This window comes from Alkalimonas delamerensis (assembly GCF_030717955.1).
GTDB lineage: Bacteria > Pseudomonadota > Gammaproteobacteria > Enterobacterales > Alteromonadaceae > Alkalimonas > Alkalimonas delamerensis.
In genome coordinates this window covers 1-57,671 of the sequence record NZ_JAUZVY010000001.1, presented here as the reverse complement: position 1 = coordinate 57,671, position 57,671 = coordinate 1, and the positions used below count along the sequence as shown (strand labels likewise).

Genomic DNA, 57,671 nt, shown 5'->3' with positions numbered 1-57,671 from the left:
GGGCAGACCCCACTGCAATTTGCCAATCAAGTTGGCTTGAGCTTCGATAAAATGATGCAGTTGTCAGACGCTTTAAGCCTGTCTGCCCAATCGCAGTAGTAAGCTGCCAGCAGGAGGATCCCGCTTGAATCGCTATCTAAACAGGAACTATTTTCACCGTTATCTGGCTGGTGGCCCGGTGCTGCGCCGGGGCCGTCAGGTGAGCCGACGCGATTTTATTATTGCCAGCTCTGGCATTGAGACAACGACCGCGATAGCCGATGAGGTGGCAGCAGCCACCCAGCGCTTCAGCACAGCCGTTAGCATACTCACCAATAGCCAACAACTGGATCTGGAGCAGCTAAGCCATATCAATGCAGCCTTACGCGGTCCACTGGCAAGCCCGCTACTTCGCGACAAGCCTTTGACATTCAAAGCTCTGCGGGCGATGAACAATTACCAATGTCCTGAGCCTGAATTAGCACTGGCACAAAGCCAGCAGTTGCTGAGTCTACACTGGGCGGAACAGGCAACCGCCAAAGAGGCACTGACTTTGTTGGCAGGGCTGACATTGGCTCATCCCTTTACCGAGGGCAACGGCCGCACCACCCGCGCATTGTTTGAAGCCCTGTGTGCTCGCCATCAACACGACATGCTGTCCCCCTATCTGTTTGTACTGTCTTGCAATCGCATGGATGATTTTATTGGCTTTCTTCATTCACACAGAGACACTGCCTATACAGATATTGGTCAGCGCTTTTTCCATGGCTTTTTAGCCTGGCAGGAGCATTTTTCCATGCAGTGCAGCACCATCGAAAGCGATACGGTCAATAAAATCAATAATAAACTGCTTTTTATACAACCCGATCGTTGGCATACCCCTTTGTTGCAGCTTTTCTGGCAATGCCCCATTATCAGCGTTAAAACACTGTCAGCCAAAGTAGCCGACTATTTCGCGGCCAAACCCGCATTGGATACGCTACTTGAACGAGGTATCGTTAGCATGATCACTTTTCACAACGAGCTTTGCTTTGTCGCCGATGATATTCTCGCTGCTCATGAAGCCATTGAAAACTCTTTCTCTGCCGGTCCTTAACCTGTAATTGGCCCCCCAATTAAGGCGGCCAAACGTTTTTGTCTTACAAATTTCATACTGGCCGACTAAAATCAAAGTATCTGTCTTTTTTTACTGGGGTAAGCCCCAGTACTTTATTTGGCCATTACTTTGAAAAACTACTTATTATCACTGGCACTGCTGCTTTTTATCAGCGCCTGTAGCAGCGTTCCGACCAGCAACACCACCGCACCGCTTCCACCAACTATCATTTTGATCTCCATCGATGGTGCCCACCCCAGTTATCTGGAGCGTTACCCCAGCCCGCACCTGAATGCGCTGGCCCAGGCTGGTCTGGTGGCGGATGCGCTTCAGCCGGTGTTTCCCAGCAAGACGTTTCCGAATCACTACTCGCTGGTGACCGGCCTGCACCCGGAAAATCATGGCGTCATTGACAACGGCATGTACGACCCTAAGTTTGATGCCCGCTTTACCATGAGCAACAGCGCGGAAGTGGGCAATGCCCGCTGGTGGGGCGGTGAGCCAATTTGGGTCACGGCAGAAAAACAAGGCCAGGTAGCCGCGACCTACTTCTTTCCGGGCTCAGAGGCTCCTATTAAAGGGGTACGCCCCAGCTACTGGTTTCCCTACGATGGCGATACGCCAAATCGCCAGCGGGTAGAAACTGTGCTTGGTTGGCTGCAATTGCCTGAAGCAGAGCGCCCGCGCATCATTACGCTGTATTTCAGTGATGTCGACTCGATGGGGCATGCGCATGGCCCCAACTCGGCCCAGGTGCGCCAGGCCATGCAGGATATTGATGCGGAAATCGGCCATCTGGTGGCAGGGCTGACTACATTAGGCTTGCTGGATCAGGTCGATTTAATCATTACCTCGGATCATGGCATGGCGGAAGTCAATCAGGCGCAGCACATTGTGATCGATCAGGCCTTTGACCCGGACTTGGCGGTCTATGTGCGCTACTCCCGCGAACTGGTAAGCATCTTCCCCAAAGAGGGGAAAAAAGAAGTGATTTACCAGCAACTCAAAGAAAACCTGCCACCGCAGGCCCGCTTGCTGCGTAAATCCGAGATGCCTGAGCGCTTTCACTTCCAAAATCACCGCCGCATTGCACCCTTGCATGTGCTGGCTGAAATTGACTGGATTTTAGTGCGGCGCAGCTGGCTGCCCGGCATGATCAATGCACCAACCTACCGTGAACCTCGCGGTAGCCATGGTTACGACAACGAAGAGCCGGCGATGCAAGGCATGCTGATCGCTCATGGTCCAAGCTTTAAAGCGCAAACTCGGGTAGAGCGGGTGCGAATGGTCGATTTGTATCAGGTGATGACAGAGATTTTAGGGCTGGAGCCGGCGCCGCACGATGGCGACCCGGCAGTGATCCCCTTGCTCCTGCGCAGCGAATAGGCTCGCTAAAGCCCCAGATACCAGGTCGCGATGGAAAAATAAATCATCACACCAGCAACATCGGCAATCGAGGTAATTAGTGGACCGCTGGCGGTGGCCGGGTCCATGTTGAAGCGGCTGAGTAAAAACGGCAGCGACATGCCAATCAAGCTGCCAGCGATCACCACCAGCGTCATGGTCGCTGCCACCACCAGCGCAATGTCGTAGCCGCCACGCCACCAGCCGATGGACGCCACCGCCAGCGCCATGGTGACGCCCAATAAGGTGGAAATCACCACTTCACGCCCCAGCATCCGGCCCCAGTCTTTCAGGGCAACATCACCGGTCGCCAGCGCCCGCACCATCAGGGTACCGGCCTGGGCACCGGCATTACCACTGCTGGCGATCAGCAAAGGCAAGAAAAACAACAACACCAGGTAACTGGCGATGGTGTCTTCGTAGTACGCAATGCCAGCCCCGGAAAACAAATTGCCGAAGACCAGCAACACCAACCAACCCACCCGCTTGCGGTACAGCAGGTTGATGGCCGCATCTTTAACGCTGCTGTCCAGCTTGCCGATGGTGGCGGTTTTGTGAAAGTCCTCGGTCGCTTCTTCAGCGGCTACGTCCATCGCATCATCGTAGGTGACAATACCGACCAATTGCATGTCCTGATTGACAATGGGCAAGGCCAGCAAGTCGTACTTTGAAATCAGCACCGAAACTTCTTCTTGCGGCATATCGACCTGACCAAAAATCGGCTCGTAGGTCATCAGCTCGTGGATCTGCATGCCGACGGGGGCCAGGATCAGCTCTTTTAATGAAATCACGCCGATCAAACGGCGCTCTTTATCCACCACATAGGACTGATAGATGGTTTCTTTATCCGGCGCCTCCTTGCGCAAGACTTCAAGCGCTTCTCGCACCGTCAGATCGGGTGCTAAGGACGCATAATCCGAGGTCATCACAGCACCGGCCGTGCCTTCTTCATAGGACGACAGCAAGCGTAAGTCCTCACGCTCGGCCTGCGCCAACGCCGGTAGCAGGGTTTCCTGCTGCTCTTCGGTTAAACGGTTGAACAAGTCGGCCCGCTCATCCGATGACATCTGCCGGATAATGGGCGAGAGTTTGCGCCGGCTGATGGAAATCGCCAGGGTCACCTGAGTTTCCGGTGGCAAGTAGCCAAAAACCTCGGCCTGCTCGGCCCGGGGTAAGGTCGAGAGCAGCTCCCAGACCGACTGCGGCTCAAATTCGCTAAAAGCCGCCGCCAAATCGGCCGGGTGAATGTCTTCAAACTGCTCGCGCAGCTCATACAGGCTGTCTGACTCGAGCGCCAGACGAATGGTGTTGATCAGAACCGGCAGTTCCATAATGCCCCCTTACAGCGTCATTGGTATGATCTGGTAAGGGGTTGCCAGTGGGCAGGATCAGCTTACCAGAAAGGTGCGATGAAAATTTGGATATGTCATCAGGCTACGCCTGCAACTGGGTACGTCCATAGCTGGAATGTGCTCCGCACAAGGTTTATTCACACCCGTGTATTTTAGTGCCTATCCGGCACCAGCACAACCATCTGAGCGCTGAAGTTGTTGAGCACCCTATTCTTTTTCTGGCAGCGGCTTGCTAAGATAAGGCCATTCATTAAGGAGAAGCTGGCATGGCCCCAACTGAGCTGCACGCATCCGATCCCCAACCTCTGGCCAACTGGTGGCAACCACGCCGCTTGAGTGAGCAAGGCTGCTGGCACCTTGGCATCGGCCCCTTGTCCATTTATCTGGAGCGCACCCAAGGGGAATGGCTGGTCGGCCAGCAACGCCATCCGGACAGCGAATTGTTGCATCAGGTGGTGCAACAACCACTCGAAGCGCGGCCGGACGACATCACCTTTCAACGTTATGTCTTTCGCAAAGCCCCATTGGACTTTTGTTTGCAGCCGAGACTGATGGACCGGGCCGTGGTGGTGAAAACCCGCCAACCGGTGTTTATTCCACCGGGTGAGAGCATCAATTTTTACATCAGCACCCCGCTTTGTGTCCGTTTGCTGCTCGGCAGCCAGGTTCAGCTGCAGGAGTGGCCCGTGTTGCGTTTGTCCGACACCTGGTTTGGCCCGTCCACCCGCATTGGCGAGCTGTGCTATGCCGCCAAAACCCATGCCCGCCACAGTCTGGATGAAGTGCCTCTTCGGCCCCACCGGGCAGTCACGCCACTGACCATCAGCAATCAGGATAAAAGCATTCTGAGCATCGACAAAGTCAGCCTGCCGGTGCCGCTGCTCTCTTTATTTGAACGCAGCGATCACACCCTGTGGACCGAAGCCGTGACCCTGGTGCATCAAGCCGAACAACCGCTGGCCAAGTTTAAAATTGAGCGCAAACTGCCGCTGGGCATTCAGGCATCGCAACGGATTTCAGAGCCCAGAGAACAGGTTGAAAAAAATGCGCTGGTGCGGGCCTTTGCCGGCATCTTCAGCGATTAACAGGAGCAATCGATGGATACCCTAATGCAATGGCTGGAGCATCATCACGTAGTCACGGGTCTTCGAGCCGCGCTGCTGCTGTTCACCGGCTTGTTGGTGGCACACCTGCTGGCCAAGCTTACGGTGCAATTTACCAAAGGGCTTAGCCCACACCATCAGGTGCTGTTAAAGCGTCTGGTCTATTGGTTGGTGCTGTCGTTGTTTCTGGCGTCGGTGCTCAAAGAGCTCGGCTTCAGTTTGGGGGTGCTCTTAGGCGCTGCTGGTGTCTTGACGGTTGCCATAGGCTTTGCATCCCAAACCTCGGCATCCAACCTGATCAGTGGTTTGTTTTTAATTGGCGAGAAGCCCTTTCAATTGGGCGATGTGATTAAAGTGGGCGAAACCACCGGCGAGGTGTTGTCCATTGATTTGCTGTCAGTAAAGTTACGCACCTTCGACAACCTCTTTGTCCGGATCCCAAATGAAAGCCTGATTAAATCCCAGATGACCAATTTGACGCGCTTTCCTATTCGTCGCTTTGATTTGCAGATTGGTGTCGCCTACAAAGAAAGTATCAAACAAGTTCGGGAGTTGCTGCTGGCGGTTGCCGATGCCAACCCCCTCTGCCTGGATGAACCATCGCCGCTGTTCGTGTTCAATGGCTTTGGCGACTCCAGTTTGAATATTCAGTTCTCGGTCTGGACCAAGCGGGAAAACTTTCGGGACCTGCGCAATAGCCTGCAAGAAGAAGTCAAAAATGCCTTTGATACTGCGGGGATTGAAATTCCATTTCCACACCGCTCCTTGTATGCCGGAAGCGAAACGGCTCCCTTTCCAATCACCATTGTGCCGGCAAAAGCCGACCAAAATGGGGGGGGATCCTGAGCCCCCTACTTAGGCCCCCCCAGAAGCGGGCACCTGCCCGCCTGACCTCACCAGGTCAATTGTAACAGGAGAGACCTGATTCCTTATATTCTGTTACACAGTTGTGCTCTTCTTTTTTCTTTGGCTCTGGCATAGTTTGCTTACCTGGATTCAGTTGAACACAACAAAGGTCAGCCATGCTTAGTATTCGTAACCTTTCTAAAACCTACAGCAACGGTGTCAAAGCACTGCACGATGTCACTCTGGAGATCCCTGCCGGGATGTTTGGCTTGCTTGGTCCAAACGGAGCCGGTAAATCGTCGCTAATGCGTACCATCGCCACTTTGCAACCAGCAGATAGCGGACAAATCCATTTCAATGGCTTGGACGTGGCGAAGGAGCCAGAAAAAATCCGCCAGACGCTGGGCTACCTGCCGCAGGACTTCCATGTCTACCCGCGGATCAGCGCTTACGATTTGCTGGACCACCTCGCCATTTTAAAAGGCATCACCCACAACAAGGAACGCAAACTCCTGGTAGAGACCTTGCTGGAGCAGACCAATCTGCATCGGGTACAAAAAAAAGCGGTGGCGTCTTTTTCCGGCGGCATGCGCCAGCGCTTTGGGATTGCCCAGGCACTGATCGGCGATCCGCAACTGATTATTGTCGATGAGCCCACCGCAGGCCTGGATCCGGAAGAGCGCAACCGCTTCCACAACCTGCTGGCAGATATCGGTCAAAGCAAAGTGGTCATTTTATCCACCCATATCGTGGAAGATGTGTCTGATCTCTGCCCTCGAATGGCGGTGCTGGCCGAAGGAAAAATACAACTTGAAGGGGAGCCCGCTAACCTGATGAGTGAGCTGAAGGGGCAGGTCTGGCGCACTGTGGTGGACAAACAGCAGGCTCCGACTCTGATGGAGCAGTACAACGTAATCTCCAGCCACCTTCAGGCCGGCCGTACCGTGCTGCACGTACTGGCGAACGAAGCGCCGGCAGCAGCTTTTGAGCCGGTAACGCCGGATTTGGAAGATGTCTATTTTGCCACCCTGCACCGGGTCCGTCACGGTCAGAAGCAGCAAGCGGCCTAAGGGGGAGCAGATCATGTGGCTTAAACTTGCCCGAACGGAAGCACGCTACCTGCGACAACTTCCGTCGTTTTACATCACCAGCGCACTATTTTTTCTGCTGGCTTTCATGGCTGTGGCGGTGCCCAATGTGCAGATAGCCGCAGGTGGCCCCAACGTTCTGCAAAATGGCCCCTGGTTTCTGGCCATGTCGCTGATGATTTTCAGCATTTTCGGCATGTTCCTGGTAGCCAACTTTGCCGGCAATACCGCAACCCGGGACTTCACCAACAAAATGGACGGCATTATTCTGGCCACACCAGTCTCTAAAGGTGCCTGGTTATGGGGCCGTCTCGGTGGCTCTTTTCTGATTGTTTTCCTGGTGTTCTGTACCGTACCACTGGGACTGCTGATTGGCAGCTGGATGCCCTGGGTGGATGCCGAGCGCTTTGGCCCAACCATGCTAAGCTTTTACCTGTGGCCGCTGTTTTTGATGGTCATCCCAAGTCTGCTATTCTGCGCCGCTTTGTTTTACAGTCTGGCAGTCCTGACTCGCTCCATGATGGGCATGTACCTGGGTGTAGTCGGTTTCTTTATTCTTTATGCCAGCAGCGGCGCCCTGCTCAGCGAGCCAGAGTACCGCACCATAGCAGCCATGCTGGACCCCTTCGGCATCGCTGCATTTACCGAAGTCACCCGTTACTGGACGGCGCTGGAGCGCAATACACAGCTGCCAGCGCTGAGCGGCTTGTTGCTCGCTAACCGCCTGATGTGGCTTGGTCTGGCGCTGCTGATTATGCTGCTGAGCCACTACTGCATCGATCCACGCCGAGCCGCTGTCTTCCGGTTTGGCAGGAAAAAAGCCGCGTCCAATGATGCCGAGCCTGCCAGCACGGCCGCACTGTCCCTGACTGCATTGCCCAGAGTTTCTGCTGCCGGTCCCAAAGCTGCATTCTGGAGCCAACTGCTGCTGCGCAGTCGTTTTGAGGTACGTCAGATTGTGCTCAGTGCCCCCTTTATCATTCTGCTGCTATTGACCGTCTATTTTATTGCGAACGGTCTTATCTTTCATACCGTTAGCTCCTATGGCACCCCGAACTGGCCCTTCACCCGCTTTATGGTGGATCAGGTGATAAATGCCACAGGCCTGCTGGTGATGGTGGTGCTGATTTACTACAGCGCTGAAACCGTCTGGCGTGATCGTCAGTCCGGCATGGGTGACATTGTCGATGCAACCCCAACCCACAGCGCCGTCTTTTTCTTGTCCAAACTGTTCGGCCTGACGGCCGTCATTGTTGGCCTGACGCTGGCTACCATGCTGGTGACCATCGGCTTTCAGCTGGTGAAAGGCCACAGCTGGTTGGAGCTGGGCCAGTACATAACCCGGCTGGGTCTTTGGTATGTCCTGCCGATGCTCCTTTCTGCGGTGATGGTGGTGCTGATTCAGACCTTAAGCCCCAACAAATTTGCCGGTATCGGCATAATGGTGGTCTACATTGTACTCAGCATGACGTTGGCCAATGTCGGGCTTGAACACAAGATGTTTCATTTTGGCGTTAGCCCGACGACGCCATACAGCGATATCAACCGCTACGGTCATTTTGTGCAGCCACACTTGTGGTACATGCTGTACTGGGGCGGTCTGACCCTGGCGATGGCAGCCATCAGCTTTGCCTTGTGGCGCCGTGGCAGTGAAGCACGTTTGCGCGATCGTCTGCCACGACTGTCAGCCCAGCTTGGAGCCCCCGGCAAAATCATGGTGGCGGTGGGCCTGGTTGCTTTTGTCACATCAGGCAGCTGGATCCATTACAACACCCGGGTGCTCAATCAGTTCACAACGTCCAAGCAATCGCTGGATTTGCGTGCTGACTTTGAAAAAGAGTACCGTCAATACCTGGCCATGCCTTTGCCCTCGGTGACAGCGGTTCAGCTTCATGTCGATATTTACCCTGAACAGCGGCGCCTGATCAATCGGGGTGAAATGACGCTGACCAATTTCACCGAAGCCCCCATAGAGCGGGCGCTGATCGCTGAGCCGCATCACAGCTCCAGAGCCAGCTTTACCCGCATTGAAGGCGACCAGGTTCAGTACACCAACCGAGACGCTCGCTTTGGGCTTGGCTGGCTGGAGTTTCATCAACCGCTGCAGCCGGGTGAATCCCGAACCGTCCGCTTTGAAGTCCATCGTGAAAACCAGGGCTTTGTCGATCAGAGCTCGGATCTGAGTCTGATTTACAATGGCACCTTCGTCAACAACACAGATCTAATGCCAAGTCTCGGATACTCAACCAACATCGAGATCCCGGACAGACACGAGCGGCGTAAGCGCGATTTGCCACCTCGCCATCCGATGCCGGAGCTGGATGACACCAGCCAACATGGCATCAACCTGTTCAGCGGCCAGGATCACTTCATGGATTTTGAAGTGGTGGTGTCGACCAGTGCCGGGCAGCGGGCTATTGCTCCAGGCTATCTGGAGCGGGAGTGGCAGGAAGGTGATCGCCATTACTTCCACTACAAAATGGACGCCCCTATCCAGAACTTTTTCAACATCATGTCCTCCGATCTGATGTTGACACAGGAGCAGCATGAGGGGGTAGCGATTAAGGTGTACCATCACCCGCGACATGATATGAATGTCGGTCGGATGATTCAGGGGGTCAAAGACTCACTGGATTACTTTAGTGAGCATTTTGGCCCCTACCAGCATCGTCAATTGCGGATTATCGAATTCCCTTACCGTAACTTTGCTCAGGCTTTCCCGAATACGGTGCCTTTCTCTGAAAACATGGGGTTTGCATTGGATCTGCGCGATGAAGAGGATATCGACTTTGCTTATTATGTGACGGCCCACGAAGTCGCGCACCAGTGGTTTGGTCACCAAATCACCCCAGCCAATGTGCAGGGTGCTCAGGTGCTCAGCGAAACCCTGTCCCAGTATGGTGCGCTGATGGTGATGGAACACAGCTACGGCAAAGCGGCAATGCGTCAGTTCCTAAAACGTGAATTGGACCGCTACCTGTCGAGCCGCTCTCATGACGTTGTCGGTGAAGTTCCACTCAAGTACGTGGAAATGCAAAGCTACATCTATTACCAGAAAGGCTCGGTGGTGATGTATGCATTGCGCGACCGCATGGGTGAAGCCCGGTTGAATCAGGCCATTCGAAACCTGCTGGAAGCCTTCCGCTATCGCCACGATCCCTACCCAACAAACCGGGATTTGCTGGCCGCAATCCGCGCTGAGGCCACGGATGAGGAGCAGGAGTTCATCACCGATCTGTTTGAACGCATTGTGCTGTTTGATTTCACAACGCAAAGTGCGGAGGTGCAGCAGCTGGATAATGGCCAGTGGCAACTGGACCTGGTGATAGCGGCTCGCAAGCTCGAGTCCGATGCGATGGGCGAAGAAACCGAGCTGCCACTGGACGACTGGTTTGATATCGCAGCCCTGTCGATGCATCCCGATCGGGTTCGCACCGACGAGGCAATCCTGTATCTGGAAAAGCACCGGATCCAATCCGGTGAAAACCAGCTGACACTGCTGTTGAATGAGCGGCCATCTTTTGCAGGCATCGATCCCTTTGTAAAAATGATCAATCGCGACAGCAACACCAACATCCGGCCGGTGCGCTAGCAGCCGTCGGGCGACAACGGGTGGCCTGCCATAGGCCCCCCGTTGTGCTATGGACTCGCGCCCAGCACAAGAATGCGTTACTCTTTTGTTGAGAGACATCAAGTGCAGATGCCCTGTCGGCCGAATGAGCGAGCATCCAGCCGATACCAGAATTCCGATGTTATTCAAAGTCTAAGGTCTACAATGATACGAACAGCTCTGCTGCTTTTCATGGTCTTTGCTGGCGGTCAGGCTCAGGCAACGGATTGCGAGTACCAACCCGCCTTGAGCGCCTTAGCAGAGCAGAGCACTCTTCGAATTCGTGCCATTCACTTTGAAGCGGCCAATGTGTTTGACCTGGATGAGCCAGGCACCTTTTGGCTGCATCGTTTTGCCAACCACACCCATGTCATTACCAAAGAGGATACGCTGCGGCAGGATTTACTCTTCACCGAGGGCGATGTGCTAAGCCTGGCAGAGCTGGAAGAAACAGAACGTCTGCTGCGTAGCCGGCGCTATCTGCGGGAAGCCAAAGTCAGCATCAGCCACTACTGCAGCGAATCCCATCAAGTAGATGTGCTGGTCCAAAGCTGGGACAACTGGTCTTTACTACCAAAAATTGATTTTAAACATGAAGGTGGAGTCTCTCAGTACTCCATCGGTATCGCCGAGGATAACCTGCTTGGCACCGGCAATCAGTTGCATCTTGATTACGCCAAAGACAGCGAGCGCACTGGCTACCTGGTCAGCTTTGCCTCGCCCAACATGTTCGGCAGCCACTGGAGCAGCGCCTTGCAGTACGCCGATAACTCCGATGGTGAAAGCTACCTGTTCGCCGTCGAGCGCCCTTTTTACCGCATTAGCTCACCCTGGGCCATGGGCTTCGAGATGGCCAAAAACAAGGAAGAGCTGCGTGAGTATCAAGCTGGTGAAGAAAGCAACCGCTACGCCAGCAAACGGCACTGGCTGCAAAGCTATCTCGGTTTTAGCTTGTCTGCCAGCACTTACAGCGCACAACGATTGTTGCTGGGCTTTCGCTTGCATGACCAGCAATTTACCAACAATGCGGATACTCAAAATGGCTTGCCGCCTGACAGGGATTTATCCGCCATCTGGCTGGAATACCAGTGGCTGCAATCGGATTACCAGAAGCTGTATCAAATCAATCAGTTCAATCGCACCGAGGACATCAACTTTGGCTGGCAATGGACGCTGCAGCTGGCACGTCTCACCGATTGGTTAGGCGCTGACGCCAATGGTTGGCAACTCAGCAGCCGGCTTGAGAAAAGCTGGACCATTAGGCCAGGCAGCTGGCTGCTGACCGAGCACCACCTTAAACAGCAATGGCAAAGTAATGAGCCCTCCCGCAGCGAACTAAGCAGCCACTGGTTGTTGGTGCACCACCTGAGCGATCAAAGCAGCCTGGCGGCGCGCTTTCATCTGGAGCTTGGCCGGGAGATGTATCGGGATGAGCTGCGGCAATTAGGCGGTGATAATGGCATGCGCGCCTACCCGCTGTACTTTCAACGTGGCCAAAAACTGTGGGTTGCCAGCGGTGAGTACCGTTACTACACGCCTTGGTCCATACTGCGGTTGTTTGATGTTGGTTTTGCCGGCTTTGTCGATGCCGGCCGGGCCTGGGACGATCCCTGGCAAAGCGGTGAGGCCAGCGATAACCTGCTGTTTGGCGTAGGCGGCGGCGTGCGGCTGCTGTCCAAATACTCCAGCCGCGGCACCATGGTGCATCTGGATGTGGCCAAGCCACTGCGCAGCGAGCCCGGGCTCGATAGCTGGCAGTTTCGCGCCATGGCCAAACGGCGTTTTTAAGTTAGCTTTGGCAACCAGGACAAAATACGGTACTGCGTTGCCCCAACCGAGTTTCCTCTAACTGCGCATCACAACGCAAACACAGCAGGCCGCCCCGGCCATACACCAACAGCTCTTGCTTAAAGTAGCCTGGCTTGCCATCGGACTGGCTAAAATCACGCAGCGTAGTGCCCCCTTGAGCAATGGCCTGTGCCAGGGTTTGCTTGACCTCTTGCACCAGACGCTCGCATTCAGGTACAGACAAGGATTTAGCCGGGCGAGTTGGCAAAATACCCGCTTTGAACAAAGCTTCATTGGCGTAGATATTACCGACCCCAACCACCACCTTGTTGTCCATCAACACCAGCTTGATGGCACTGCTGCGTTTTTGTGCCTGCTGCCACAACCGTTCAGCCTCAAACGCATCCGTTAAGGGTTCCGGGCCAAGTGCCTGCAGCATCGGGTGCGCTTCATCCTTGGCTTGCCACAGCACAGCACCAAAACGGCGGGTATCATTGAGCCGCAGCAGCTGGCCACTGCTAAGCACAAAGTCGACATGGTCATGCTTACCGGCCACGGTGCTTTGCGGCAGGACCTTCAAGTGGCCGGACATGCCAAGATGCAGCAGGATAGCGCCTTGCGCAAGCTCAATCAGCAGGTACTTGGCTCGACGCGATACGCCCAGGATGGGTTCATCCTTCAGCGCCATGACTTCATCCGGTACCGGCCAGCGCAGCTGGCGCTGACGCACCACCACCTGCTGCAAACGTTGGCCGATCAGGTGCGGACGTATCCCCAGGCAAGAGACTTCAACTTCTGGTAATTCTGGCATTAACGAAACTCCGCAGGGAACAACAGTTCGGCTTCTGCTGCACGGATGGGGTAGTACAAACGCCGATGCGACGGGCTCAGGTAAAACTGCTGCTCCGCCAGCGACAGCACCCAGATCACAGGCTCCCCCTGACCGGCCAGCACCAGTTGGGCCTGCGTCAAAGGCTCCGGCAAGGGCTGCACACTGCGCTCACCATCGTTGAGCTGTTGCTGTTGCCAAATCGCCATTGTGCGCTCGACCAGCGGTTGCAATTCAGGCTGAGCCGGTGACAACTGCCAGCCCTGCGGCGAGCGACTGATGCGGGCACCGGCGAACTCAATACTTAGCAGCTGTTGTTCGCCCAGTAAGTGGGTGCTGCGATGCTGCCTGTCGGCTAGTCGCTGCGGGGTACCGTACAGCAAAAACATCAGAATCAGCACTGCAAAAATCAGCACATTGTTCCAGTTGCGGCGGGAGAGTTTGGGGAGCATGGTTCTGCCCTGGCATTCTTTCGTTGATGAAAGTGTACCATAGCAGCGGGCTACAGAGCAGTATCAGTGAGTGCTGTGAGAAGGGTGCCCTTTGTTCAGGCAGAAAAAAACCCGGCAGAGCCGGGTTTTTTCGAAAAGCTTGATTACTTGATTTTCGCTTCTTTGAAAATCACGTGCTTGCGCACTTTCGGGTCAAACTTTTTGATTTCCATCTTTTCAGGCATGGTGCGCTTGTTCTTGGTAGTAGTGTAGAAGAAGCCAGTGCCTGCAGATGATACTAAACGAATTTTATCGCGCATCGTCGTAATCCTTAAACTTTCAGACCTTTGGCACGCAGATCAGCCAAAACTGAATCGATGCCATTCTTATCAATAATACGCATGCCTTTGGTAGACAGGCGCAGTTTGACGAAACGATTTTCACTTTCAACCCAGAAACGGTGCGTTTGCAGGTTCGGCAGGAAACGGCGCTTGGTTGCGTTGTTGGCGTGAGACCGGTTATTACCAGTAATAGGTCTCTTGCCGGTAACTTGGCATACTCTTGACATGTCGTATCTCTCCAAAAAATAACTGCTTGCTCGAGCGTTTTATCTACCTTCTGGCCAAGGAAGGCGGCTCTGAAAACGTAAGAGGGCGCAATTTATACACGAAAGATGCTCCGAATTCAAGCGAATTCATCCGCGATCCGACTGTTTGCGGCAATTTAATACGATCACGGATCCAAAGCAGGATCCCGCTAGATCCAACCGCGCTCGGCAAAGGACACCACCTCGCCATCACCAACCACCAGATGATCCAGCACTCGGATATCCACCAGCTGCAGTGCCTGCTGGATCCGCTCAGTAATGCTGCGATCCGCCCGGCTCGGTTCGGCCACGCCGGATGGGTGGTTGTGCGCCAGGATCAGCGCGGCGGCATTGTACTTCAGGGCCTGCTGCACCACCACCCGTGGATAGACCGGCGAGGCATCAATAGTGCCGTAAAATAGCGGCTCGGTTTTAAGCAAGCGGTGCTGGTTGTCCAGATACAGCACCTGAAAGACTTCCCTGCTCTCGTGATGCAGTTGCTGGCTTAGATAGCGTTTCACCAACGAAGGCTCGGTAAAGACAGCTTCGTGCTGCAAGCTTTGCTGCAGACAGCGTTGGCTTAGCTCCATCACCGCCTGCAACTGCACGTACTTGGCCGTGCCCAGACCTTTGCCTTCACAAAAGCGCGGCAGCGATGCCTGCATTAGGGCTTTCAGCGAGCCAAAATCGGCCAGTAAGCTGCGCGCCAGCTCCACTGCTGACATCCCCGGCAAGCCGGTGCGCAAAAAGATCGCCAGTAATTCGGCATCCGATAAGGCGGTAGCGCCGCGTTGCAACAACTTTTCTCTGGGCCGCTCTTCAGCTGGCCAGTCCCTGATTGCCATGCTTCCTCCGTGTATGAAATGCATCTTTAGCAGCTGAAGTAAGTAACCATTTCATGCTATCTTTAGCCCAGTTTCAGCCAACGGACTTCACAGCATGCAAACTACTCTCAGCGGCCAGCGGATCTTACTGGGCATCAGTGGCGGCATCGCCGCCTATAAAAGTGCCGATCTGATCCGGCGTTTAAAAGAGCGCGGTGCCGAAGTACGGGTGATCCTGACCGAAGGCGGCAGCCACTTTATTACCCCGCTTACTTTGCAGGCTCTGTCTGGCAACCCGGTCAGCTCCAGCCTGCTGGATCCAGCGGCAGAAGCAGCCATGGGCCATATTGAGCTGGCAAAATGGGCCAGTTGCATTCTGATAGCGCCGGCCAGCGCCGATCTGATTGCCCGGCTGGCCCATGGCCTGGCCAACGACTTACTGACCACCTGCGTGCTGGCAAGCAGTGCTCCGGTGATGGTTGCGCCAGCCATGAACCAGCAGATGTATAAAAATAGCGCAACACAGCACAACATAGCAACACTGAAAGAACGAAATTTTCACATTGCAGGGCCGGCGGCTGGCGAACAGGCCTGTGGCGATGTCGGCCCGGGCCGGATGTTGGAGCCACTGGAGCTGGTTACGGCCTTAGAGCAGCTGCACACGCCAGCACTACCCGCCTTGCAGGGTAAAACGCTGTTGATCACGGCTGGCCCCACCCGCGAGGCCATCGATCCGGTGCGCTTTTTAAGCAACCACAGCTCCGGCAAGATGGGTTTTGCGCTGGCCGAAGCGGCCGCCAAAGCCGGCGCCAAAGTGCAACTGGTGACAGGGCCGGTCAATCTGCCAACCCCTGTCGGGGTCGAGCGCATTGACGTACAATCGGCGCAGCAGATGCACTCGGCAGTAATGCAGCGCGCCAGTGCGGCCGACATTTTTATTGGCTGCGCCGCTGTTGCCGATTACCGGGTGGCCGAGGTCGCCGAGCAGAAAATGAAAAAGACCAGCAGCAACGACGAGCTGACGCTGACGCTGGTTAAAAACCCGGATATCATTGCCGATGTGGCGGCCCTGAGCTATCAGCGCCCTTTCACCGTTGGCTTTGCTGCAGAAACCGAAAATCTGGCCAGTTATGCAAAAGACAAACTGCAGCGCAAAAAGCTGGATCTGATTTGCGCCAACGATGTGTCTTCAAAAGAGCAAGGGTTTCACAGCGAACACAATGCCATCACCGCCTATTGGCAAGGGGGCGAGCTCGCACTGGAGCGCCAGCCCAAAACTGCACTGGCCACCGCCATTTTGCAGCTGATTGCTCAACGTATTCAGCAACAGCAGCCTTTACCTTAACGGAACTACCGATGAAAAAAGCCATTGATTTGAAAATTCTCGACCCGCGCATTGGCAGCGAGTTTCCACTACCCGCTTACGCCACCCCGGGCTCTGCCGGCCTGGATCTGCGCGCCTTGCTCGATAGCGCCATCACCCTGGAGCCAGGCCAGACCGAGCTTATCCCAACCGGCCTTGCCATCCATATTGGCGACCCTAACCTCTGTGCCACCATTTTGCCACGCTCTGGCCTTGGCCATAAGCACGGCATTGTGCTCGGCAATCTGGTGGGCTTGATTGACTCGGATTATCAGGGCCAGTTGATGGTATCGGTATGGAACCGCGGCCACAGCAGCTTTACCATTGAGCCCGGTGAGCGCATGGCGCAGCTGGTCTTTGTACCGGTAGTGCAGGCAGAGTTTAATCTGGTGGAGAGTTTTGACGAAAGCGCACGCGGCGAAGGTGGTTTTGGCCACTCAGGACGGAGCTAATCAGGGCGTAGCGACTAAATAGAAAGAACACGAAGGCCGGCTTTGGGTCTTCGTGTCAGCCCCAAAAGCGGCTGTAAAGCGCACTACCCCATACCAAAGCAACCAACACCAGGCTTAAAAACACCGCCGCCGAGCCCATATCCTTGGCCCGGCCCGATAGCTCGTGCCGCTCCAGGCTGACCCGATCGGTCAGGGTTTCAATCGCCGAGTTTAGTAGTTCGACAATCAGCACCAGACACCAGACGCCAATCAAGAGCACAAACTGCAGAAAACTCTGCGCCAGCCAGGCTGCCAGAGGCACCGACAGCATCGCCAACACGGCTTCCTGGCGAAACGCCGCTTCATGCCGCCAGGTGGCAGCAAAGCCCTGCATCGAGCATTTGGCCGCTTTAAGCACCCGGCCAAGCCCCTGACCATTTGGTTTTTCCATGGTTTTCCCTTGAAAAGTCTGCTCTGACGCAGTGCTGTAAGCCTTAATCGGACTCAGCTTACAGCGCCCAGATGAACACCGAATGACAGTACAAACAACCGCTTACACCACACCGTATTCAGCGCGATAGGCCTGCACCGCTGCCAGATGCTCTGCCATTTGTGGCTGATCGGCTAGGTAACTGATCAAGTCGGTCAGGTTAATGATGGAAATCACTTGGGTGCTAAAGTCGCGCTCCACTTCCTGAATCGCCGACAGCTCGGCCTTGCCACGCTCTTGCCGGTCGAGTGCTATCAGTACGCCTGTTAAGGACGCGCCAGCCGAGGCGATGATCTGCATCGACTCGCGAATGGCGGTACCGGCGGTGATGACATCGTCTACCAGCATGACCCGGCCTTGCAAGGGTGCGCCAACCAGACTGCCGCCTTCGCCATGGGTTTTGGCTTCTTTGCGGTTAAAGCAGTACGGCAGATCGCGCTGATAATGATCGGCCAGCGCCACAGCCGTGGTGGTGGCAATCGGAATGCCTTTGTAGGCCGGGCCAAACAGCAGGTCAAACTCAATGCCACTGTCCTGCAGTGCCGCAGCATAAAAACGGCCCAGCTTGGCCAGATCGCCGCCGGTATTAAACAAACCGGCATTGAAGAAGTACGGGCTGATGCGGCCGGACTTTAAGGTAAACTGGCCAAACTTCAGCACCTGACGCGACAGGGCAAATTCAATAAACTCACGCTGAAAGTCTTTCATCCCAAACTCCTTACGCCAACACCCGCTTTTGCTCATCGACGATATCGCGAATGGCATGGCGCGCCAGCTCCATCATCTCCTGCATTTCGTCAAAGCTAAAAGGCTCGGCTTCGGCGGTGCCCTGAACTTCAATCAGCTTGCCGGTTTCGGTCATCACCACATTCATATCGGTTTCGGCATTGGAGTCTTCGTCGTAATCCAGATCGGCCACCGCGGTGCCTTTAAAGACGCCAACTGAGACTGCGGCGACCATGTATTTCAGTGGGTTGGTTTTGATGATGCCTTTGCCGCGCATAAAGTTCAGCGCATCCACCAGTGCCACGCAAGCACCGGAAATTGAAGCGGTGCGGGTGCCACCATCGGCCTGGATCACATCGCAGTCGATGGTGATGGTGTTCTCACCCAGCAGCTTTAAATCCACCGCCGTGCGCAGAGCCCGGCCAATCAGTCGCTGAATTTCCATGGTACGGCCGCTTTGCTTACCACGGGCCGCTTCCCGATCGTTGCGGGTATGGGTGGCGCGTGGCAGCATGCCATACTCGGCGGTAACCCAGCCTTTGCCCTGGCCTTTCATAAAGCGCGGCACCCCTTCCACCACACTGGCGGTGCAAATTACTTTGGTGTTGCCAAACTCCACCAGCACCGAGCCTTCGGCATGGGCGGTAAACTGACGGGTAAAGGTTAAAGGGCGGATCTGACTGGCGGTTCGGCCGCTGGGACGCATGGCATCTCTCCTGCTGGATGTAATCGTCGATAAGTTGTGATGCCATTATACCGAATGCCGGTCAAGTTGCACCTAAGGCCGCAGCTTTGGCGGCAAATGCCCAGCAATTGTTCAGCTGTGCAGCATTCGGGTATACTGGGTTTTTCACCGTATTTGGGAAGCCGCCCGATGATCCACAGCATGACCGCTTTTGCTCGTCACGACATTCAGGCCGACTGGGGCAATGCCCAGTGGGAGATCCGCTCCGTTAATCAGCGCTATCTGGAAACCTTTTTCCGTTTGCCAGAGCAGTTCCGCAGCCTGGAAACCAAGTTGCGCGAAACCCTGCGTCAGCAGCTGCAGCGCGGCAAAATCGAAGTCAGCCTGCGCTACAGCATCAACGAAGCCGTCACCGAGCTGCAGATCAACCAGCAACTGGCCAGCCAGTTGATTAACCATGCCAATGCGCTGCAAAGCCAGGCCAACGATGCCCAGCTCAATATTATGGACGTACTGCGCTGGCCGGGCGTGATGGATACCCCCCAGGCCGATCTGGATGCAGTGCAAAGCGACTTGCTCGAAGGCTTCCAACTGGCATTGAATGACTTTATCGCCAGCCGGGCGCGCGAAGGCAAAGCCATGGCCGAGCTGATTGAAAGCCGCTTAAGCCAAATCAGCGAACACGTCACTACTGTGCGCGCCCACCTGCCCGTTGCCATGCAATGGCAGCGCGATCGCATCACCAACCGGTTAAAAGACATTCAAAGCGAGCTGGACCAAAGCCGGCTGGAGCAGGAAATGGCCTTTTTGGCACAAAAATCCGATGTAGCCGAAGAGCTGGACAGGCTGGAAGCCCACATCAAAGAAAGCCGCCACACGCTAAAAAAAGGCGGCGCCTGCGGCCGGCGTTTGGATTTTATGATGCAGGAGTTCAACCGCGAGGCCAACACCCTGTCTTCCAAATCCATCAGCACCGAGATCACCAATGCTGCGGTAGAGCTTAAGGTGTTGATTGAGCAGATGCGGGAGCAGATCCAGAATATTGAGTGATTGCGCCTGCTTTGCCAAGCGCCGTGTCTAACTGAGGTAGTACACGGCTAGCAGCAATCAAGATCGGTGTTAATCCGTGAGTATCCCGCAAAGTCAGAGGATTAATACCGTTCCACTGCAAAGTGGCGGACTTGTTTAAAAAAGTTGCCCCATAGGATCCGATATGTCTGAGACTTATGAAGAAGAGTTTTTAGAATACACAATTTACGTTGAGGTATCAGCTGATCGCTATAATCCAGCGTTTAGTTGGTCAATTTGCAAAGATGATATCGAGTATGATTCTGGTCTGGCCTTTTCCAAGCATGATGCAATCGCAGAAGCTGAAGCCGCGATTACTGGGTTGAAGAATAAATCAGCTTAGCCAGCTTCAGCTTAAATGGCAATAATTCAACCTGCCCCTTGCACAAGCATTACCACCTTGGTGGTCCAGCGATCACGTGTTGTTGGTTTAATCCTCGTTATCTTCCCCAAAATTTTTTGTTTAAAATAGGTGAGTTTTAACAAGCATAACTATAGTAACTTAGAAAGACACCTTCCCAGCTTTAATCCAAGGAGTGGGGGAACCGCGTTCCCAACTTGAGTGTATTGAGGAACTTCAAAGCTTCTCATTTTACCCCCAGTCGTGACTTTTGACCGAAAAATAAAGTTATCTGGGAATGACTGTATTCTTGCCATCTCCCTAACAGTAAGTACGCGTAGTTCATTAGGGTCATAATGACAGGCGTCATCCGGTATTGAAAGTGCAGCAGGTGCTGGCAAAGAACTGACCAAGGCCTTTTGCGTTTGTTTCTTCGTTGGATGATCTTTTAAGTAGCTCACAAATTGCTCTTTAGTTTTGAACTCGTTGAGCTGGTTGTCACGTTGCAAATATTTATACTTAGAGCATGAGCTCCAAGCGTACTCTGATAACTCACTAATTTCGCCTTTGAGAATAGTGAATACTTCCTTTGTGATTTTTCTGTCATCAATATCCTGTAAGATTTGATATAGCCTAAAACGCCTTTTTACTACATCACTATTTCTTCTGAAATCATGGTTATGTATCTCTGAGCTATTTTTCAGAAAGTCAAAAGTAGCATTTAGTGCTCGTACATATTTAGATTTCTTGCCCGGTTTTTCTTCCTTTAGATCGTCAATAGCATCTTTTACCGTAGCTGTTTCCGTGGAGGTTATTTCAGCTAAAAATGACACCTCAAATAGTTCCCTGTCTTTATCATTAGCAATATCGAAGTACTTTAGGTGTCCAAAAGGCAATTTGCTCCCATGTTTTTGAACGAGCTCAAAAAAACTGAGGGATGACTTAAACAACTCTGCATTCGCGCTTCCTTCTTCAAAGTTTGCTGAAATAAGCTCAAAGTGGTCTCGCCTAACAGCAATCAAGATGAACCGGGGCCTGTTTTGCGCAATTCCTGCAAATCTAGCGTTAATATGTAAGCATAAAGGAATATAATCAATTGTAGCGAAGACTTTGGCTACTTCGTACCAAGCGTGAAAGCTGTTTCCACTTTCATCTTTGAATGCTCGAAGGATACCTGTGACGTTTTCGAGCATAGCCAGTTTGGGTTGTGTTTTCTCAACGAATTTTGCAAATTCCCATGGCAGTGTATTCTTGTCACAGTCTTTTTGCCTGAGGCCAGCCATACTAAAACTTTGACATGGTGGACCACCAGACACGAGGTCTAACCCACCATCTCGCCCAAAGGCGTCCCTTAGATGCTGAGTCAGATTTTCGTTGGACTCTAGCAAACGATTAAGTTCAACAATGCTTCCTATAATCAATTTACCATCTAGAGCAGAAATATCTTTAGGAATATCTCCATATCCAACGCTTCCAAGAGGAGGAAACTCAAAAGGATTTTCTCTGAGTCGTGATTTTAAATCTAATTTATTGCTACTCAGCCAAATAGAGTGTTTGGGCTTTTTGTTCTCGTATGCTAGTTGAGAGAGGTCTTCGTGAAAGAAGTTAAATGCAAAGGTCTCGGCGGCCATAGGTGATAACTCATTCGCAAGTACCAGATCATAACCGGCTTTTTCTAAGCCCAATGACAATCCACCGCAACCAGCAAATAACTCAATATGATTCATACCACTACCTCTTAAATGAATTAGTTGCAATGATATCCGCAAATATTTCCAAAGTCCAGGCGTGATGTCCATAAATTTTTACTTGCCTAGTTAAGTTTAGTCGTCTATCGTTATGTTTGGCTCAAATAGAGAAGCCATTCATTAGAAAAGGTCCCCTCAGATCATCTCTGTAGATAAACCAAGCAATGAGCTCGGTGGATTTGCAGTGATAATCATCTAAATCCGCAATTTTCATAGTTTGTTTATCTACCCAGCATGTTCTGGGCGGATTTCTGTTCTGTGTTTTGCCCCTTTCATGCCTAACTCGGCCCAATGGGAAGCCAGTCCTCGGACAAAGTGCCCCTGCATCCCCTAAGTCAATCTAGCTTACACAGAGCAAAGAGTCCTAGAGCTATTATTTATGAAGTCATTCAAGAGCGGCCTTCCTTCTATTGCACGTGTTAAACAACGAGCTAAACAGTTAAAGAAAAAAGAAAACATCAGTCAAGCTGGGGCTTATAAGAGGCTTAGCGAAGAATACGGATTCTGCTCATGGGCTGAATTCCGAGATGCCCTTTTAAAGGCCGAAAACACTAAACCCAATTTACCACTCCCTTCTATTAATTTCACGTCTGATGAAGATGTTGAGATGACAGACGAGGACTATGAAGCGTTGGAGATTGAGCGCTCATCTGATTTACCCAAAGACGAAAAAGCACTTGTTATCGAGAATAGGCGAGAACTGGCAAAACTAGGTGTTGAGTTTTCAGTTTTTGAGCCGACTGTGACAGGATTGAGAAAGTCCATTCTTGACGCTACTCAGCCAGTGAGAACACATTTCGAGTTAGAAGACTTTCACATCTACGATACACAGGGGCAGGGACAAGATCACAAGGTCAAAAAACAGGCATTTCTTTTGTCGGAAAAGAATACGATTAAATCTTCCGTTAGCCTTTATAGACCAGTTACCAAATCAGGTGATCCGAGAATGTGGTTTTCAAAGCTACCGCAATACTGCGAAGCGGGAGACCAAATAGCAATTGTTGTATTCCAAGATGCTCTTTATCTCATTAATTTGAGTAAAGTTAGATTATCAGCTTCACTCTCTTCATCAGCATCAAAAATTACTCAGTTTCTTCACGCGCTACATAAAGCAGAGTTTCCCGTTACGGAAGAGCTACTGGATAAGCTTCGAACCTTGGCTATGAAACCATTAAAAGCTTTACGAAGTGGTAGCACTGGCGTTGGATATACAATAGAAACAATGTTGGGGATTGCTGCGAACTCGAGCAAAGACCCAGACTATAAAGGTATTGAAATAAAGTCTGGTAGAGGTAATAAAACGCGAAGCACTCTTTTTGCGCAGGTTCCAAACTGGGAGCTGAGTCCCTGTAAGAAAAGTGCGGAGATTCTTAATAAATATGGCTATGAGCGAGAAGGTGACTTCAAACTCTACTGCACAGTAAGCACTCAAAAGGAAAATTCTCAGGGCCTATCTTTTATCTATGATGAATCTAAGGATGAGTTGCAAGAATGGTACATGAAGACAGATCTCGTGGCAGTTTGGCCCGGAAAGCTTCTTCGTCAAAGATTGAAGGCTAAGCATTCAGAGACGTTTTGGGTTCATGCAGAAAGTGAGCTTATAGACGGCGTAGAGTACTTTCACCTGAAAAGTGTTACCCACACTAAAGCTCCGATATTAAGCCAGCTATTGCCGTTAGTTCAGGCCGGTGTTGTTACTATGGACCATCTAATAAAGCGGAGTAGCAAAAATAATCGAGTCTCTGAAAAAGGACCATTGTTCAAAATGAACAAGAACGACTTGAGCTTGCTGTTTCCAAAGCCACGGGTTTACGATCTCCAAGGGGGGAAATAAAAGTGAACGCGAGAAATACAACATATACACTAATTCGCTCTATTCCAGAGCAGGTCTACCAAGAAGCGGAGTGTCGGGCTGAGCAACAACTGACTCACTTGCAAGATTGATACCTACCACTCGTGCAAATTAATCCAAGCTATAGCATTCGCGACTTGCTTGATATGATGCCAAAGTTCATCCTTGTGCATTGTGTCAAGCATCTGTACTCTTGAAAAAACCAAGTAACCACTCTCATCTACTCCAGTTACCACCCCTGAATGAGACGTCATTTTAAGTAATTTCAAACGTGATTTGGCTTTTCTTAAGACATCATGCGAAATTCGTGAACGACAGTAAATATTGATTTCATTAACGTGGTGATTTTCTTTGAAGTTAACTATCTTGAGGAGAACGCGAACTTGTTGATTTGAAACATATGTTTCAATTGATAATAATCCAGTTTCAACGTCACGTGTAGGTTCAACATTAAAACGTTGTAACGTTGATATGACTTGCCCTTCTACAGCAGAGATACCTCTGGCAAACCTTAGAAGAACGACATCATTAATAAAAAGGATGCAGTTCAAATCTAACGAGTTACTCTGAGATCTAAATTTAATTAAAATATCATTTTTTTTAGATCTATAGACATTCGATAAAGCTACAGTCCAGTCTTTTTTCTTAGCACCTAAAAGGCTAAAAGTTTCAGCAGATACCTGACTAAAGTGCGACCTCAAAAGGAATAGAAATGATGCGATGGCTTCAACTTGTGATGAAAAGCGAAATCGATTTTTCATCTCAGGCAAATCTTGTAAGTCTTTAATAAGTATAGAAATATAAAAGCCAAACTGAAATGATTTCTCGGAGCTATCTTCGGATAGATCAGGATGGCTTTCCATCCCCATAAAAATATTTATGACACGGGAAATAAAACCTTTCGACTTGCTAACCTCATTTCGCTCACTGGCAACTAGTTCAAGCCTCTCACTTATTCGCTCTAGAATTTCAATTTGGTCTGTGCGCGCGTCAACCTGATTTGAATGGCAAAGGCTCCAATACTGCCCTAGCATCAACTCGAGACTTTTTGTTGGGCTACTACAACCAAGGAAACATGCTATTAATTTGAATATTCTACTGCAGTCATTAGAGCATTGAAGATCATCGAGCGATAAAGTTAAACCAACAGGAAAAAATTTAAAAAATGAAGCAATGTAGGCAAACACTGTTCTCGATTGAACAAGGAACTTGTCTTTTTCTTCTGAGGTATCGGCAATGACACCAGAAAGTGAAATTGAATCTATTGTTAGTTTGTTAGCGATAAAACTATTCTGTGAAGATGACTGATTAAGCGAAGGTTCGTATACAAGTTCAAAATCAGAAATATTTAAATCTTCCATGTAATGAAATTTAGAAACGAATTCACTTAGTGATTTTTGGCTTGAAAAAAGTATTCTTTTTATTTCCCCAATTGATGTTGGATCCTTAATTTGAAACATTTTAACGGACTTACCGTTAGTCTTAGTTTTAAGTATAAATGACTTTTCATCTCTAACTATTTCACAAAATATATCGCTGAAACCAGGCTCAAGCTCTCTTAAAACTGCTGTTGATGGCCAGCATTGTGTGTGGATATCAGTGTAATCGACCTTACTCTTCGAAATGCCAACGTAGCCAGAGCTTAAAAACTCGACTAGACCTAATTCAGTAACAGGGATGTAGTAAGTTGCCATAATAATTCCAATTAGAAAATCCCAGAAAGAGCTTTTTCAACTCTAGCATAACCTATCTGGGTGATTACCCTGACAATATTTTGCAACTCTAGATTAATAAAATATTGTTTCAAATTTGCCGCAAAAGCTTTGTGGCTCTGAGATCTCTCAGCTACACTAGAAAGTAATTCGCAGCCAGCGTTACCCATCATCAAAAGGTGATTAGCCAATAGTTCAATTCTTAAGCGCTCGGACATTTCAGAAGTTAAAGACCAGGGGATCTCATCTAACAGCTCCTTTAATCTATCTTTCCATTCTGTTTGTGCCCCGAATCGACACAGCTCCAGAGATGGAGCAGGGAGAAGTCTAGTTGAAGGTGGGAGTGATTCAGAAAAAGATACAATATCAAAAAATAGTATTCGACGAGCTCTAGAGGAAACAACATACATGTCTTTAATTAACTCCTGCGAACTAGCATCAAAATTTCTTTTCTCGCTATGTAGGTTTACAGCAAAAACTGCATCAAATTCCAAACCTTTACTACTTTTTATATGTAGCACAGTGATTGAAGGGGGTGTATTAAATGACAGTTGTTTTGCATCACTATGAAGGCTTAGCCTCGGATCACCACTAAAGTACATTTGAAGTCTGTAAGGCAGTTTATTTTCATCTTTTAACTGCCGAAGCTCATTAAAGATATTTTTCACATCTCCCTTTGTTCCAAATGACAATACCCCGACATCTACGAGACCGTTATTATTTACGTAGTTAGTAATATGCTCGGCTACTTGCCTGTGTGATGGGAAGAAAATAGAGTTTGGTTTTACGCCCTTGATGTCAGGAACTTTTGTTGCACTTCTTCCTGTTAGTTGATAGTAAGTTGCAAAATCTGAAATTTCTCTTGTATTACGGTAATTCTTAAATAGGTGCCAATACCGCTTATTTTTTACTGTGGCGTTTAGTGCAAACCTAATCTGACTAATAGTAGAGTTTTCACTAGTAATTGTCTGATTCTCATCTGCAAACACTGTCAAAGTGGGGCGAGATTTAGGAAGTAAACTTGGATGTTCGACCAGAGCCATTAAGGCTTCGTACATAGGCTCAGGAAAATCCTGCCCCTCATCTATTATCAAGTGCCCCCAAGACAGCCGCTCAAGTAGCTCAATATTGCTTAACCTTCTTATTCGATTGTGTATTTCCGGCCAATCAAACATCGTTGGCGATATCTTTGGTGGATTTGACTTGAAAGCTTGTCGATACCATTTAGGTACCCATTTATGCAAATTAAGAATCTGTATATTATGTTCAACATCCACTGAGTTCGCATATTGAGAGAGAACCTTATTGAACATGATCAAAACAACCGGAGTACCATCACTAGACAAACGCAGAGCTCTATGAAAGGCTACAACCGTTTTTCCAGTTCCAGGCGGGCCTACTACAAGAACAGCTCCATCACTTGGAGATTCTGTGTAAATCCCTCGCTGATCAGCATCGAGTTCAGCAAAGGTTGGCATCCTCATGCCAACAATCCTTCAACATAAGTCAAAAATCCCATAGGCTCATCGTAATCTTTTCCCATACCTGATAACAATAACCTGTTCAATCCTGCGTTTTGATGTCCACAACTTGTTTCCGCAACTAATGAGCAGCAGTGACATGCAGCTTGATTTACCCCCTGAAACCCTGACTCTAGCGTTTCTCTGCAGACAGGATCCGCCGAACACCAGCGTGTTAAACTAACCAAGTTTCTTACCAATAAGCTTTGTAAATCTGGGCGAGCTTGATCAACTAACCCACCTAATGTGCCTTCGGTATCAGTATCTGTCGTGTAGATCAATATTCCAGCTCTATGCTGCAAGGGTTCACAGAAAATTCTCTCACGTAACGCAGAGGAAGAGTAACCAGATCTGAATGTCAGGTCCTTTATGAGAATGTGTGCCATGGTGTGCGCAAGTAAGAATACCGGATCTTCTTTTATTCCTACTTTTACTCGCTGCTGTAGATTTTTAATGGCATCCAGCTGACTCTGAAGTGTAGAGTGAATTTCTGAACCATGACAACTTAACCATGAAGATATCGTTTCTTGGTTCAACTCTAGATATATCCCCTCTCCAAAAGCCTCTAGAGCGGGAACCCAATTCTGAGAACCAGAGAGATCCGGAGATATAGAGGTTTTTCCTTCTCCACGTACAAACCCGTTAAATGCTCTCACTTCTCTGAGTCTCTTAACTTGTCCTATACGGGAAAAAATTTTATTCAGTAATAGATCTTTGCAGTCTAAAAGTGAGTTGAAGAAAATTTTGAAATGTTTTTGGTCTACATCAACTCCCCGCCCCAGAAGTTGATATTCTTCGTCCAAAAGAGTCAACTGAGGGTCATCAACCAGAATAGACGAGGTATTTTTTTGTTGAAGCTGGCCTTTTAAATAATCGAATGCATAAGTTAAAACAGCGTCAGTATCATCAATTTCCAAAAGATCAGCGACTTCCAAGAACTGCTCTTCCAGATCCTCATCAAAATCAACTACTCTTTCCAATAATAACTGTTTTAAGCCTTCATTTTTTTCGATAATTTTATCGCACTTCTTTTCGATACGTTGCATTTCCTCTGCTGTAAGCTTAAGAGATACATTTGCTACATTTTCCTGTTCTATATCGAGAGCTGACAGCACTAGTGCGCGATGAATAGAAGAGCTACCTCTTGGTTCAATCTTCATCTCCTCATTACAAGCATCACGTTCATCAAAAGATTGCCATGGTTGTTTACCGCAACATTTATTACCGTAACCATCCACAACACTTGGGTTGGCAAATTGACGTTGAATTGCACTAAGGTTTTCAGAACAACCACAAGACTTACAGGTGACTCTCATCTCCAAAAAGTCACCGCCAGCTCGTCCTCCAGATGTAAATGAAAGTGAGTCTTTGTCTCTACATTGCCCTTCTTCAGCTTTGCTGGCATTAAGATGAGCCCAAGCATGCCAGTTAATTTCCGCTAGATGACCATTATTACAATATGCAACAAATCGCATCGGAATCATCTCCGGTTTATTTTTACATACCGGATTCTCACAACGAGGACACGCTCCCTTTTCATTTCTATAATCTTCCTGTTTTGATATAAACCTCATCAAATTGCATGATGGGCAGTAATACCAACGAGGAAATCTATCAACAGGTACACCCTTATCTTTTGATTTAGCTGAACTAGAAAATGTTCTCAGTCTTTTATTGCCAATGAGTCTGGAGAGTCGTTCACAACTAATCTTTTCATCAACTTTCCATAACTTAGTGTCTTTTACAATGAAAGTTTCGCCGCTTGCATCGACTATTGCACCCACACCGAAAGTTTGAACGAGTTGAGCTCGTCTTATTTCGCCATTCATAAATCACCTTAATTTCATTGGTATAGATACATCGACAGATCTCATCGACGTCATAGTTGGAAATCCTGATTTGCTTTTTTGCTGGAAATCGGTCATCAGCGGATGCCCTTTGTTCTCCCAGGAAAAATAAACAAGATCGCCAAACCGCTCGGCAAGCTCCGACCATTTATTTAGCACATTCCCGAAACAAATATTGATAGTCCTTCTTTCAAATTCATTTAGTATCAAATCCGGATACGCCGCTAATAACCTTTCTTTCAAGTTCAAAAGCACATGTTGTGTTTCAGAGTTTCCAAAATCTGCTTTTCGCGGATAGGTTTTTAGTTCCCCTACACTGTGGCGTAAGGCTATTATGATTGCAGCATGGAGTGCACGATCTAGTGCTTGCTCGCTACCTGGCGTTACGCTTGTTGGTTCAACCAACCTGTAAAGTGTCTCGTGATACGCTCTAAAATGCTCGTAGTGACTTCTATCTCTGGGTTTCGCCGGGGAATAAAGTGTCACAACAAACCCTGGGCCATTTTCTATTGGACTCCGCCCAACTCGTGATGACGCTTGGATATACTCGGCGGTGGTCTTTGGTTGACCATTAATCATCATTACACCCAAACGATTTATATCAACACCAACAGATATCATATTTGTAGCAGGAATAAAGTCTCGAACAGGTGTATCTCTCAAGTCGGTCAGTGGAATTAATAGATTACTGCGAGTTTCGGATATACTTTTCACGCCTTGACTGCTAACTTCCTCTTTACGAAGGTGAGGTATTATTTCTTCATCTAGTCCTTGGATCGCGCAATATACTCTCATTCGCGATAGAATTTCATCGTTAGTTGAAGCGTTGATAAGTCCGAGTTCGCGCTTACTATTGCAATAGCAAACTAAAGACCAAAGAAAATCCACATCAGCAGCATTTAAAGTATGCTTTTCAGCTAAACCTCTCACGGCTTGTAATATAGCCGCGGCTGTCCAATGTGCAGCAGAAGTTGCATTTAATCCCTGTGCCATGTATCCGACATACAGTCGAGCACTTTCTTCGTCATTATCATCTTTTGAAAAAAACGAATCTGACGCACTTATTCCTCTTGGTGGGAATATCTCTCCACTGCGCCCTAAAAGTCGGCGTATCTGCGTGTCTGAATCTCTTACAGTAGCACTCGATGCAATATACTTAGGACCAGAGCTTCCTAACCCTATTTTATTATTCTGCACCCTTATAATAGTATCGAAAGCTGCCTCATATACTGCCGCAATCGTACCCAAAGGACCGGATATTAAATGAAGTTCATCCTGAATAATTAATGTTGGAGGCACGTTGCTCCCATTGGCTCCCTTAAAAATCGCGCTCTCGCGTTCTCCAAAAGCAAAATTTGCAAATTTATCGATTGTCCCAAGTAAAAAGCTTGGTGGACTTCTAAAAATATCTTCGTCTACAGTCCGGATGGGGAGACCTACATTATTTGAAAATAAACAAAGCTTATTGACGCAGCGAGTTTTGACCTGATGGTGTTCAATCGAAAAACCAATCTCTGAATAGTCCGGCTCACCGTCTTTAAACTTTATATGCTTCGGCAACATTGACGTACCGCAGTTAGGACAATATTCGATTTGAAAATGGTGTGTTTCAGTTGGATTCTCTCGCAATAAGAAAATCTCATTTTCAGCATCGGAGACTTTATTGTGCGAAACAGAGTTGCCAGCATATAAGCCAAGTGAAAATGGTTCATCTCCAAGATCAAACTGATTAGATTGCCTAATTTTTTCGAGTGCACATATTAGCGAACCAGTTCGTGCGAATTGATCAGCAGTTAAAAACCTAAGTGTATATCTCGTAATAACACCTGTCCCCCCGCCTAACTCAGGTGATGAGTATCGTTTACGTCTTCGGATCAGCTCATATGCAGATAGCAGAAGATAAGCTTCTGTTTTACCACCACCGGTAGAAAACCAAATTAAATCTGCAATCTCGGCATAATCAGAATTAGGATGCTCTAAGTCACTCACCGTTAGCAAAAAGAACGCTAATTGAAATGGTCGCCAGCAATTTGGTAGATGATACGGTATAAACGACTCTCCGGGATTTATGGCATCATCTACTGGAATAGGCCATTGTTTACCTTCATTATTTCTTTTAGAGCGGAGCTTATTAATTCTTTGATTCTGCTCCATTTGAAGTAACATGGCACCATTTGCCAACTGAAAGGCATCCCAGCAGTCTGTGTTAGATTCTAATAGTTCAACACCTTTTTTCATCCGCTCATGACACATTCGCATTTTAGAAAGAAGATGCTGTTTTGCTCTGCTAAGATCTGGCTTTACTTTTTGATCATTTTGTAAAGTAATCCAGTTGCCATAGAAATCAACGAAAGAGTTAAGTCTTAAAATAACCTCTTTATGAATTGAATCGGGGTTCGAAAGGTAACCCAAACTTAAAATTTCTAAATATTTGAATTCTTCCCCACTCTCAATTTTTAAACTGTCAAAGAGTGGTCTAAATACCAGCGCTGATGGTGCATACTCAATATAAACTTCTTTTACCCGATTGCTTTTTTCTAGATTCCAGGACACAGATGCACCATGCCCAATTGCAAAAACTGAGTTTTTAGAGTATTGGAGAGCTAATATCTCCTCTTCTAAATCATCGAACCTTTTTGATGTATCTTGATAAGCAGAAATACCGGAACTGCAATTGCAAACAAGTCCAAGTTGATATACACGCTTCTCAATGTTGTCTTTTGACTCAGCTGAACTGGATTTCTCAACGGAGCTTGCATTTACTATGGCCACTGTAACTACATCAATGCTCTTATCAAATACAGCTTCTCGCCTTGTTACTCGAACAACGACGCTGTTATTTAGGGCAAAATGTTTTTGATTTCGTGCGGCTCCAATTTGAACAGATGTAGGGCTCAGCTCATGTCTCTGCCAAATTTGCTTAGTATTTTTATTGCTTATATCTTTATATTTTCCACCTGAGATAGAAGCAACTACATCGGCATTTTTTGGAACACAAAAAGTTAAAGCAACAGAAGATGGCAACATTTCGTTTGCTAGCGATAGCGGATTATCATTATCTGCTGAAAACTCATCTGAATCTCGTGTGTCGGCTAATTTATCTAGCTCATCAGGTTGCTCAACTTTTAAATGACCACGAGTCGCACCTATTGGGTAGAGAATACCTGATAGATATCTGAGTGAGAGCCTTCCAGAAACTTTTTCATTTGGGCCATCATAAGGCCCAATAAGCAGCTTTCTTATTTCCTCTTTTACTAAATCCCTTATTTCTGATTTTTTCATGTTTTCAACCTGATAAACTTGCTTAGCTGTTTCAAAAGCCCCCTTTTGTCGTTTGTAAAGAGCGTGCAAATTGCTCGTGCTCTCGAAACGCTTTTATAAAGGTAGTTTTTTAATTCTTCATCATTCATATTAGGTGGGACCCAGACTAATACTACTTCTGATTCCAGACCTTTAAAAGCTTCACTTCCCCAACATGGAATATTTCGACTGGTACTAGCATCACCAACTAAAGAAGTGCGAAACGTGTTCTCATATTTTTCGGGGAAAATGGTTATAACTGAAGCATCAGGACTGTCTTCGAGAACAGGATTCTGGGTAATCGCATCAAGAATAGCAACGATGTTTTCTTCGGATTCAACGGTTACTTCAGGCCCTGCACCTTTCATAACAGTTTCCCCCATTCGAGCCTGACAAATATTTTCTAGCCACTTGACTACACTAGGTGTGTTACGCACATTTCTTTTCAGAGGATAAACAGCATTATTTCCGGTCATGCTTTTTAGTAGATCGAAAACCTCTTGTGAAAAAGTGACATCTGTACCACGTTGATTTTGGAAGTCCCCAAACCACCTCCATCTTGAATTCTCAGCGCCTTGTTCAAGAACCAAATCAAGCGTTAACAGAATTGTCTCATCACAAAGATCTTGCCCTTCATCTACATATAAGGTATCGAATTTTCTTTCAATATCTAGCGATAAATCTTCTGGACCGATAACAAAAACATTGATCTCACTCAACATTGTTTGAATTTTCTCTCTAAGCAATCTAGGCTTAATGAGCACCAAAATACGTCGACCTTGCGCCACATCCTTTCGGATTAGATGTGCCAATACGAACGTTTTTCCGGTTCCAGCTCCACCGTCTATGATAAGGCGATCAAAACAATCAAGAGCATCCACTAACCTGTATTGTTCTTCAGTAAGCTCGTGTTGTGATTGGAGCAAAAAATTCCTGAGCCCCGTGGGATAAGACTTTTCTACTGTTGGCCTTAGTTTTGCGGCTATATGCTCAACATCATCTTTAGATATCCCCCCTGAGTGATTAGATCGTGTTTGATGGTACTTTCTTGCACTTTCGATGCACTTTTTAAGGCCATCTAAACTAAAGTTTGCTTGTCCAAGCACAACTTCTCTAGGTAACTCTGGACAATTTAATTCATGGAGGCTCTCTTCATCATTCATATAAAGCGCGGCAATGAAAACGAAATCTAGCTTGCGAGCCAATTCGGGAAATTTTTTTGACATCCATGAATCACGCCAATGCAGAGTCGCATCTTTGGCTTGGATGTATGGAGACTTTCTCTTTGAATATGCAATTTCACCATTAGATTTGTGAATATGCCATTCTCCGTTTCCCGAAGAGAGGAAGCCGGTTTTTGCTTCAATGCCATAAACACAAAACTGAGTAATAATTAGAAAATCAATTTCGTACCAACTTTGTTTGCGATCACCACGCAAGTTCAAGCTATGAAAGGCTATGCTTTTTTCACCAAGTTCTAATTGGCTGAGAAGTTGGAGGAGTTTGTCTTCAGCTAAGTTATCAGGCTTGTGAATATCCCAAATGTATGAAGGTATGGTCTTCATTCCGTAATGACCTCTGCATTTTTTTTTATCCTAAATGGAAAAACTTTTTCTTTCAACAAGATCGCGAACTAGACAGCAATTATCGGTTAACCCAGCTTAACGTAGCTGAAGGCTGAGTTTTCCTCCTTTAACGGCTAAATCCGCTTTTTTTTATACCCAAGGCCTTGGCGGTACAGCCATTCAGGCGCGAAATATCCTTGCGGCGTACCTGTGCTGAATTTTTGCGATCGGTTTAAGGTAGCCCCACAAATGGGCTATTTAAAACCAAAAGTTAGGCAAGCAGGTAACATTCATGGCCGTTGAAATTCGGGGGACAGAGCAACATAAAATTGCCTGATAATTTCTCTTCGCCCCATTTTTAAGCATTAAAACTTCCGCTTGCATGAATGCCTCACTTCTGAAAACCAATTTGCAACTTATTCGTTACTCTGGCATTATTCAGATCTTACCTGAAATATTTCCTTTGAAACCCAAAACCATCCTCAGCTAGTCGTACCTAGATTTCGAATTGCATCTGCAGGTCTGGAGCAGCGCAGTTTTACTGATTTGCTTGCGTCACATCAACTGGAAGCACTCAGTATTGAACACCATTAGGAAATAATGGAGGACACCACACATTGCAGCAGCGTACCTTTTAAACCCCCAAACCCATCATAATCTTTTGCTGCCGCTCAATGTGATTGGTGAGCGAGACAATGCCCATGCAATCACCCAGGGCGCTGGGCTGTTGCAGCGCCATCAACTTTTCACGCTCTAGCGCGTGGCTGAGCGGAAAGATCTGTTTTGCGCTGTACTCATCGCTGCCTTGCCACAGGTGGTAATCACGCATAGCACAGAAGAAGCCTTCTGTGCCAAGACGCTCGGGCACTTTCAATTGATTGCGCTGCATTGTTTGCAGCATCAGGCGTAGGTGAAATTCGGCGTGCCACATCACACAGATATCATCCTTAATCAGGGCTTCCACTGCTGGCCATAAGTCTGGCCAGCTGGGTGCTGTGTCGAGCATGCTATTTGTAATTCGGTGCCGGTGTAAGGCACCGGAGTGCAATGCCTGTTCAGGCTTAATCAGACTGTTGAACAATACATGGCCGTCATGATCGGTAATGGCCAGCTCGACCAGTTCTGCACTCTGATCGATGCCATTGGCCTTGGTGCTTAGCACCAGATACTTGCGAAAAAGAATGGCCTGAAAACTATGAAACCGCTCCATGCAATTCGCTCCTTTAATCTTGCCGGTACAAAGCCGGCTCATCAAAATAGTGGTAATCCCCCAATTGCAGAGCACGCTGCCGCAGCGCCTGTTTGCTGGGTACACGCTCCGCGATGCTGCAGCCAAAAACCTGCTGATGCACCCGCTCCATCAGTTGCTGCACTTCATCGCGCGTGCACAGTTGCAGCAGCTCAATGGCGTGAATAAAGCCCTGGGCGCGCATCCGCTCGGCCTGGTTGTCGCCTCCCGCCCGGCTGATGGTAAAAATGTCTTTAAACTGCCGCTCTAAATCGAGCATTGCCAAATCCCGTTGTGCCATGTTCATGTTGTGCTCCCAGTTATACCCAAGTGACCTCAAGATACGAGTTTCAGAGTCGCTGGGCGTTTTCAATGCAAGGCACACTGGCGACGGAATGTCGACCACCTTGCTAGCCAGAGTAACGCTGCAGTGGAAGCGCCCAGCGGCTCCCGGAGGGCGGGGCTAAAAGCGCTTTATGCGGCGTTAGCTGTTGTCGATTTGGAACCACCAAACCTTCCAACAACTGCCTTGCCTAAAGCGCTTTTATCATCCGCTGAAATCCGCATCTTGAGGTTACTTGGGTATACATTACATCCCTGCATTGGTTTCCTTAAAGCATCCTGCTGCCAGCCTGGCAGTCACCTGTCCGCTATGGTGACATCAACATCCTGAAGCCAAGCATACCCCCATGCCGCTGAAAGGCCATACTGAGCGTTTGCACAGTATCCATTTTTCATACAGATCAGGATTATTTTTTATCGGTATCCAGTGGAAAGCAAAAGACCAGCAGGTAGAGTGGAAACAGCAAAAGTGATGGAAACAGCGGAAACAGCACCAGCACCACCAGCAAAATCGGCAGCATGCCAAACAGCATGCCCCACCAGCCAATGGTGAAAAGGATAGCGATAACAAGCACAAAGAGATTCCACAGCAAACGTGGAAGTAAGGTGATAAGATTCATCGCGGCCTCCCTTGGCATTGTCGTTTGTGATACATAACTCCAGCATGCCAAGTTTCGATTGTGCTGCCATACTGTATGGATGCGCAGTGTCGATTTTTCAGGCAGATCTAAGCTTTGTTATTTTGCATGGCTGGTTTTGCGCGATGTTCTTGGGCTATGCTGTCTGCATTGATGACAGCATGATGCAACGACAGATGACCCCAAAACAACCTGCTGGCTGGCCCCTGCGCTGGGAGCTGCTGATGCGCTATAGGCTGATTGAAATTGTCGCCTTGTGGGAAGGGCGGCTTACCACCACGCATTTGATCAACAGTTTTGGCATCGCCCGCCAGCAAGCATCGAAAGACATCAACAGTTACCTGCGTGAGATTGCCCCCGGCAATCTGGTGTACGATGCCAAGTTGCGTGGTTACAAGCCCTCCACCACCTTTACCCCCAAAGTCACCACTGGCCTGGCCGATGAGTACCTGCATGCACTGGCAAGCTGCAAAGACTTTGCCCACACCTTTCATCAGCTTGATTTAGGTTTTGCCCATACCGAACTGCTGCAACCGCCCATTCGCCAGGTCGACCCGGCGGTATTGCGCACCTTGGTGCAAGCTGCTAGGGAAGGGTTAAAAATCGACATGGGCTATGTCTCGCTGACCTCGCCGGATGAAGAAAGCCGCATCATTGCGCCGCATAGCCTTGTCTGCACCCCACTGCGCTGGCATGTGCGGGCTTACTGCGAAAAGAACCGTGATTTTCGGGATTTTGTGCTAAGCCGCTTTCGCGGTTTTCACGGCGTGGAAGGCAAAGCCGAGCAGCGCCAGCAGGATGACAACCGCTGGAATACCCCGGTACCAATAGAGCTGATACCCGATACCCGGCTAACCGAGTACCAAAAAGCCATTATTGAAACCGATTACAACATGCATCAGGGCAAGCGCATCATCGAAGTGCGCTCCGCCCTGGTGCCTTATGCCGTGCAGGCACTGAACCTGGATTTGACCAAAATAGACGCCAGGCCCGAGGCCCAGCAGATCATGGTGGCGAATTTGGCCGAGGTACAGCGGCATGCGTTTTGATAGGTATGAATGGTGTAAAGGGGAATTCTGATGTCATTTCAAAGCACGTCGTGTACAAATTGCACTTAGTAAGAATCAACCTAACTTGTTAGGCAAACACCGGTGACGTCACCGTTAATTTGAAAATTGCATCAGGCGCTGTTTAGCAAGAGCCCATGGCAGGCGACGCCCGGCTTTTGCCATTTTATCGTAAGCAGCTTGCGCCTCAACAACTGTAATCATGCCATGCGTGACAAGCTGCTCGACAACCCATAGCGTCCCTTGAACCAATATCGCTTCTTTTTCGGCAGCCTTCCTAAGCGCTATATCACCGGTGAGAAGTGGGCACTGCTCTTGCCTGGCCAACGCAAGTGCAAAGCAATCGTTCATGCTTGGACCTGTATATTTTTGCCTCAGCTCAAAAGAATACATCATAGACTCAGGGCTTAGCTCCCCCAGAGACAAGCCTAAATCAATTAAAAAGCCGTGTTGCTCACTCAGCTCCTCATGAAATAACACATCTGGAACTTTGAATTGGTAGGGCAAATTGAAAAAGACCTCCAGCAACTGGCCTTCCTCGAGATCAATGAGAATATTGGCGTCACTGATCAACAGGTACATCTATACAGCCTCAGCTAACATTTGGCGTTGCTTATGCAGTGTCATCACCGATATCTGTAACAATTCAGCGGCTTTCGACTCGCTGAGGATACCCTCTGCTAAAGCGCGATAGACTAGTTGCTCAAACAGCAGTGTCTGCTCTTGCGGGTAAGGTTTTCCAGGCTCTTTCTTACGCCAGCCGTTTTGAGAAAACTGGATAAAAATTTGGCGCTTTTTCTCTTCAGTGATAACTCCAAGATCGGCGCTACGATATAAACAGGCCGCCATACTTAAGCCGTATTCATGCTTCAAAAAGTACAGCTCTTTAGCATCAATATTCGAGCGACGCTGACCTAAGTGTTGATAAAGCCCAATGTCTGGCAATAAAAATGCTGATGCAAAACGATTACATGCCATTTCCTCGTCAACGGAATCATCTAGCAGGTCATGTAAAATAAGATGACCAAGTTCGTGTGCCAGCGTGAATCGCTGACGACACCCTGGCCAGTCCGCAGATACCACAACGATAGGCTGCCCTGAAATCTTGGCTTGTAATCCATCAAATTTATCTGCTTGAGGCACGTTGCTGACAATGACCAAAATACCTTTAGACTCAAGCAAATCAATTAAGTCAGGTAGCGGATTCATCCCCAACTGCCAGTCACTACGTACTTTAGCGGCAACCTGCTCTACCGCAGCTAATGAACTCACGACAGGAACATCAGGATGATAGTCAAAGTCTGAAATTGGGAAGTTAGGCCACACATTTTTGAGCGCCAGCCAGCGTTCAGCTTGGTCGATCACATCAGATTCTATTTTTTTCAGTAGCTTAGCTGGAGCTGACGCTTTCTTTCGATACTCTACCTCACCTAACGTCACTTGTGCTGGGCGAAAAAAGTATTCAGCGCGAACCGATAATGCAGCCGCCAATTTGAGTAAAACACCCGAGGACGGCATACTCTGGTTATGCTCGTATTTTTTAACCATGTTGGCACTAATACCAACAATATCACCCAAGGCCTGCATAGACAGGCCAGCAGCAGTACGGGCTCGTTTTATGCGCTCTCCAATCACACTGACCTCCGGTTTATAAATATAATATTTTGTGGATTATTATAAACTGGCTAGCTGATTCTGTCGATTGGCATCACAGAGTAAAAAGGATGACGAGCTTGGAATTGCTGAGATACTTTGCTTTAACGGCTGCAAACGCCGGCTATTGTGAGATCGCATAGCGAGTACTTCTCCCCCCAGCCGCGGTTTTCTCCAAGCACCCCATTTCAACCAACTGAGCCAAATGCCGGCTTGCAGTTGCCGGACTGACCTTGGCCACTTTGCCATACTGGCTATTACTGATGCCTTCGCTGAAATCGCCATCCAGCAACCGATTTAGTACTTTAACCTGTTCTTTATTCAATTGCGTTTGGTCAACCCGTTGCCAGAATCTGGTTTTTTGCAGCCTTTGCTCAATATCGTCCAGCACCTGCTTTAGGCTGACGGCCAGGGTGTCGAGAAACCAAAGCAACCAGTCGGTGATATCAGTATCGCCTTTTTGGCTTTGCTCTAGGATGTCGTAGTAGCTGTTTCGCCTTTCCAGGATAGCAGCCGACATGGCATAAAAGCGGATGGATTGATGCTCCGCCTGGGCCAATGCCAGATCGGTCATCAGCCTTGCCAAGCGGCCATTGCCATCTTCCAGTGGATGGATAGTGATAAACCAAAAATGCGCAATGCCAGCGCGTAGCAGCGGATCTAAATTGGCATCCTCTTGCGAGCGGTTAAACCAGTCGATAAAGCAATTCAGCTCGCTTTCTAGCACCTTTCGCGGTGGCGCGTCAAAATGCACATTAGGACGATCTATCCGACCGGACACCACCTGCATTGGCGCATCACCGCGAAGCTGCCCCCCGATCACCCGCTGCATGAATGAGCTATCCTCTGGGAATAGCCAGGCATGCCATTGCAGCAATCGCTCTAACGTTAACGGCTGCTGCCAGTTGCCAATGGCATCGGTTACCATAGCCGCAAGACCGTCTGACTGGGCTGTTGTGGTCACCTGCTGGAATTCATCCATACCCAGCTTCCGTGCCAATGATGAACGCACTTCGCTTTGATTTACGTGCTCCCCTTCAATGGCGCTGGACGTCAGGATATTCGCCAGAAGGGTATCCAGTATGGCCTGCTGGTTGTCCTGCAAGCCCATTTTACCCAGCAACACACCTTGCAAAAAATGCAGCTCACGTAACTTAGGCGCCAGTGCCGCTAGATCATAACGGAAAGCTTGTAATGTCTTCTGCTGACGACCGGGCCAGTCTGGTTGTTGCCAGATCCACATTGGCTATGCTTCTACTGAGGTGAATACATTGGTTAATCCACTCACAATGTGAGGTGAATAGCAAGATTAATCAACTCATCAAACGCACTAAGAAAATGCTAAGTATCGTTCGACAGGCTTCACATCCCCATATCAAACCTGGTTTTGGACGAACCATTACTAAGCAACTCCGATGCCATAGCACTGACTTCAGCCTGCACATAAGCCCAATACTCCGGGTTATCCACCGTACGTTCCTTGATCTGACTTGGGATAAAACGGCTCATCTCCATATTAAAATCAGCACGTACTTCATCATCTTGTTGCAGCTTATTGATCTGCAGCTCGAGCGCTGTTCTAAAATCGTCTTTATGTTTATTTCTTGCCGCTAATTTTTTTTCTATCAGTTCTTTTGATAGCGCTACGCCTCGTTGTTTGATCCAGACGATATCCCAGATATCTCGCGGTTTAATTCTTCTGGCCCGATAAGCGACGGCAATAAATTTATCTGCCAACGTTTCTTGCAATGATTGCACCGGTACCAGAATACCCTCGGTGGGTACCACGATATTGTAATGGTTTAACAAGGGCCTTTTTTCAATGTCGAATGAGGGGATGGCGCAGACATCAATATGCATTTTTTGCCGGGGTAAATCCGGACGGTTCGCTTCTTTTACGATACTGATTTTCCAGGAAACAGTATCTCCCTGATTGTCTGCTGCAGGTTTGTTTACCCATACCTCAGTTTCATATTTGTTCTGAATATAGTTTTGAATGTCGGCTTCAAGACCATCGAAATCAGCCGGCTTGAAGTTATGGCCACCGTTAAAATCGAGATCCTCTGATAGGCGAGCACTGTTGTAACACATACGCAAGGAAGTCCCGCCAATAAATGTCAGACTTTGCATCGCACCTTGCTTGATCAATACCGCCATAATATCGTGGTGCAGGATCTCTTTCTCAATAACAGGGGAAATAGCAGCATAGTCTGGATTCGCTTGCACAATTTGACGAAGCTGTTGTTTTAACATCCTGATCCTCTCTCTATTCACGCTCCAGCATATGCAGATTCCGCTGACAATATTTCAGATCGGTCAGCGCTTGTTGGGTATTGGCGCGATACATTTTAATGTCAGGGTCAAAATACAGATGAGCGACAAGCTGCTCAACAGGCCTTTTGGTGTGGGTGAACTCAATCACGCCATAAGGCGTGGCAAAGATGCCGCTTCTGCCTTTTGTCACTACGGTAACCCTGTCCATCATCACTTGCGAAATCTCACCAGTATGGCTTAGCTGACTTTCCAGACTGATATAACTCAGTTCATCGCTACGCAACTTTTTGATGATTTTATAAATTGCTGTTTCAGGCTCTGGCGGCGTTAGCACACTTTCGTATAACCCTTGGGCCACTCTCCTGAGCTGACCTTTTTTTACCCGATCGGCCAGAAATTTCGTAAAGGCGGGTGTGTATGGCTCACCTAACATAAAAGCCAGCTCTGCAGCGCTATGAATGCCGCCGCCAGCCTTTATCGCGTTAGCAAAAACCAGTAGTAATTTGTCAGATTTTGACATTAAGTGCACACCAAATAACCAAATACGTAATAAAGTGTAGATACGAACAGTAAACTCGTCAATCGAATGGTGCACAATAACATACCTTTCAGGTAATAAATTGCGAACCAAATAGTCAATCTAACTCACATAAGCTTGAGCAACTACTCGGCGACAATTAGGATGACTGGCCAAGATAGTTGATGCCCAACAACAGTTGTTGCCAATCCACGCGGAGCTAACTACCCAAGAAGCGACGGCTCTACTGAATGTATCACGGCACTTTACCTACCAGATTGTCTAATTGCTGGCGCGTTAAGTGCGGGTTGTGTTGCAGCAATAACACAATCGCCTCATGCGTTTTTAAGCCGGCAATATTTACAGGGGCATTTACAGAGGCGCTTACAGGGGCGTTTTGTGCCAGTGCTTGTGCTAGCGTTTTCGCAATAGTGCTTAGCATGAAATGAATAAAAACGGTGCTATCGGCTTGCTCATCTGCCTGCTCAAACACCCTTGCCTTCATGGTCTGACCAGTATAAGCTGGCCCGATAGATAGCTTGGAGTAACAAGATGGCCATTTCCCTTCGTAAAGCCAACTGGGGCTTGAAATTCTTTGCCTGGCGGTACATTCCGCTGATTGGTTTTTGTTCGCCAAAAATTGTGCGGATGGACAGCACAACGCTGGAAGTGACCATGCCGCATACCTGGCGCACCAAAAACCATTTAGGCAGCATTTACTTTGGTGCTCTGGCGATTGGCGCTGACTTGGCCGGTGCTTTTTTGGTCTTTACCAAGGCCAAAGCCCGTGGCGTCAATGCCAATTTTGCCTTTAAAGATGTGCAGGGCAGTTTTTTAAAGCGTCCTGAAGCCAAAGTGCATTTTACCAGCCATGATGGTGCCATCATTGATCAAATGATTGATGAGTCGCTGGCAAGCGGTGAGCGCATTAACCGGCCAGTGTCGGTGGTGGTCACCTGCCCCAGTTTGCATGGCGATGAGCCGATGGCTACCTTCACCTTAACCTTGTCGGTCAAAGCCAAAGCCAGTAAAAAATAATGACTAGGGCATATTGAGCTGACGTTTGCAGCCAGCGCCCGGGCAACGTAAAATTGTGGTTTTAGCGCCACAGGAATGACAGATGGCAAAGGTAAGCGGCAACCTCTTTATCGTATCGGCGCCAAGCGGGGCCGGTAAATCCAGCCTGATCCAGGCCCTGCTGGACCTGCACAACGACATGCAGGTCAGTGTGTCTCATACCACCCGCTCCCCCAGGCCCGGTGAACAAAATGGTGTGCATTACCACTTTGTGCGGGTGGATGACTTTAAAAACCGGATTGAAGCCGGTGAGTTTCTGGAATGGGCAGAGGTGTTTGGCAATTACTACGGCACCTCACGCACCACGTTGCAGCAGACCCTGGACCAGGGCATCGATGTGTTTCTGGACATCGACTGGCAGGGCGCCCGCCAAATTCGGCAGCAACTGCCGCACGCCATTGGCATCTTTATTCTGCCTCCCAGCCTGAATGTGCTGCAGCAACGATTGCAAAGTCGTGGCCAGGACAGTGCCGACATCATCGCCGGCCGAATGAGCAAAGCGCAGGATGAAATGAGTCATGCCAACGAGTACGACTATCTGATTGTGAACGATGATTTTCAACAAGCCCTGCTGGAGCTGCGTGCCATCGTACTGGCCCAACGCAATCGCTGGCAAAATCAGCAGCAACGCCAGCAGGATCTGTTGGATCAACTGTTGGCGAAATGAGCCGAATGGCGTATACTAGCGGGTCTTGCACAACCTGTTGACTTGGAGTAGCGAATGGCTCGCGTAACCGTTGAAGATGCAGTGGATAAAATTGGCAACCGCTTTGACCTGATCCTGGTCGCTGCCCGCCGTGCCCGTCAGATCACTGTTGAAGGCAAAGATCCACTGGTAGAGTGGGAAAATGACAAAGCAACTGTCATCGCCCTGCGTGAAATTGAAGAAGGCCTGATTACCGAGTCCGTTCTGGACGAGCAGGAGCGCCGCGATCAGATGCAGCAAGAAGCCTCTGAAATGGCAGCCGTTGCAGCCATCATTGGCGGCGACGAATAACCCCTCTTTTCTACCCGCCAGCAGTGTTTTTGCTGCTGGCAGCCTACTCAACACCGCCTGATTCTGATATAAATACTAATACAAGCATCATTTTAGTCTGTCGCTGATGCCGTTTGGGAGGTCAGGTGTATCTGTTTGAAGGTTTAAAGCAGCAAATTCAAGCCTACTTGCCTGCCGACCAGGTTGGGCAGATCCAGCAAGCTTATCTGCTGGCCAGGGAGGCGCATGCCCCGCAAATGCGCTCCAGTGGCGAGCCTTACATTACCCACCCGGTTGCCGTAACCAGCATCCTCGCCGATATGCGGATGGATCATGAGACCTTAATGGCCGCCTTGCTGCATGACGTCATTGAAGACACGCCTTTTAGCAAAGAGGATCTGGCCGAGCGCTTTGGCAATACCGTGGCAGAGCTGGTGCAAGGTGTCAGCAAACTGGATAAGGTGAAGTTTAAAGACTATCAGGAGTTTGAGGTCACCAACCTGCAAAAGATGTTTATGGCAATGACCCAAGACATCCGGGTGATCTTAATCAAGCTGGCCGACCGCACCCACAACATGCGAACCATTGGTGCTCTTCGGCCTGAAAAACGCCGCCGTATTGCCCGGGAAACGCTGGAGCTGTACGCCCCCATCGCCAACCGCCTGGGCATTCACAACATTAAAAATGAGCTGGAAGACTCCGGCTTTAAAGCCCTGTACCCGATGCGCTACCGGGCGCTGCAATCGGCAGTGCAACAGGCGCGCGGCCACCGCCGCGAATTGCTGGAAAAAGTCAAAGGTGAGATCAGCAGCCGTATTGCCGATGCAGGCATTCAGGCGGAAGTCTCTGGCCGTGAAAAACACCTGTACAGCATCTACCAAAAGATGAAAAACAAAGAGCGGATGTTCAACGATGTGATGGACATCTACGCTTTTCGGGTCATTGTTGAGAGCATCGACAACTGCTATCGCACCCTGGGTGTGGTGCATAACCTGTACAAGCCGATTGAAATCCGCTTTAAAGACTACATCGCCATCCCCAAGCAAAATGGCTATCAGTCGCTGCATACTTCCTTAATTGGTCCGCATGGCATTCCGGTTGAGATCCAAATCCGCACCTCAGAAATGGACGAAATGGCCGACAAAGGCATTGCCGCCCACTGGATGTACAAAAGTGGCAATGAGCAAGCCGGAACCACTGCCCAGATTCGTGCCCGCCGCTGGATGCAGAGCTTACTGGAATTGCAGCAAAGTGCCGGCTCAACCCATGAGTTCGTTGAAAATGTCAAATCCGAACTTTACCCGGACGAGCTCTATGTCTTTACACCCAAAGGGCGAATCATCGAACTGCCGATTGATGCCACTGCGGTTGATTTTGCCTATGCGGTGCACACCGATGTCGGCAATCGTTGTGTCGGCGCCCGAGTCGATCGCAAGCCGTACCCATTAAGCCGCCCCCTTGAAACCGGCCAAACCGTCGAAATCATTACCAGCCCAGGTGGTAAGCCCAATGCCAACTGGCTCAATTATGTGGTGACCAGTCGCGCTATTTTGGGGATCCGGAATTATCTGAAAAAGCAGCAGTTGAGTGAAGCCACGAGCCTGGGCTACCGCCTGCTGAACTCAGCCCTGGGCGACGTCAAACTGGCCGATATTGCTCCGGAGCGCATCGAACAAGTGCTGCAAAGCGCTCGTCAAAAATCAATGGATGAACTGGCAGTGGAAATTGGCCTGGGCAACCAGCTTCCAATCGCCATTGCCCGACGACTGATGGGTGACTTTGACACCCCGGATGATGAAGTGCCTGCCCATGACCACCAGCACGGCAAAGCCGTCATCGTTGGCTCTGAAGGCATGCTGCTCACGTTCGCCAAATGCTGTCGCCCCATTCCGGGCGATGCCATCGTCGCCAACGCCTCACCGGGTAAAGGCCTCAATGTTCATCGCAGCGACTGCCGAAACATCAAAGGCTGGGAAAAAGATCCCGCCAAGTACTTCCCGGTACGCTGGGATCAGACTCAGGACAAGCATTTCCTGTGCGATATTCGGGTCTACATCATCAATCGTCAGGGGGTGTTAGCCAAGCTGACAGCTTTGATTGCCACTCAGGACTCCAACATCCAGGATCTGGCAACCGACGATCGGGATACCGGTGAGTACATTATTAACATTACCCTGTCGGTTCGCGACCGGGTGCACCTGGCCAATGTGATGCGGAAAATCCGCGTGATGCCGGATGTGCAGAAAATTTACAGAAGGAAGTAAGATGTCCAAAGTTATTATCCGTACCGATGCAGCACCAGCAGCCATTGGCACCTACAGCCAGGCAGTTAAAATCGGCACCACAGTATACTTATCCGGTCAAATCCCGTTGGTCCCGGCCAGCATGGAAATGATCTCAGACGATTTCAGTGAGCAAACCCATCAGGTGTTTAAAAACCTGCAGGCCGTTTGTGATGCTGCCGGAGGCTGTCTGAACGACATGGTGAAAGTGAACATTTTCCTGACCGACTTAAGTCAGTTTGCCACAGTGAACTCCATTATGAGCCAGTATTTCGCCGAACCCTACCCTGCCAGGGCCGCGGTGCAGGTCAGCGCTTTGCCCAGAGCGGCTCAAATTGAAATCGATGGCGTCATGGAAGTTCCTTCAACCCATTAATCTTGCAGTGCAGGGATGCAGCACCCACTGGCCGCTAAACCGATGATGAAAACCCTCTGCCGCTCCATCTGCTCCCTGTTGCTGGGCTGCTTTGCAGCAATGTCATCCATACCAAGCAATGCCGATGAAGCCATAGAGCTGTACTGGTGCCTTGATGACTTTCCAAACCGCCATCATTACCCTGCGGATGGTGAACCCTATGGGCCAACGGTGGACTTTATGCAGGAAGTCGCACGACGGGCGGGTGTTCGTCTGCGCTTTAGCCAGAACACCCCCTTCGCCCGCTGCCTCCGGATGATGGAGCAGGGCAAGGTCGATGTAATGACCAGCCTGAATACCAGCCCCGAGCGGGCTGAGTTTATGCATCTGATCCCGTACGATCAGGCCAGGCCCGAAGTGGTGTTGCTGCGCCAGGATAGCCCGGATATCTGGTCGGTGGCAGAGCTCAGCCACCTTAGTTTGATGGTGATACGCGGCTACACCTACAATGCCGATATTCTGAACATCATCAGCCGCCACCAGCAGACTATCGAAGTCGACTCGCTGGAGTCCGGCTTGAATATGCTGCTGCTAAAGCGTGCTGATGCCTTGCTGGCACCGGTACAGAGCTCACGCAACCTCATGCAAACGAACCCCCGTTATCATGGTCAGTTTAAAACGGCCAGTCTGGCGATTCAGCTGGCCGAGCCTCGTTATGTGCATATTGGCCTGTCCAAGGCAAGCCCGAATGCCCGGCTGGAAACGCAATTGCGCCTTGCCGTAAAGTCGATGATTGCCGATGATTTGGTGCATCGTTACTTTCATGCTCTACCTGAGGTACCAGCCCAATAACCGCAAAGCCAGGTCGTCTGCTATAGTCAAAGTATCTTAAACCAAAGTGGAGCTACTGTGCGTCCAGGTATCCTACCACTTGCCGCGCTACTCTCCTGGTTCCTGATACCGGCCCCTGCAGGAGCTCAGCTGCCGCCTGACACCCCAGAAAAACCAGAGCTGGAGTGGTGCCTTGATCACCTGCCCAACCGTCATGATTACCCGGATACTGGCAGCCCTTTTGGGCCTACCGTCGATTTCATGCAAGAATTGGCACAGCGTGCCGGCTTTCGTTTGCGTTTTAGCCCAAACACCCCTTTCTCGCGCTGTTTACGACAAATGGAGCAAGGCAAAACGGACCTGATGATACGCCTGAATGACAGCCCGGACCGCCGCCGCTATATGCATTTGATCCCTTTTGACCGGGCCAGAACTGAAGTCTTACTAATTCGCCAAGACCGCCCGGATGTGCGGTATTTCCATCAGTTGGCAGAGCTTAACTTAATTGTGGTGCGAGGCTATAACTACAATCACCGGGCGCTGAAGCAGCTGGCTCAACAGCCACGCAGCATCCCCATCGACTCTCAGGATGCCGGGCTCCAAATGCTGCTGATGGGGCGCGGCGATGCCCTGATCAGTACCTTTGAAGTGGCAAGAAATCGTATCCAAAGCAACCCGGATTACCATGGACAGTTCAAAGTAGCCAGCCTGGATCTTGAGCCGGATGAGGCTCGCTTCGTGCATTTAGCCCTAGCCAAAGCCAGTCCATACGCCCACCTTCACCAACAGCTAGCCGAAGCCATTGAAACGATGATAGCCGATGGCTTAATCCCGCATTACTTTCATCATTTGCCACAAGCCGTTGCTTCAGACCACTGACTGAGTTACTTGAGACTGCTTTTATGAAGTTTTGTGCTAAGCTGAACTTTGGATTTATTCTGACATTTATGCATGCTTAGAAACCTGTTGCTCACTTTATTGCTGTTGCTTCATGCCTTTGTCCCATCGACAGCACAAGCTGCTGCCAAGCCTCAGCTTGAATGGTGCCTGGATGACCTGCCAAGTTACCACGCCTATCCAGCGGAAGGTATACCCTACGGACCAACGGTCGACTTTATGCTGGAGCTTGCCAGACGGGCAGGCTTTGAGTTGACGTTTAGCCCAAACACCCCCTTCGCCAGATGCTTACGGTTGATGGAACAAGGCGAGGTTGATCTAATGGTCCGGCTGAACGCCAGCGAGCACCGTGAAAAGGTGATGTACATGCTGCCATACGCTTTAGCGCGTCCCGAGATCTTGCTGATCCGTCAACAACAACAAGACATCCTCACAGTTGCCGATCTCAACCGACTTCATTTAATGGTCGTCCGAGGCTACACCTACAATCATCAAACCCTAAACGTTATTGCAGGGCATCCACGCAGTTCCGTGATTGACTCTGTGGATACCGGCCTGAAGATGCTCCAAATGCATCGAGCAGATGCCTTAGTGACAACTGAGGAATATGCCATGAACTGGTTTAGCCGAGTGCCTGAATACCAACAACAGTTTAAGCAGGCAAGTCTCAGCTTTGAATCCAGCGAACCGCACCATATTCATGTCGCCTTGTCCAAAGCCAGTGCCCACGCCCACCTGAAGCCGAAGTTACAGCAGGCAATTGCCTCCATGATAGCCGACGGCACCCTGAACCCAAAAAAGCAGGAGCAAACACCACTGAACTAGCTCTCTGGTTCCCTGCTCTGGCTTCACCCTACTTGTTCAGGGTACACTGACACAATTAAGTAACACCATGGATCTGTGCGTGACCGCAACTCAACTGAACAACCTTGCCATTACCCAGTTAAAAGGGGTCGGCAGTAAGATGGCCGAGCGGCTGCACAAACTGGGGATCCACAGTGTGCAGGATGTGTTGTTTCATTTGCCGCTGCGCTACGAAGATCGCACCCGGGTCTGCGCCATTGCCGATTTACTACCCGGCATGCACACCACCATTTTAGGCACAGTGCAAAGCAGTGAAATTCAGTTTGGTAAGCGCCGCTCCTGGCTGGTGAAACTGCGTGATCACAGCGGCAGCCTAAGCCTGCGTTTTTTTCATTTCAGTGCCGCGCAAAAAGAAGCCGTTACGCCTGGGGTGCAGCTGCGCTGCTTTGGTGAGGCGCGACGCGGTATGCGTGGTCTGGAAATGATGCACCCGGAATACAAACTGGTGCAGAACGACAGCGAACTGACTGTCGCAGAGAGCCTGACCCCCATCTACCCCACCACTGAAGGCTTAAAGCAAGCCAGCTGGCGCAACCTAACCGAACTGGCACTTAGCTACCTGCAACGCTTCGCACCAGATGAATACTTGCCAGCGCAGGGTCAACGCAACTGGACTCTGACCGACGCCCTGTGTTACCTGCATCGGCCACCGCCGGATGCCAGCCTGGAGCAACTGGAAGAAGGGCAGCACCCGGCTCAACAGCGTCTGATCCTGGAAGAGCTGGTGGCGCAACAAATCAGCATGTTTCAATTGCGTCAGCATTGTCAGGCGCAACCCGGCATTGCCATCACTGGCCCTCAGCATGTGCTCAGTGAACGTTTTTTGCAGCAGTTGCCTTTTGAACCCACCGCTGCGCAGCAACGCGTGGTCACCGAGATCGAGCAGGACTTAGCCAAATCGCTACCGATGTTGCGGCTGGTACAAGGCGATGTCGGTTCAGGAAAAACCCTGGTGGCGGCACTGGCCGCGCTGCGTGTCATCGCTGCCGGCTATCAGGTTGCGCTGATGGCCCCAACCGAACTGCTGGCCGAACAGCACGCCGAAAATTTTCGCCAATGGTTCAAACCACTGGCGATTGAGATTGCCTGGCTTGGCGGCAAAAACAAAGGCAAAGCCAGAGCCCAGCAACTGGCACTGATCCAAAGTGGTGACGCCAGCATGGTGATAGGGACCCATGCACTGTTCCAGCAGGATGTGCACTTTCATCGGCTGGCATTGGTGATTATTGATGAGCAGCACCGTTTTGGTGTCCATCAACGGCTGGCACTGCGCGAAAAAGGCGGCATCGACAACCGCGCGCCCCACCAACTGATCATGACGGCTACCCCGATCCCCCGCACTCTGGCGATGACCGCTTACGCTGATTTGGATACTTCCATCATCGATGAGCTGCCACCTGGTCGAACGCCGGTCAGCACAGTCGCTATTCCGGACAGCCGTCGTGCACAAGTGATTGAGCGCGTCCAGGCTGCAGTGCAACAAGAGCAGCGACAGGTCTATTGGGTGTGCACCCTGATTGAAGAGTCCGATGTCCTGCAGTGTCAGGCCGCCGAGCAGAGCTGCGCTGAGCTGCAACAGGCATTGCCGGGTATCCGCGTGGGACTGGTGCATGGCCGCTTAAAACCAGCGGAAAAGCAGCAAGTGATGCAGGCTTTTAGTCAGGGTGAGCTGGATGTGCTGGTTGCAACCACTGTCATAGAAGTAGGGGTCAATGTGCCCAATGCCAGCCTGATGATCATCGAAAACCCGGAGCGACTGGGTCTGGCACAGTTGCATCAGTTGCGTGGCCGGGTTGGCCGTGGCAGTACCGCCTCGCATTGCGTGCTGCTGTACCATGCCCCCTTATCGCAAAGTGCTCAGGCCCGCCTGGCCGTGCTACGCGACAGCAACGATGGCTTTGTCATCGCCCAGCGAGACCTGGAGATACGCGGCCCGGGCGAACTGCTCGGCACCCGGCAGACCGGACTGGCGCAACTTAAAATTGCCGATCTGGAACGGGACGACTATTTATTGCCGATGGCGCAGCAACTGGCTGGTGAGCTCTGGCAACAAAACCCCCAGGCCTGTCAACTGCTGCTGCGCCGCTGGTTACCGGACCGCGAGCAATTTGCCAACGCCTAGCGTCTAGGGCGTGTTGACCTTTGCTGTTTGGTTTAATCGCTGCAACCTGCTCTTTCGGCTCGCCTGCCAGGCATCCACGCTGTAAATTGCCAGCGCCGTCCAAATAACGGCAAAGGTGAACAACCGCTCCGTGGCCAGTGGCTCCTGATACAACCAAACGCCAAACACAAACATCAGACTGGGACCAATGTACTGGAAGAACCCCATGGTGGATAACTGCAAACGGCGCGCCCCGGCGATAAAACACAGCAAAGGTACCGTCGTCACCAAAGCCGCAGCCATCAGCCAAAGATTCAGGGTCCAGCTGTTGTGCAGCAAGTTAACCGCATAACTGTCTGCCACAAACCACCAGTACCAGACAGCCAGCGGCAACAACAAGAGCGACTCCAGCAACAAACCAATCATCGCATTGACCGCCAGCTTTTTTCGCAACAAACCGTAGATGGCAAAGGACCCGGCCAACGCAAACGCAATCCAGGGAAAAGCTCCATAGCTCAGCAGCTGATACAGCACGGCGCAGCCAGCCAGCGTCAGGGCAAACCACTGCATCTTGCGCAGGCGCTCGCCCAAAAATACCATCCCCAGCAACACATTCAGCAGCGGGTTGATGTAATAACCGAGGCTGGCATCGAGCATATGGTTCTGATTCACAGCCCAGATAAAAAGCCACCAGTTAAAACCAAGCAGCACGGACGTCAGCATCAGCGCTGCCAGCAGTTTGGGCTGGCAAAGCACGGCTCGCAGCTGCGGCCACTGCCGGATCCCCACCACCACCGCCAACAGCAGCAAGCAAGACCAGACAATGCGGTGCACCAGAATTTCCAACGAGGGGATGTCGGCAATTTGTTTGAAATACAGCGGCGCTATGCCCCAGAGGGTATAGGCACTGATGGCCGCCAGGCCACCCAGTTTTTGCTCACGCGTCAATGACATGCTCAGGCTCGTAACAGTTGGGCCTGCATTCTATACCCATCGAGCCGATATAACCAAATCTTAACCTAGTGCTCTTTCCAGTTAATTATGACGGATTCAGTCGGAATTAACTGGAAAGAGCACTAGCACTTACCCCACTAAATAGGTACCGGTGCCTAACGCAATGTGCACGCCCTCGCTGTTGTGCAGCTCCATTCGGCAAACTGCCACTTTGTTGCCACTGCGGATCACCCGTGCTGTAGCTGCAAACTCTGTTCCCCGCCCGGGTCGTAAGTAGTCGGTGCGGATATCAATGGTGCTCATTTTGCCCAGCCGGCTTAGCAACTCATCCTGCTGAATATCCTGCATCCGGCTCAGCGCACTGGATACCGCCATAATTCCCCCCACCACATCCAGCACAGTGGCAATCACACCACCGTGCATAATTTGTTGCACCGGGTTGCCAATCAATTGCTCCGACCAGGCAAAGCAAACTTCCGCCTGCTCCAGATCGAAGCGCGTCACTTTGAGTCCCAGCACACGGTTGAAGGGCATCTGTTCAAAAGTGCTGGCAATTAACGGCAATAAATCGGCATGCTTCATGGTAACGCCTCTCCTGGTTGGACCTCTCAAGCCTATCTGGCTTTGTCGCACGGTGCAAGTGCAGACAGCGGGGACGCTTTTGATTACAATACTCCTTTACTTTGCAAGCCATGAGACCCTGTGCACGATACCCTACTGCAGCACCTGAAAACCTTCTTTGGTTACAGCAGCTATCGCCCCGGTCAATTGGAGGTGATGGATGCCGCCCTCAGTGGTCGCGACAGCTTTGTACTGATGCCAACTGGCGGCGGCAAGTCCCTTTGCTATCAATTGCCTGCTTTGGTGCTGCCTCAGGTCACCGTGGTCGTTTCGCCTCTGATGTCGCTGATGAAAGATCAGGTCGACACTCTGAAAACCAATGGTATTGCCGCAGAGTTTATTAACAGCAGCTTAAGCCGGGAAGACATCCAGGCCATCTACCAAAAATTACGGCAACGCGAATTGAAACTGTTGTATGTGGCCCCAGAGCGCTTGCTGCAACCTCAGTTTCTCGACCGGATGGCAGAACTTGGTGTCAGTCTGTTTGCGATTGATGAAGCCCATTGCATCTCGCAGTGGGGCCACGATTTCCGGCCGGATTACATGGCACTGGCACTGTTGAAAGAGCGCTTTCCCCAGGTGCCGCTGATGGCACTGACTGCCACCGCCGATGCCGCGACCCGCCACGATATTGTGCAGCAACTTGGCCTGCATCAGCACCATGAATACGTCGGCAGTTTTGACCGGCCCAATATCCGCTACATGGTGCAAGAAAAGTTCCGTCCGCTCGAGCAGTTGGTCAGTTATCTGAAGCAGCAAGATGGCCAGAGTGGCGTGGTGTACTGCAACTCGCGTCGCAAGGTGGATGAGCTGGCAAGCCAGCTGCAGGAGCGCGGCTTTGTCAGTGCCGCCTACCATGCCGGTATGGACTCCGACAGCCGGAATCGGGTGCAAGAAGCCTTTCAGCGCGATGATGTGCAGGTCATTGTGGCGACGGTCGCGTTTGGCATGGGCATCAACAAATCCAATATCCGCTTTGTGGTGCATTACGAGCTGTCACGCACTATTGAGGCCTACTATCAGGAAACCGGCCGGGCGGGTCGCGATGGCGTTGCGGCAGAAGCACTGATGCTGTTCGACCCAGCCGATATCGGTCGCATCCATCACTGGATTGACCAAGAAGAGAACGAACAACGTGCCCGGGTTGCCCGCCAGCGCTTTTCCGCTATGGCCTCCTTCGCCGAGGCCCAAACCTGTCGCCGTCTGGTCTTACTAAATTACTTCGGCGAAGCACAGCAAACGCCTTGTGGCAACTGCGATATCTGCTTGTCACCGCCCAAGCAGTTTGATGGCACCGAACTGGCACAAAAAGCCTTGTCCTGTGTTTATCGGGTCGGGCAACGCTTTGGCATGGGCCATGTGATTGAAGTCTTGCGTGGCAGCAACAGCCAAAAAGTGCAGCAATACGGCCATCACCAATTATCCACCTGGGGTTTGGGGCAAGAGTACAGCCACGATTTCTGGCTCAGCATTCTGCGGCAGTTGGTGCACTTCGGTTTTTTGCAGCAAGACATCACCCAGCATGCCGCCTTAAAGTTGCAACCCGCAGCGAGGCCGGTGCTTCGCGGCGAGCAGCCATTGCAGCTGGCTGTGCCTCGGCTGCATGCCACCAGCAGCAAAGACAAGCGCAGACCACAAAATTACGACAAAGCCTTGTTTGCCCGCCTCAAGCGGTTACGCAAAAAATTGGCAGAACAAGAAGACATAGCACCTTTCATGGTGTTCAGCGATGCAACGCTAATTGATATCTGTCAACGTCTGCCCGATAGTGAGCAAAGCTTGCTGCAAGTAAGCGGGGTCGGCTTGACCAAACTGGGTCGCTATGGCGATGCGTTTTTGCAGGAAATCAGTGACTATTTGGCGACTGAGCCTGCACCTGGCAAGCTGATGTCATGATAAATAGATGATATGCCGCTGCAAGGATAGATCTACGAAGAATATCGACTTAAGATGGTGTGTCGATACTCAATCTAAGTGAGGCAAAGGATTGAACGCTCGTTGTTTTATTATGCTGTTCGGCTTACTGCTATCCTGGTGCAGTCAGGCGCATTACGCCAGAAGCCTGGAGCTCGATCAGCATTTTGAGCAGCGCTCACTGCGAGATGTACTCCATGTCCAAATCACCGACCATGCCCTGGAAGTTGAAGACTTCTTGCTCAACCCGGCACACCATCACGCTTTCACGCCGTTGCAGGAACGACAAAAAGCTCAAATAAATGCGCAGGAAGCCGTTTGGCTATTTGCACGCTTGCATTATCAGGGTGACCAGCCACTGACAACCATTCTTTATTACGATTTCCCGTTGGCGGACCAAGTCACTCTGACTCTGTTCGATCGCGGACAACAGCGCGTTATTCATCAGCTGCATACAGGCAGTGATTATCCTTTTTCAGAGCGGGTTCTCCCTTATCCAGGCTTTGCTTTTCCGCTTCAGCTTGAGCCTGGCCAGAAAGTAGATGTATTTCTGAAGGTGCAGGATGCTGGCCTGGTGCCACTGCAATTGCAACTATGGCAGCAAGAGATCTTCCTCGCTGAACACAGCAAGAAAAACATACTGGAAGGCATTCTGTTTGGTCTTTTGCTGGCACTTGTACTCTTTAACAGCTATCTTGCCCTGCGTCGCCGCAAGCTATTGTATCTGATGCAAGCCGGGTTTTATGGCAGTCTGCTGCTGGTACTGGCCACGCTGAGTGGTCAAGCATTTGCTTATCTATGGCCAACGCAACCTGAAATTAATTCAGCCATTTTGTATGTACTATCAGGCCTCACCCTGGTTTTTCTAAACCAGTTCACTTATCAAGCACTTTCATCGTATCAACAACGCCCGTGGCGTTGGTTGTTTATACTGAACCAACTACTGAGCTTGTTGCTACTTTTCAGTCCATTGTTCGCAGATGGAGCACTTAGGGTACAGCTGCTGTTGATCTGCTCGCTGGTGGTTTTAATCAGCAACTCATTTATATCCTTTATCCATTTTTTGCAGGGGCACCTCGCTGCCCGCTTTTTTGCACTGGTCTGGCTCTGTTTATTGCTTTGCGGTGGCTTGCTGATGCTTAGCGAGTTCGGATTATTGCCACTGCCCTTTCTGTGGAAGGATCTATTGCTTATCGCCTTAATCCTCAGCCTGAGTTTGATAAGCTTTCATTATCACAGCCAGCAAGATGCAACCGGTTCTGCCTATCAAAAAGACACCTTTGCGATAGAGCACGCTTATGCCCAAGCTTTTTTCCAGCAGTCAAACAAAGCCATCTTTATCACTTCTGATCGCGGTGATTTTTTACAAGCAAATCATCTCTTCTATAAATTTATCGGACTTAGCCCCCATCAAGTTGTTAAGACACAACTGGTACAAGAGCTTTTACCGGACTGGGAACGGCTCTATCAAGACATGCTCGAAGGAACCGTTCCATCTGCTGCCACGTTGAATTACCCCTCAGGGAAAGAAGAAGCCGTAGCCATCCATATCGAGAGTGCTGAAGTCAGCGAATTGGGTAAAGTCCTTTGTGTTTCATTAGCACCACTTTCTGCCGAAGAAACTTCACGACTAGAGCAGCAAAAATTGAATCAACTGGATACCCTGACAGGACTATTGAATAAAGCAGCCTTTACTGAGAAGCTTCAACAGTTTTTGCAAACAAACTCCGTTGGAACTCTACTGCAGATTAATGTGCTTGATTTTCAGCGTGTAAATCAACAAGCTGAGCAAGCGGCTGGCGATGCGTTGTTACGGCAAATTGCCAGCAAGCTGCAATCAGAGCTGAACGATCTTCCCGTTGCCAGGCTAACTGCAGATACCTTTGTCGCTTTGTTACCAAACAAAGGGTCGCAAGAGGCATTTGTGCAAGCTTACCGACTGCTGGACCAACTACGAGGCTATCGATTTATCTGGAATGAGCATATTTTCCGCCTGCACAGCAGCATTGGTATGCTCAATATCCAGCAAGCAGATGGTGACACCAAGGAAGCATTAAAAATGGTAGCTCAGGCATGCAGCCAGGCAAAGTCAAAGGGCTACAACCGTATCCACCTGTACAATCCAGAGGAGCTACCGGTGGAAGCTGACAATATTGAGCAAACTCTGTGGCAACACAGGGTACGCCAAGCCTTAGCCAACAACCAACTGGTGTTGAATGTTCAAAGTATTCAGCATCCAGATGCAGATCAGCATACCCACTGTGAAGTTTTACTGCGGTATAAGGCAGATGCCGGACATCTTATACCGGCAGAAAATTTTCTCGGGGCTGCCAAGCAGGCACAGTTATCAGGCTTAATTGATCGTTGGGTTATCGAAAACTATTTTGCCTGGCTGAATCAACACCAATCATCCCAGACTGAAACGCTACAAAGCCACATTAACCTTACCGCAGATTCAATTACCGATGCTGATTTTATCGATTTTGTGGCCCTTAAACTGAAGCAATACAACATAGATGGCTCAAACCTTTGTTTTGAAATTAATGAGTACATCGCTGTTGAGTACTTATCTGCAACAGTAAACTTCATCCGCCTCGCACATCAACTAGGATGTAAAGTTTGTCTGGACAACTTTGGTTGCGGTTTTTCGACCTTTAACTTGTTGCGGCAATTACCGCTGGACTTTCTCAAGTTGGATCCTGCAGTAATTCACAATGCAGCGTCTGATCCGTTAAACCATGCCATTGCCCGAAGCATTATCGACATTGCAAAAAGCAGCAAAGTCGAGCCGATAGCACCACACATTGAAGATGAACAATGCTATCAGCTTATGCGTGACTATGGGGTTCGCTATTTCCAGGGGCACTACTTTGCCAAGCCTTGCCTGTTAACCGAAGCTTTTTTATAAGTTGCGGGCTCGTCACAACAACTAATCCGTGCATCCTGCCCTACGCCCTTCGGGCCAGCTAAAGCTGTTCAAATGTGCTCCTGGCACATTTGTCCCTCGCTAATCGCTCAGTCAAACAAGTTGATGTCGATCTGAACGAGGCCTCAGCCTTCTCGTGTAGTTGGGTGATACACCGAGCCAGCATGGCGACCAAACTGCAGGAGCAGTTTGGGACTGCCGTTAGGCAGGCCCGAAGGGCGAAACACAGGGACGTGTTTCGCAATGCCACTTGGGTGGCTGGCGGTGTACTACTTTGCTCACCCCATCCCTGGGGTTCACCGCTTCGCGGCCAGCTGAAGCTGTCCAAATTCGCTCCCGGCGAATTTGTCGCATGGGGTCGCCCTGCTCGAGCAATACACCAACCAAATCACGGTCAATAAAAAAGCCCCACTCTTTCGAGTAGGGCTTTTCTATTGAATGGGTGCCTGGCGGTGTACTACTCTCGCATGGCGAATGCCACACTACCATCGTCGCAGCTGCGTTTCACTTCTGAGTTCGGAATGGAGTCAGGTGGTTCCACAGCGCTATTGCCACCAGGCAAAAACTGTTT

The 57,671-nt window shown here is 49.9% G+C and carries 51 protein-coding genes and 1 rRNA gene (1 of these 52 running past the window's edge); 25 read left to right on the top strand and 27 right to left on the bottom strand.

The features are described 5' to 3' along the window. The 3 genes from Q3O59_RS00260 to Q3O59_RS00250 form a co-directional block, all read left to right on the top strand. Positions 1-99 carry the final stretch of a hypothetical protein gene (locus tag Q3O59_RS00260; protein ID WP_305943709.1) on the top strand. Its footprint begins 1,308 nt before the window's first position, so the window shows 99 of its 1,407 coding nt (coding positions 1,309-1,407); its start codon lies off the left edge, out of view; it ends in the stop codon at positions 97-99. 25 nt (positions 100-124) lie between these two features. Next, the gene (locus Q3O59_RS00255; protein WP_305943708.1) at positions 125-1,075 is read left to right on the top strand and encodes a Fic family protein; all 951 of its coding nucleotides are present in this window, start codon (positions 125-127) and stop codon (positions 1,073-1,075) included. Positions 1,076-1,204: 129 nt separating this feature from the next. Further along, positions 1,205-2,461 (top strand): alkaline phosphatase family protein, encoded by a 1,257-nt coding sequence (locus tag Q3O59_RS00250; RefSeq protein WP_305943707.1) that lies wholly within the window; start codon positions 1,205-1,207, stop codon positions 2,459-2,461. 5 nt (positions 2,462-2,466) lie between these two features. On the opposite strand, the gene mgtE is transcribed toward Q3O59_RS00250, so the two are convergent. Beyond that, positions 2,467-3,810, bottom strand: a complete 1,344-nt coding sequence (gene mgtE, locus Q3O59_RS00245; RefSeq protein WP_305943706.1) for a magnesium transporter — start codon at positions 3,808-3,810, stop codon at positions 2,467-2,469. Between the two features lie 287 nt (positions 3,811-4,097). On the opposite strand from mgtE, the gene Q3O59_RS00240 reads away from it, so the two are divergent. The 5 genes from Q3O59_RS00240 (at position 4,098) to Q3O59_RS00220 (ending at position 12,266) form a co-directional block, all read left to right on the top strand. Then, a complete protein-coding gene (locus tag Q3O59_RS00240; RefSeq protein ID WP_305943705.1) occupies positions 4,098-4,916 on the top strand; it encodes a DUF432 domain-containing protein in 819 nt (272 codons plus the stop codon). 12 nt (positions 4,917-4,928) lie between these two features. Continuing rightward, a complete protein-coding gene (locus tag Q3O59_RS00235) occupies positions 4,929-5,780 on the top strand; it encodes a mechanosensitive ion channel family protein (RefSeq protein ID WP_305943704.1) in 852 nt (283 codons plus the stop codon). Between the two features lie 176 nt (positions 5,781-5,956). Beyond that, complete coding sequence (locus Q3O59_RS00230) at positions 5,957-6,850, top strand: ABC transporter ATP-binding protein (RefSeq protein ID WP_305943703.1); 894 nt, start codon at positions 5,957-5,959, stop codon at positions 6,848-6,850. A gap of 13 nt (positions 6,851-6,863) precedes the next feature. Then, positions 6,864-10,460 carry a M1 family aminopeptidase gene (locus Q3O59_RS00225; RefSeq protein WP_305943702.1) on the top strand — a complete coding sequence of 1,199 codons (3,597 nt, stop codon included), beginning with the start codon at positions 6,864-6,866 and terminating at the stop codon, positions 10,458-10,460. 183 nt (positions 10,461-10,643) lie between these two features. Next, positions 10,644-12,266 (top strand): BamA/TamA family outer membrane protein, encoded by a 1,623-nt coding sequence (locus Q3O59_RS00220; RefSeq protein ID WP_305943701.1) that lies wholly within the window; start codon positions 10,644-10,646, stop codon positions 12,264-12,266. Position 12,267: 1 nt separating this feature from the next. Here the strand turns inward: Q3O59_RS00220 and mutM are convergent, their stop codons facing one another. The 5 genes from mutM to radC form a co-directional block, all read right to left on the bottom strand. After that, positions 12,268-13,077: a bifunctional DNA-formamidopyrimidine glycosylase/DNA-(apurinic or apyrimidinic site) lyase gene (gene mutM, locus Q3O59_RS00215; RefSeq protein ID WP_305943700.1), complete on the bottom strand. Its 810-nt coding sequence runs from the start codon at positions 13,075-13,077 to the stop codon at positions 12,268-12,270. Beyond that, on the bottom strand, positions 13,077-13,547 hold the full coding sequence (locus tag Q3O59_RS00210; protein WP_305943699.1) for a hypothetical protein: 471 nt from the start codon (positions 13,545-13,547) through the stop codon (positions 13,077-13,079). Before Q3O59_RS00210 ends, mutM begins: the two co-directional genes overlap by 1 nt. Before the next feature lie 143 nt (positions 13,548-13,690). Continuing rightward, on the bottom strand, positions 13,691-13,846 hold the full coding sequence (gene rpmG, locus Q3O59_RS00205) for a 50S ribosomal protein L33 (RefSeq protein ID WP_008219722.1): 156 nt from the start codon (positions 13,844-13,846) through the stop codon (positions 13,691-13,693). Between the two features lie 11 nt (positions 13,847-13,857). Continuing rightward, on the bottom strand, positions 13,858-14,094 hold the full coding sequence (gene rpmB / locus Q3O59_RS00200; RefSeq protein ID WP_305943698.1) for a 50S ribosomal protein L28: 237 nt from the start codon (positions 14,092-14,094) through the stop codon (positions 13,858-13,860). 188 nt (positions 14,095-14,282) lie between these two features. Then, on the bottom strand, positions 14,283-14,957 hold the full coding sequence (gene radC, locus Q3O59_RS00195; RefSeq protein ID WP_305943697.1) for a RadC family protein: 675 nt from the start codon (positions 14,955-14,957) through the stop codon (positions 14,283-14,285). Between the two features lie 94 nt (positions 14,958-15,051). On the opposite strand from radC, the gene coaBC reads away from it, so the two are divergent. Next, positions 15,052-16,281, top strand: a complete 1,230-nt coding sequence (gene coaBC, locus Q3O59_RS00190; RefSeq protein WP_305943696.1) for a bifunctional phosphopantothenoylcysteine decarboxylase/phosphopantothenate--cysteine ligase CoaBC — start codon at positions 15,052-15,054, stop codon at positions 16,279-16,281. Between the two features lie 11 nt (positions 16,282-16,292). Then, entirely contained in the window at positions 16,293-16,751 is a 459-nt protein-coding gene (gene dut / locus Q3O59_RS00185; protein ID WP_305943695.1) for a dUTP diphosphatase, read from the top strand. A 55-nt stretch (positions 16,752-16,806) separates the two neighbouring features. On the opposite strand, the gene Q3O59_RS00180 is transcribed toward dut, so the two are convergent. The 3 genes from Q3O59_RS00180 to rph all read right to left on the bottom strand — a co-directional run bounded on the left by Q3O59_RS00180 (position 16,807) and on the right by rph (position 18,652). Further along, on the bottom strand, positions 16,807-17,181 hold the full coding sequence (locus Q3O59_RS00180; protein ID WP_305943694.1) for a diacylglycerol kinase: 375 nt from the start codon (positions 17,179-17,181) through the stop codon (positions 16,807-16,809). 102 nt (positions 17,182-17,283) lie between these two features. Then, on the bottom strand, positions 17,284-17,928 hold the full coding sequence (gene pyrE / locus Q3O59_RS00175; RefSeq protein WP_305943693.1) for an orotate phosphoribosyltransferase: 645 nt from the start codon (positions 17,926-17,928) through the stop codon (positions 17,284-17,286). Between the two features lie 10 nt (positions 17,929-17,938). Then, on the bottom strand, positions 17,939-18,652 hold the full coding sequence (gene rph / locus Q3O59_RS00170) for a ribonuclease PH (RefSeq protein ID WP_091339358.1): 714 nt from the start codon (positions 18,650-18,652) through the stop codon (positions 17,939-17,941). 168 nt (positions 18,653-18,820) lie between these two features. Here rph and Q3O59_RS00165 point away from each other — a divergent pair, with 168 nt between their 5' ends. Together Q3O59_RS00165 and Q3O59_RS00160 are read left to right on the top strand one after the other, a co-directional pair. After that, positions 18,821-19,681, top strand: coding sequence for a YicC/YloC family endoribonuclease (locus Q3O59_RS00165; RefSeq protein ID WP_305943692.1), 861 nt, complete (start codon positions 18,821-18,823; stop codon positions 19,679-19,681). A 163-nt stretch (positions 19,682-19,844) separates the two neighbouring features. Then, positions 19,845-20,042 (top strand): hypothetical protein, encoded by a 198-nt coding sequence (locus Q3O59_RS00160; protein ID WP_305943691.1) that lies wholly within the window; start codon positions 19,845-19,847, stop codon positions 20,040-20,042. Between the two features lie 149 nt (positions 20,043-20,191). On the opposite strand, the gene Q3O59_RS00155 is transcribed toward Q3O59_RS00160, so the two are convergent. Beyond that, positions 20,192-21,766, bottom strand: a complete 1,575-nt coding sequence (locus tag Q3O59_RS00155) for a DNA cytosine methyltransferase (RefSeq protein WP_305943690.1) — start codon at positions 21,764-21,766, stop codon at positions 20,192-20,194. Between the two features lie 400 nt (positions 21,767-22,166). Here Q3O59_RS00155 and Q3O59_RS00150 point away from each other — a divergent pair, with 400 nt between their 5' ends. Beyond that, positions 22,167-23,621, top strand: coding sequence for an MvaI/BcnI family restriction endonuclease (locus Q3O59_RS00150; protein ID WP_305943689.1), 1,455 nt, complete (start codon positions 22,167-22,169; stop codon positions 23,619-23,621). A 113-nt stretch (positions 23,622-23,734) separates the two neighbouring features. On the opposite strand, the gene Q3O59_RS00145 is transcribed toward Q3O59_RS00150, so the two are convergent. The 8 genes from Q3O59_RS00145 to Q3O59_RS00110 all read right to left on the bottom strand — a co-directional run bounded on the left by Q3O59_RS00145 (position 23,735) and on the right by Q3O59_RS00110 (position 35,773). Further along, a complete protein-coding gene (locus tag Q3O59_RS00145; protein ID WP_305943688.1) occupies positions 23,735-25,333 on the bottom strand; it encodes a hypothetical protein in 1,599 nt (532 codons plus the stop codon). A gap of 11 nt (positions 25,334-25,344) precedes the next feature. Further along, positions 25,345-26,835, bottom strand: coding sequence for a DEAD/DEAH box helicase (locus Q3O59_RS00140; protein ID WP_305943687.1), 1,491 nt, complete (start codon positions 26,833-26,835; stop codon positions 25,345-25,347). After that, a complete protein-coding gene (gene drmB / locus Q3O59_RS00135; RefSeq protein WP_305943686.1) occupies positions 26,832-28,700 on the bottom strand; it encodes a DrmB family protein in 1,869 nt (622 codons plus the stop codon). The genes Q3O59_RS00140 and drmB overlap by 4 nt, the downstream gene beginning before the upstream one ends. A gap of 3 nt (positions 28,701-28,703) precedes the next feature. Next, on the bottom strand, positions 28,704-32,000 hold the full coding sequence (locus Q3O59_RS00130; RefSeq protein WP_305943685.1) for a helicase-related protein: 3,297 nt from the start codon (positions 31,998-32,000) through the stop codon (positions 28,704-28,706). After that, on the bottom strand, positions 31,997-33,583 hold the full coding sequence (locus Q3O59_RS00125; protein ID WP_305943684.1) for an NERD domain-containing protein: 1,587 nt from the start codon (positions 33,581-33,583) through the stop codon (positions 31,997-31,999). The genes Q3O59_RS00130 and Q3O59_RS00125 overlap by 4 nt, the downstream gene beginning before the upstream one ends. A gap of 634 nt (positions 33,584-34,217) precedes the next feature. Then, complete coding sequence (locus Q3O59_RS00120; protein WP_305943683.1) at positions 34,218-34,793, bottom strand: 3'-5' exonuclease; 576 nt, start codon at positions 34,791-34,793, stop codon at positions 34,218-34,220. A 13-nt stretch (positions 34,794-34,806) separates the two neighbouring features. After that, positions 34,807-35,118 (bottom strand): hypothetical protein, encoded by a 312-nt coding sequence (locus tag Q3O59_RS00115; RefSeq protein WP_305943682.1) that lies wholly within the window; start codon positions 35,116-35,118, stop codon positions 34,807-34,809. A 442-nt stretch (positions 35,119-35,560) separates the two neighbouring features. After that, positions 35,561-35,773, bottom strand: a complete 213-nt coding sequence (locus Q3O59_RS00110; protein ID WP_305943681.1) for a hypothetical protein — start codon at positions 35,771-35,773, stop codon at positions 35,561-35,563. A 179-nt stretch (positions 35,774-35,952) separates the two neighbouring features. On the opposite strand from Q3O59_RS00110, the gene Q3O59_RS00105 reads away from it, so the two are divergent. Further along, on the top strand, positions 35,953-36,840 hold the full coding sequence (locus Q3O59_RS00105) for a helix-turn-helix transcriptional regulator (RefSeq protein WP_305944426.1): 888 nt from the start codon (positions 35,953-35,955) through the stop codon (positions 36,838-36,840). Positions 36,841-36,954: 114 nt separating this feature from the next. Here the strand turns inward: Q3O59_RS00105 and Q3O59_RS00100 are convergent, their stop codons facing one another. The 6 genes from Q3O59_RS00100 to Q3O59_RS00075 all read right to left on the bottom strand — a co-directional run bounded on the left by Q3O59_RS00100 (position 36,955) and on the right by Q3O59_RS00075 (position 41,795). Continuing rightward, a complete protein-coding gene (locus tag Q3O59_RS00100) occupies positions 36,955-37,440 on the bottom strand; it encodes a PIN domain-containing protein (protein ID WP_305943680.1) in 486 nt (161 codons plus the stop codon). Beyond that, positions 37,441-38,493: a helix-turn-helix domain-containing protein gene (locus Q3O59_RS00095; RefSeq protein ID WP_305943679.1), complete on the bottom strand. Its 1,053-nt coding sequence runs from the start codon at positions 38,491-38,493 to the stop codon at positions 37,441-37,443. Between the two features lie 142 nt (positions 38,494-38,635). Beyond that, the gene (locus tag Q3O59_RS00090; RefSeq protein WP_305943678.1) at positions 38,636-39,754 is read right to left on the bottom strand and encodes a Fic family protein; all 1,119 of its coding nucleotides are present in this window, start codon (positions 39,752-39,754) and stop codon (positions 38,636-38,638) included. A gap of 119 nt (positions 39,755-39,873) precedes the next feature. Next, complete coding sequence (locus Q3O59_RS00085) at positions 39,874-40,764, bottom strand: nucleotidyl transferase AbiEii/AbiGii toxin family protein (protein ID WP_305943677.1); 891 nt, start codon at positions 40,762-40,764, stop codon at positions 39,874-39,876. 13 nt (positions 40,765-40,777) lie between these two features. Further along, positions 40,778-41,305: a type IV toxin-antitoxin system AbiEi family antitoxin gene (abiEi, locus tag Q3O59_RS00080; protein WP_305944425.1), complete on the bottom strand. Its 528-nt coding sequence runs from the start codon at positions 41,303-41,305 to the stop codon at positions 40,778-40,780. A 253-nt stretch (positions 41,306-41,558) separates the two neighbouring features. Then, positions 41,559-41,795: a hypothetical protein gene (locus Q3O59_RS00075; RefSeq protein WP_305943676.1), complete on the bottom strand. Its 237-nt coding sequence runs from the start codon at positions 41,793-41,795 to the stop codon at positions 41,559-41,561. A gap of 59 nt (positions 41,796-41,854) precedes the next feature. Here Q3O59_RS00075 and Q3O59_RS00070 point away from each other — a divergent pair, with 59 nt between their 5' ends. The 9 genes from Q3O59_RS00070 (at position 41,855) to recG (ending at position 50,706) form a co-directional block, all read left to right on the top strand. Then, a complete protein-coding gene (locus Q3O59_RS00070) occupies positions 41,855-42,340 on the top strand; it encodes a DUF4442 domain-containing protein (RefSeq protein WP_305943675.1) in 486 nt (161 codons plus the stop codon). An 82-nt stretch (positions 42,341-42,422) separates the two neighbouring features. Beyond that, positions 42,423-43,046, top strand: coding sequence for a guanylate kinase (gene gmk / locus Q3O59_RS00065; protein WP_305943674.1), 624 nt, complete (start codon positions 42,423-42,425; stop codon positions 43,044-43,046). A 54-nt stretch (positions 43,047-43,100) separates the two neighbouring features. After that, positions 43,101-43,376 carry a DNA-directed RNA polymerase subunit omega gene (gene rpoZ, locus Q3O59_RS00060; protein ID WP_228592626.1) on the top strand — a complete coding sequence of 92 codons (276 nt, stop codon included), beginning with the start codon at positions 43,101-43,103 and terminating at the stop codon, positions 43,374-43,376. 125 nt (positions 43,377-43,501) lie between these two features. Next, positions 43,502-45,619 carry a bifunctional GTP diphosphokinase/guanosine-3',5'-bis pyrophosphate 3'-pyrophosphohydrolase gene (gene spoT / locus Q3O59_RS00055; RefSeq protein ID WP_228592624.1) on the top strand — a complete coding sequence of 706 codons (2,118 nt, stop codon included), beginning with the start codon at positions 43,502-43,504 and terminating at the stop codon, positions 45,617-45,619. Position 45,620: 1 nt separating this feature from the next. Next, entirely contained in the window at positions 45,621-46,013 is a 393-nt protein-coding gene (gene ridA, locus Q3O59_RS00050; RefSeq protein WP_228592622.1) for a RidA family protein, read from the top strand. A gap of 15 nt (positions 46,014-46,028) precedes the next feature. After that, the gene (locus Q3O59_RS00045; protein WP_305943673.1) at positions 46,029-46,844 is read left to right on the top strand and encodes a substrate-binding periplasmic protein; all 816 of its coding nucleotides are present in this window, start codon (positions 46,029-46,031) and stop codon (positions 46,842-46,844) included. 57 nt (positions 46,845-46,901) lie between these two features. Then, complete coding sequence (locus Q3O59_RS00040) at positions 46,902-47,702, top strand: substrate-binding periplasmic protein (protein WP_305943672.1); 801 nt, start codon at positions 46,902-46,904, stop codon at positions 47,700-47,702. Positions 47,703-47,774: 72 nt separating this feature from the next. Beyond that, positions 47,775-48,545 carry a substrate-binding periplasmic protein gene (locus Q3O59_RS00035; protein WP_305943671.1) on the top strand — a complete coding sequence of 257 codons (771 nt, stop codon included), beginning with the start codon at positions 47,775-47,777 and terminating at the stop codon, positions 48,543-48,545. Positions 48,546-48,624: 79 nt separating this feature from the next. Further along, on the top strand, positions 48,625-50,706 hold the full coding sequence (gene recG / locus Q3O59_RS00030; RefSeq protein ID WP_305943670.1) for an ATP-dependent DNA helicase RecG: 2,082 nt from the start codon (positions 48,625-48,627) through the stop codon (positions 50,704-50,706). 3 nt (positions 50,707-50,709) lie between these two features. Here recG and rarD read toward each other — a convergent pair whose 3' ends face one another. Then, on the bottom strand, positions 50,710-51,639 hold the full coding sequence (gene rarD / locus Q3O59_RS00025; protein WP_305943669.1) for an EamA family transporter RarD: 930 nt from the start codon (positions 51,637-51,639) through the stop codon (positions 50,710-50,712). A 129-nt stretch (positions 51,640-51,768) separates the two neighbouring features. Then, the gene (locus Q3O59_RS00020) at positions 51,769-52,221 is read right to left on the bottom strand and encodes a thioesterase family protein (protein ID WP_228592208.1); all 453 of its coding nucleotides are present in this window, start codon (positions 52,219-52,221) and stop codon (positions 51,769-51,771) included. A gap of 120 nt (positions 52,222-52,341) precedes the next feature. On the opposite strand from Q3O59_RS00020, the gene recQ reads away from it, so the two are divergent. Further along, positions 52,342-54,156 carry a DNA helicase RecQ gene (gene recQ, locus Q3O59_RS00015; protein WP_305943668.1) on the top strand — a complete coding sequence of 605 codons (1,815 nt, stop codon included), beginning with the start codon at positions 52,342-52,344 and terminating at the stop codon, positions 54,154-54,156. A gap of 91 nt (positions 54,157-54,247) precedes the next feature. Further along, complete coding sequence (locus Q3O59_RS00010; protein WP_305943667.1) at positions 54,248-57,082, top strand: EAL domain-containing protein; 2,835 nt, start codon at positions 54,248-54,250, stop codon at positions 57,080-57,082. A 462-nt stretch (positions 57,083-57,544) separates the two neighbouring features. Here Q3O59_RS00010 and rrf read toward each other — a convergent pair. Further along, positions 57,545-57,659 (bottom strand): 5S ribosomal RNA (rrf, locus tag Q3O59_RS00005). Between the last annotated feature and the right edge of the window lie 12 nt (positions 57,660-57,671).

Bases quoted from the DNA above. Each gene is read 5' to 3' on its own strand.
- Q3O59_RS00100 (WP_305943680.1), bottom strand. From the start codon at position 37,440: ATGTACCTGTTGATCAGTGACGCCAATATTCTCATTGATCTCGAGGAA.
- rph (WP_091339358.1), bottom strand. From the start codon at position 18,652: ATGCGTCCCAGCGGCCGAACCGCCAGTCAGATCCGCCCTTTAACCTTT.
- rpmB (WP_305943698.1), bottom strand. From the start codon at position 14,094: ATGTCAAGAGTATGCCAAGTTACCGGCAAGAGACCTATTACTGGTAAT.
- Q3O59_RS00085 (WP_305943677.1), bottom strand. From the start codon at position 40,764: ATGTTAAAACAACAGCTTCGTCAAATTGTGCAAGCGAATCCAGACTAT.
- Q3O59_RS00145 (WP_305943688.1), bottom strand. From the start codon at position 25,333: ATGGCAACTTACTACATCCCTGTTACTGAATTAGGTCTAGTCGAGTTT.
- rarD (WP_305943669.1), bottom strand. From the start codon at position 51,639: ATGTCATTGACGCGTGAGCAAAAACTGGGTGGCCTGGCGGCCATCAGT.
- Q3O59_RS00115 (WP_305943682.1), bottom strand. From the start codon at position 35,118: ATGAACATGGCACAACGGGATTTGGCAATGCTCGATTTAGAGCGGCAG.
- Q3O59_RS00090 (WP_305943678.1), bottom strand. From the start codon at position 39,754: ATGTGGATCTGGCAACAACCAGACTGGCCCGGTCGTCAGCAGAAGACA.
- Q3O59_RS00155 (WP_305943690.1), bottom strand. From the start codon at position 21,766: ATGAATCATATTGAGTTATTTGCTGGTTGCGGTGGATTGTCATTGGGC.
- dut (WP_305943695.1), top strand. From the start codon at position 16,293: ATGAAAAAAGCCATTGATTTGAAAATTCTCGACCCGCGCATTGGCAGC.
- Q3O59_RS00045 (WP_305943673.1), top strand. From the start codon at position 46,029: ATGCAGCACCCACTGGCCGCTAAACCGATGATGAAAACCCTCTGCCGC.
- mutM (WP_305943700.1), bottom strand. From the start codon at position 13,077: ATGCCAGAATTACCAGAAGTTGAAGTCTCTTGCCTGGGGATACGTCCG.
- rpoZ (WP_228592626.1), top strand. From the start codon at position 43,101: ATGGCTCGCGTAACCGTTGAAGATGCAGTGGATAAAATTGGCAACCGC.
- Q3O59_RS00180 (WP_305943694.1), bottom strand. From the start codon at position 17,181: ATGGAAAAACCAAATGGTCAGGGGCTTGGCCGGGTGCTTAAAGCGGCC.
- Q3O59_RS00120 (WP_305943683.1), bottom strand. From the start codon at position 34,793: ATGGAGCGGTTTCATAGTTTTCAGGCCATTCTTTTTCGCAAGTATCTG.
- Q3O59_RS00020 (WP_228592208.1), bottom strand. From the start codon at position 52,221: ATGAAGCATGCCGATTTATTGCCGTTAATTGCCAGCACTTTTGAACAG.
- mgtE (WP_305943706.1), bottom strand. From the start codon at position 3,810: ATGGAACTGCCGGTTCTGATCAACACCATTCGTCTGGCGCTCGAGTCA.
- Q3O59_RS00235 (WP_305943704.1), top strand. From the start codon at position 4,929: ATGGATACCCTAATGCAATGGCTGGAGCATCATCACGTAGTCACGGGT.
- Q3O59_RS00225 (WP_305943702.1), top strand. From the start codon at position 6,864: ATGTGGCTTAAACTTGCCCGAACGGAAGCACGCTACCTGCGACAACTT.
- Q3O59_RS00110 (WP_305943681.1), bottom strand. From the start codon at position 35,773: ATGAATCTTATCACCTTACTTCCACGTTTGCTGTGGAATCTCTTTGTG.
- Q3O59_RS00035 (WP_305943671.1), top strand. From the start codon at position 47,775: ATGCTTAGAAACCTGTTGCTCACTTTATTGCTGTTGCTTCATGCCTTT.
- Q3O59_RS00220 (WP_305943701.1), top strand. From the start codon at position 10,644: ATGATACGAACAGCTCTGCTGCTTTTCATGGTCTTTGCTGGCGGTCAG.
- Q3O59_RS00070 (WP_305943675.1), top strand. From the start codon at position 41,855: ATGGCCATTTCCCTTCGTAAAGCCAACTGGGGCTTGAAATTCTTTGCC.
- Q3O59_RS00130 (WP_305943685.1), bottom strand. From the start codon at position 32,000: ATGAAAAAATCAGAAATAAGGGATTTAGTAAAAGAGGAAATAAGAAAG.
- ridA (WP_228592622.1), top strand. From the start codon at position 45,621: ATGTCCAAAGTTATTATCCGTACCGATGCAGCACCAGCAGCCATTGGC.
- Q3O59_RS00210 (WP_305943699.1), bottom strand. From the start codon at position 13,547: ATGCTCCCCAAACTCTCCCGCCGCAACTGGAACAATGTGCTGATTTTT.
- abiEi (WP_305944425.1), bottom strand. From the start codon at position 41,305: ATGTCAAAATCTGACAAATTACTACTGGTTTTTGCTAACGCGATAAAG.
- Q3O59_RS00150 (WP_305943689.1), top strand. From the start codon at position 22,167: ATGAAGTCATTCAAGAGCGGCCTTCCTTCTATTGCACGTGTTAAACAA.
- drmB (WP_305943686.1), bottom strand. From the start codon at position 28,700: ATGAATGGCGAAATAAGACGAGCTCAACTCGTTCAAACTTTCGGTGTG.
- Q3O59_RS00125 (WP_305943684.1), bottom strand. From the start codon at position 33,583: ATGAAGACCATACCTTCATACATTTGGGATATTCACAAGCCTGATAAC.
- Q3O59_RS00230 (WP_305943703.1), top strand. From the start codon at position 5,957: ATGCTTAGTATTCGTAACCTTTCTAAAACCTACAGCAACGGTGTCAAA.
- Q3O59_RS00240 (WP_305943705.1), top strand. From the start codon at position 4,098: ATGGCCCCAACTGAGCTGCACGCATCCGATCCCCAACCTCTGGCCAAC.
- rpmG (WP_008219722.1), bottom strand. From the start codon at position 13,846: ATGCGCGATAAAATTCGTTTAGTATCATCTGCAGGCACTGGCTTCTTC.
- gmk (WP_305943674.1), top strand. From the start codon at position 42,423: ATGGCAAAGGTAAGCGGCAACCTCTTTATCGTATCGGCGCCAAGCGGG.
- radC (WP_305943697.1), bottom strand. From the start codon at position 14,957: ATGGCAATCAGGGACTGGCCAGCTGAAGAGCGGCCCAGAGAAAAGTTG.
- coaBC (WP_305943696.1), top strand. From the start codon at position 15,052: ATGCAAACTACTCTCAGCGGCCAGCGGATCTTACTGGGCATCAGTGGC.
- pyrE (WP_305943693.1), bottom strand. From the start codon at position 17,928: ATGAAAGACTTTCAGCGTGAGTTTATTGAATTTGCCCTGTCGCGTCAG.
- Q3O59_RS00165 (WP_305943692.1), top strand. From the start codon at position 18,821: ATGATCCACAGCATGACCGCTTTTGCTCGTCACGACATTCAGGCCGAC.
- Q3O59_RS00105 (WP_305944426.1), top strand. From the start codon at position 35,953: ATGATGCAACGACAGATGACCCCAAAACAACCTGCTGGCTGGCCCCTG.
- Q3O59_RS00160 (WP_305943691.1), top strand. From the start codon at position 19,845: ATGTCTGAGACTTATGAAGAAGAGTTTTTAGAATACACAATTTACGTT.
- Q3O59_RS00140 (WP_305943687.1), bottom strand. From the start codon at position 26,835: ATGAGGATGCCAACCTTTGCTGAACTCGATGCTGATCAGCGAGGGATT.